General features: G+C 42.1%; 50 protein-coding genes, 1 pseudogene and 1 riboswitch (1 of these 52 running past the window's edge). Of the genes and pseudogenes, 19 read left to right on the forward strand and 32 right to left on the reverse strand.

Features of this window, described 5'->3' with window-relative positions; genetic code table 11:
- The first annotated feature begins 4 nt into the window (after positions 1-4).
- The 5 genes from gyrA (at position 5) to ACKTT2_RS34235 (ending at position 5,529) form a co-directional block, all read left to right on the forward strand.
- Positions 5-2,602: a DNA gyrase subunit A gene (gene gyrA / locus ACKTT2_RS34215; RefSeq protein ID WP_407895351.1), complete on the forward strand. Its 2,598-nt coding sequence runs from the start codon at positions 5-7 to the stop codon at positions 2,600-2,602.
- A gap of 79 nt (positions 2,603-2,681) precedes the next feature.
- Complete coding sequence (gene lnt, locus ACKTT2_RS34220; protein WP_407895353.1) at positions 2,682-4,325, forward strand: apolipoprotein N-acyltransferase; 1,644 nt, start codon at positions 2,682-2,684, stop codon at positions 4,323-4,325.
- Between the two features lie 144 nt (positions 4,326-4,469).
- Positions 4,470-4,832, forward strand: a complete 363-nt coding sequence (locus ACKTT2_RS34225) for a type II toxin-antitoxin system RelE/ParE family toxin (protein WP_407895197.1) — start codon at positions 4,470-4,472, stop codon at positions 4,830-4,832.
- Positions 4,829-5,176 (forward strand): XRE family transcriptional regulator, encoded by a 348-nt coding sequence (locus tag ACKTT2_RS34230; protein ID WP_407895199.1) that lies wholly within the window; start codon positions 4,829-4,831, stop codon positions 5,174-5,176. The genes ACKTT2_RS34225 and ACKTT2_RS34230 overlap by 4 nt, the downstream gene beginning before the upstream one ends.
- A gap of 164 nt (positions 5,177-5,340) precedes the next feature.
- Positions 5,341-5,529, forward strand: coding sequence for a hypothetical protein (locus ACKTT2_RS34235; protein WP_407895201.1), 189 nt, complete (start codon positions 5,341-5,343; stop codon positions 5,527-5,529).
- A 69-nt stretch (positions 5,530-5,598) separates the two neighbouring features.
- Here the strand turns inward: ACKTT2_RS34235 and ACKTT2_RS34240 are convergent, their stop codons facing one another.
- The 3 genes from ACKTT2_RS34240 to ACKTT2_RS34250 all read right to left on the reverse strand — a co-directional run bounded on the left by ACKTT2_RS34240 (position 5,599) and on the right by ACKTT2_RS34250 (position 9,667).
- Positions 5,599-7,176 (reverse strand): mucoidy inhibitor MuiA family protein, encoded by a 1,578-nt coding sequence (locus ACKTT2_RS34240; RefSeq protein ID WP_407895203.1) that lies wholly within the window; start codon positions 7,174-7,176, stop codon positions 5,599-5,601.
- A 111-nt stretch (positions 7,177-7,287) separates the two neighbouring features.
- Positions 7,288-7,671 carry a hypothetical protein gene (locus tag ACKTT2_RS34245; RefSeq protein ID WP_407895205.1) on the reverse strand — a complete coding sequence of 128 codons (384 nt, stop codon included), beginning with the start codon at positions 7,669-7,671 and terminating at the stop codon, positions 7,288-7,290.
- The gene (locus ACKTT2_RS34250) at positions 7,637-9,667 is read right to left on the reverse strand and encodes a DUF4139 domain-containing protein (RefSeq protein ID WP_407895207.1); all 2,031 of its coding nucleotides are present in this window, start codon (positions 9,665-9,667) and stop codon (positions 7,637-7,639) included. Before ACKTT2_RS34250 ends, ACKTT2_RS34245 begins: the two co-directional genes overlap by 35 nt.
- A 430-nt stretch (positions 9,668-10,097) precedes the next feature.
- Here ACKTT2_RS34250 and ACKTT2_RS34255 point away from each other — a divergent pair, with 430 nt between their 5' ends.
- Positions 10,098-12,656 (forward strand): vWA domain-containing protein, encoded by a 2,559-nt coding sequence (locus ACKTT2_RS34255; RefSeq protein WP_407895209.1) that lies wholly within the window; start codon positions 10,098-10,100, stop codon positions 12,654-12,656.
- Between the two features lie 63 nt (positions 12,657-12,719).
- On the opposite strand, the gene ACKTT2_RS34260 is transcribed toward ACKTT2_RS34255, so the two are convergent.
- Both ACKTT2_RS34260 and ACKTT2_RS34265 read right to left on the reverse strand, forming a co-directional pair.
- Entirely contained in the window at positions 12,720-13,091 is a 372-nt protein-coding gene (locus ACKTT2_RS34260; RefSeq protein ID WP_407895211.1) for a cupin domain-containing protein, read from the reverse strand.
- 90 nt (positions 13,092-13,181) lie between these two features.
- Entirely contained in the window at positions 13,182-13,757 is a 576-nt protein-coding gene (locus ACKTT2_RS34265; protein ID WP_407895213.1) for a GNAT family N-acetyltransferase, read from the reverse strand.
- A gap of 33 nt (positions 13,758-13,790) precedes the next feature.
- Between ACKTT2_RS34265 and mltA the strand changes: the two genes are divergently transcribed.
- Entirely contained in the window at positions 13,791-15,020 is a 1,230-nt protein-coding gene (gene mltA / locus ACKTT2_RS34270; protein WP_407895215.1) for a murein transglycosylase A, read from the forward strand.
- A 710-nt stretch (positions 15,021-15,730) separates the two neighbouring features.
- On the forward strand, positions 15,731-16,090 hold the full coding sequence (locus ACKTT2_RS34275) for a Mo-dependent nitrogenase C-terminal domain-containing protein (RefSeq protein WP_407895217.1): 360 nt from the start codon (positions 15,731-15,733) through the stop codon (positions 16,088-16,090).
- Between the two features lie 458 nt (positions 16,091-16,548).
- Here the strand turns inward: ACKTT2_RS34275 and ACKTT2_RS34280 are convergent, their stop codons facing one another.
- From ACKTT2_RS34280 to ACKTT2_RS34305, 6 genes are all read right to left on the reverse strand, one after another.
- A complete protein-coding gene (locus ACKTT2_RS34280) occupies positions 16,549-17,223 on the reverse strand; it encodes a carbonic anhydrase (protein WP_407895355.1) in 675 nt (224 codons plus the stop codon).
- 74 nt (positions 17,224-17,297) lie between these two features.
- Positions 17,298-17,921: a P-II family nitrogen regulator gene (locus ACKTT2_RS34285; RefSeq protein WP_407895219.1), complete on the reverse strand. Its 624-nt coding sequence runs from the start codon at positions 17,919-17,921 to the stop codon at positions 17,298-17,300.
- Positions 17,922-18,013: 92 nt separating this feature from the next.
- Positions 18,014-18,988 (reverse strand): sodium-dependent bicarbonate transport family permease, encoded by a 975-nt coding sequence (locus ACKTT2_RS34290; RefSeq protein WP_407895221.1) that lies wholly within the window; start codon positions 18,986-18,988, stop codon positions 18,014-18,016.
- A 107-nt stretch (positions 18,989-19,095) separates the two neighbouring features.
- Complete coding sequence (locus tag ACKTT2_RS34295) at positions 19,096-20,484, reverse strand: sensor histidine kinase (protein WP_407895223.1); 1,389 nt, start codon at positions 20,482-20,484, stop codon at positions 19,096-19,098.
- A gap of 5 nt (positions 20,485-20,489) precedes the next feature.
- Positions 20,490-21,170 carry a response regulator transcription factor gene (locus ACKTT2_RS34300; RefSeq protein WP_407895225.1) on the reverse strand — a complete coding sequence of 227 codons (681 nt, stop codon included), beginning with the start codon at positions 21,168-21,170 and terminating at the stop codon, positions 20,490-20,492.
- 126 nt (positions 21,171-21,296) lie between these two features.
- Positions 21,297-22,454 carry an LbetaH domain-containing protein gene (locus ACKTT2_RS34305; protein ID WP_407895227.1) on the reverse strand — a complete coding sequence of 386 codons (1,158 nt, stop codon included), beginning with the start codon at positions 22,452-22,454 and terminating at the stop codon, positions 21,297-21,299.
- Positions 22,455-22,581: 127 nt separating this feature from the next.
- Between ACKTT2_RS34305 and ACKTT2_RS34310 the strand changes: the two genes are divergently transcribed.
- Both ACKTT2_RS34310 and ACKTT2_RS34315 read left to right on the forward strand, forming a co-directional pair.
- Positions 22,582-22,848: a cupin domain-containing protein gene (locus tag ACKTT2_RS34310; RefSeq protein WP_407895229.1), complete on the forward strand. Its 267-nt coding sequence runs from the start codon at positions 22,582-22,584 to the stop codon at positions 22,846-22,848.
- Between the two features lie 5 nt (positions 22,849-22,853).
- Entirely contained in the window at positions 22,854-23,597 is a 744-nt protein-coding gene (locus tag ACKTT2_RS34315; RefSeq protein WP_407895231.1) for a creatininase family protein, read from the forward strand.
- On the opposite strand, the gene ACKTT2_RS34320 is transcribed toward ACKTT2_RS34315, so the two are convergent.
- Positions 23,594-24,985 (reverse strand): malic enzyme-like NAD(P)-binding protein, encoded by a 1,392-nt coding sequence (locus tag ACKTT2_RS34320; RefSeq protein WP_407895233.1) that lies wholly within the window; start codon positions 24,983-24,985, stop codon positions 23,594-23,596. The genes ACKTT2_RS34315 and ACKTT2_RS34320 overlap by 4 nt on opposite strands.
- Before the next feature lie 143 nt (positions 24,986-25,128).
- Here ACKTT2_RS34320 and ACKTT2_RS34325 point away from each other — a divergent pair, with 143 nt between their 5' ends.
- The gene (locus tag ACKTT2_RS34325; protein ID WP_407895235.1) at positions 25,129-25,653 is read left to right on the forward strand and encodes a GNAT family N-acetyltransferase; all 525 of its coding nucleotides are present in this window, start codon (positions 25,129-25,131) and stop codon (positions 25,651-25,653) included.
- 12 nt (positions 25,654-25,665) lie between these two features.
- Here ACKTT2_RS34325 and ACKTT2_RS34330 read toward each other — a convergent pair whose 3' ends face one another.
- Together ACKTT2_RS34330 and ACKTT2_RS34335 are read right to left on the reverse strand one after the other, a co-directional pair.
- On the reverse strand, positions 25,666-25,992 hold the full coding sequence (locus tag ACKTT2_RS34330; RefSeq protein ID WP_407895237.1) for a DUF433 domain-containing protein: 327 nt from the start codon (positions 25,990-25,992) through the stop codon (positions 25,666-25,668).
- Positions 25,993-25,996: 4 nt separating this feature from the next.
- A pseudogene (locus ACKTT2_RS34335) lies at positions 25,997-26,323 on the reverse strand (DUF433 domain-containing protein).
- A gap of 481 nt (positions 26,324-26,804) precedes the next feature.
- On the opposite strand from ACKTT2_RS34335, the gene ACKTT2_RS34340 reads away from it, so the two are divergent.
- Positions 26,805-28,391 carry an alkaline phosphatase D family protein gene (locus ACKTT2_RS34340; RefSeq protein ID WP_407895238.1) on the forward strand — a complete coding sequence of 529 codons (1,587 nt, stop codon included), beginning with the start codon at positions 26,805-26,807 and terminating at the stop codon, positions 28,389-28,391.
- On the opposite strand, the gene ACKTT2_RS34345 is transcribed toward ACKTT2_RS34340, so the two are convergent.
- A complete protein-coding gene (locus tag ACKTT2_RS34345) occupies positions 28,388-28,948 on the reverse strand; it encodes a Uma2 family endonuclease (RefSeq protein WP_407895240.1) in 561 nt (186 codons plus the stop codon). The genes ACKTT2_RS34340 and ACKTT2_RS34345 overlap by 4 nt on opposite strands.
- 138 nt (positions 28,949-29,086) lie before the next feature.
- Complete coding sequence (locus tag ACKTT2_RS34350) at positions 29,087-30,685, reverse strand: alkaline phosphatase D family protein (protein WP_407895242.1); 1,599 nt, start codon at positions 30,683-30,685, stop codon at positions 29,087-29,089.
- Positions 30,686-31,042: 357 nt separating this feature from the next.
- Here ACKTT2_RS34350 and ACKTT2_RS34355 point away from each other — a divergent pair, with 357 nt between their 5' ends.
- Positions 31,043-31,351 (forward strand): hypothetical protein, encoded by a 309-nt coding sequence (locus ACKTT2_RS34355; RefSeq protein WP_407895244.1) that lies wholly within the window; start codon positions 31,043-31,045, stop codon positions 31,349-31,351.
- 76 nt (positions 31,352-31,427) lie between these two features.
- Here the strand turns inward: ACKTT2_RS34355 and ACKTT2_RS34360 are convergent, their stop codons facing one another.
- The gene (locus ACKTT2_RS34360; protein WP_407895246.1) at positions 31,428-31,634 is read right to left on the reverse strand and encodes a hypothetical protein; all 207 of its coding nucleotides are present in this window, start codon (positions 31,632-31,634) and stop codon (positions 31,428-31,430) included.
- Between the two features lie 475 nt (positions 31,635-32,109).
- On the opposite strand from ACKTT2_RS34360, the gene ACKTT2_RS34365 reads away from it, so the two are divergent.
- Positions 32,110-32,748: a Uma2 family endonuclease gene (locus ACKTT2_RS34365; RefSeq protein ID WP_407895357.1), complete on the forward strand. Its 639-nt coding sequence runs from the start codon at positions 32,110-32,112 to the stop codon at positions 32,746-32,748.
- 20 nt (positions 32,749-32,768) lie between these two features.
- On the opposite strand, the gene ACKTT2_RS34370 is transcribed toward ACKTT2_RS34365, so the two are convergent.
- The 7 genes from ACKTT2_RS34370 to ACKTT2_RS34400 form a co-directional block, all read right to left on the reverse strand.
- Positions 32,769-33,116, reverse strand: coding sequence for a hypothetical protein (locus tag ACKTT2_RS34370; RefSeq protein ID WP_407895248.1), 348 nt, complete (start codon positions 33,114-33,116; stop codon positions 32,769-32,771).
- Positions 33,104-33,340, reverse strand: a complete 237-nt coding sequence (locus ACKTT2_RS34375) for a hypothetical protein (protein WP_407895251.1) — start codon at positions 33,338-33,340, stop codon at positions 33,104-33,106. The genes ACKTT2_RS34370 and ACKTT2_RS34375 overlap by 13 nt, the downstream gene beginning before the upstream one ends.
- An 87-nt stretch (positions 33,341-33,427) precedes the next feature.
- Positions 33,428-34,189 carry a trypsin-like peptidase domain-containing protein gene (locus ACKTT2_RS34380; RefSeq protein ID WP_407895253.1) on the reverse strand — a complete coding sequence of 254 codons (762 nt, stop codon included), beginning with the start codon at positions 34,187-34,189 and terminating at the stop codon, positions 33,428-33,430.
- 80 nt (positions 34,190-34,269) lie between these two features.
- On the reverse strand, positions 34,270-35,547 hold the full coding sequence (locus tag ACKTT2_RS34385) for a M28 family peptidase (protein ID WP_407895255.1): 1,278 nt from the start codon (positions 35,545-35,547) through the stop codon (positions 34,270-34,272).
- Positions 35,537-35,710, reverse strand: coding sequence for a hypothetical protein (locus tag ACKTT2_RS34390; RefSeq protein WP_407895258.1), 174 nt, complete (start codon positions 35,708-35,710; stop codon positions 35,537-35,539). The genes ACKTT2_RS34385 and ACKTT2_RS34390 overlap by 11 nt, the downstream gene beginning before the upstream one ends.
- A gap of 132 nt (positions 35,711-35,842) precedes the next feature.
- Complete coding sequence (locus ACKTT2_RS34395; protein WP_407895260.1) at positions 35,843-37,126, reverse strand: sensor histidine kinase; 1,284 nt, start codon at positions 37,124-37,126, stop codon at positions 35,843-35,845.
- 119 nt (positions 37,127-37,245) lie between these two features.
- Positions 37,246-37,932: a response regulator transcription factor gene (locus ACKTT2_RS34400; protein ID WP_407895262.1), complete on the reverse strand. Its 687-nt coding sequence runs from the start codon at positions 37,930-37,932 to the stop codon at positions 37,246-37,248.
- Positions 37,933-38,426: 494 nt separating this feature from the next.
- Here ACKTT2_RS34400 and ACKTT2_RS34405 point away from each other — a divergent pair, with 494 nt between their 5' ends.
- Positions 38,427-40,061 (forward strand): alpha-D-glucose phosphate-specific phosphoglucomutase, encoded by a 1,635-nt coding sequence (locus ACKTT2_RS34405; RefSeq protein ID WP_407895264.1) that lies wholly within the window; start codon positions 38,427-38,429, stop codon positions 40,059-40,061.
- A gap of 28 nt (positions 40,062-40,089) precedes the next feature.
- Here the strand turns inward: ACKTT2_RS34405 and ACKTT2_RS34410 are convergent, their stop codons facing one another.
- Together ACKTT2_RS34410 and ACKTT2_RS34415 are read right to left on the reverse strand one after the other, a co-directional pair.
- Complete coding sequence (locus ACKTT2_RS34410) at positions 40,090-42,741, reverse strand: EAL domain-containing protein (protein WP_407895266.1); 2,652 nt, start codon at positions 42,739-42,741, stop codon at positions 40,090-40,092.
- A gap of 555 nt (positions 42,742-43,296) precedes the next feature.
- The gene (locus ACKTT2_RS34415) at positions 43,297-43,668 is read right to left on the reverse strand and encodes a hypothetical protein (protein ID WP_407895268.1); all 372 of its coding nucleotides are present in this window, start codon (positions 43,666-43,668) and stop codon (positions 43,297-43,299) included.
- A 371-nt stretch (positions 43,669-44,039) separates the two neighbouring features.
- Here ACKTT2_RS34415 and ACKTT2_RS34420 point away from each other — a divergent pair, with 371 nt between their 5' ends.
- Positions 44,040-45,482 carry a FecR domain-containing protein gene (locus ACKTT2_RS34420; protein WP_407895270.1) on the forward strand — a complete coding sequence of 481 codons (1,443 nt, stop codon included), beginning with the start codon at positions 44,040-44,042 and terminating at the stop codon, positions 45,480-45,482.
- 300 nt (positions 45,483-45,782) lie between these two features.
- On the opposite strand, the gene ACKTT2_RS34425 is transcribed toward ACKTT2_RS34420, so the two are convergent.
- Entirely contained in the window at positions 45,783-47,939 is a 2,157-nt protein-coding gene (locus ACKTT2_RS34425) for a single-stranded-DNA-specific exonuclease RecJ (RefSeq protein ID WP_407895272.1), read from the reverse strand.
- A gap of 67 nt (positions 47,940-48,006) precedes the next feature.
- Complete coding sequence (locus tag ACKTT2_RS34430; RefSeq protein WP_407895273.1) at positions 48,007-48,432, reverse strand: hypothetical protein; 426 nt, start codon at positions 48,430-48,432, stop codon at positions 48,007-48,009.
- Positions 48,433-48,701: 269 nt separating this feature from the next.
- Here ACKTT2_RS34430 and ACKTT2_RS34435 point away from each other — a divergent pair, with 269 nt between their 5' ends.
- Entirely contained in the window at positions 48,702-48,977 is a 276-nt protein-coding gene (locus ACKTT2_RS34435; RefSeq protein WP_407895274.1) for a hypothetical protein, read from the forward strand.
- 51 nt (positions 48,978-49,028) lie between these two features.
- Here the strand turns inward: ACKTT2_RS34435 and ACKTT2_RS34440 are convergent, their stop codons facing one another.
- From ACKTT2_RS34440 to ACKTT2_RS34455, 4 genes are all read right to left on the reverse strand, one after another.
- Positions 49,029-49,796 carry a DUF3050 domain-containing protein gene (locus tag ACKTT2_RS34440; protein ID WP_407895276.1) on the reverse strand — a complete coding sequence of 256 codons (768 nt, stop codon included), beginning with the start codon at positions 49,794-49,796 and terminating at the stop codon, positions 49,029-49,031.
- A gap of 106 nt (positions 49,797-49,902) precedes the next feature.
- Positions 49,903-50,244, reverse strand: coding sequence for a hypothetical protein (locus ACKTT2_RS34445; protein WP_407895278.1), 342 nt, complete (start codon positions 50,242-50,244; stop codon positions 49,903-49,905).
- A gap of 100 nt (positions 50,245-50,344) precedes the next feature.
- A complete protein-coding gene (gene pgmB / locus ACKTT2_RS34450) occupies positions 50,345-53,218 on the reverse strand; it encodes a beta-phosphoglucomutase (protein ID WP_407895280.1) in 2,874 nt (957 codons plus the stop codon).
- Between the two features lie 235 nt (positions 53,219-53,453).
- Entirely contained in the window at positions 53,454-55,865 is a 2,412-nt protein-coding gene (locus ACKTT2_RS34455) for a sucrose synthase (protein ID WP_407895282.1), read from the reverse strand.
- Positions 55,866-56,190: 325 nt separating this feature from the next.
- Positions 56,191-56,326, forward strand: a riboswitch (cyclic di-AMP (ydaO/yuaA leader).
- A 138-nt stretch (positions 56,327-56,464) separates the two neighbouring features.
- Between ACKTT2_RS34455 and ACKTT2_RS34460 the strand changes: the two genes are divergently transcribed.
- Together ACKTT2_RS34460 and ACKTT2_RS34465 are read left to right on the forward strand one after the other, a co-directional pair.
- The gene (locus ACKTT2_RS34460) at positions 56,465-56,710 is read left to right on the forward strand and encodes a hypothetical protein (RefSeq protein ID WP_407895285.1); all 246 of its coding nucleotides are present in this window, start codon (positions 56,465-56,467) and stop codon (positions 56,708-56,710) included.
- A 90-nt stretch (positions 56,711-56,800) separates the two neighbouring features.
- Positions 56,801-57,671, forward strand: the 5' portion of a protein-coding gene (locus ACKTT2_RS34465; protein WP_407895286.1) for an SLC5/6 family protein. 428 nt of this gene lie beyond the right edge of the window; only the first 871 of its 1,299 coding nucleotides appear in the window; it begins with the start codon at positions 56,801-56,803; its stop codon lies off the right edge, out of view.

Here is a 57,671-nt window from a genome sequence, read left to right on the forward strand (position 1 = left end):
GGTTATGACAACCTCTCAGGAGAGGATTATCCCGACCGATCTGGGGAACGAAATGTCCCGGTCTTATTTAGAATACGCCATGAGCGTGATTGTAGGTCGGGCGCTGCCAGATGCCAGGGATGGTCTGAAACCTGTGCATCGTCGTATCCTCTATGCTATGCATGAATTGGGATTGACCGCAGATCGCCCTTTTCGTAAATGCGCTCGTGTAGTAGGGGAAGTATTGGGTAAATATCACCCTCACGGCGACACAGCGGTCTATGACGCTCTCGTGCGGATGGCTCAGGATTTTTCCATGCGATCGCCTTTAATTGCAGGTCATGGAAACTTTGGGTCTATAGATAATGACCCACCGGCAGCAATGCGATACACCGAATGTCGCTTGGAAGCTTTAACGAGTGACGCTTTACTACAAGATATTGAGTCAGAAACCGTAGATTTTGCTAATAACTTCGACGGTTCCCAACAAGAACCAACTGTTCTGCCTGCACGTGTTCCACAGTTGCTGTTGAATGGTTCTTCTGGGATCGCCGTGGGTATGGCAACTAACATTCCCCCTCATAACTTGGGTGAGTTGATTGATGGATTGGTAGCACTGATTCACAATCCTGAGATTAGTGATACCCAATTGATGCAGTATATTCACGGTCCTGATTTTCCGACAGGCGGTCAGATTTTGGGAACGGGACCAATCCGAGAAGCTTATACTACAGGGCGTGGCTCTATCACCATGAGGGGTGTGGCTCAAATTGAAACCGTAGAACAAAGGGGACGTCCAGATAGAGAAGCAATAATTGTAACTGAATTACCTTATCAAACAAACAAAGCAGCCTTAATTGAAAAAATAGCTGAGTTGGTGAATGATAAGAAAATAGACGGAATTGCAGACATTCGAGATGAGAGCGATCGCGATGGTATGCGAATCGTGATTGAACTCAAGCGCGATGCTTATCCCAGAGTTGTGCTGAACAATCTCTACAAACAAACGCCCATACAAGCCAACTTTGGGGCGAATATGCTAGCGCTTGTCAACGGCGAACCGCAAATTCTCAAGCTCAAGCAATTCTTGCAAGTCTTTCTCGATTTCCGCATAGAAGCCATTACCAGACGCACTCAATATGAATTGCGGAAAGCTGAGGAACGCGACCACATTTTGCAAGGTTTATTAATTGCTCTATCGCACCTTGATGAGATTATTAACTTAATTCGTCATGCACCTGATGCGCCTACAGCAAAAGGAGAGTTAGTCACAACCTACGGACTCTCTGAAGTGCAAGCCGATGCGATTTTGCAAATGCAACTGCGGCGTTTGACAGCTTTAGAGGCAGACAAAATTCGCTTGGAACACGAAGAATTACAAGCCCTCATTGCCGATTTGCGCGATATTCTCGCACGTCGAGAGCGAATTTTGGAAATTATTGAGAACGAAGTTAAGCTGCTCAAAGAGAAATACGCAACGCCTCGCCGGACAACGATCTCGCCTTTGGAAGGGGAAATAGATGACCGGGACTTGATTGCCAATGAAAAGGTTGTCATTTTAGTTACCGAACAAGGCTACATCAAACGGATGCCAGTCAACACCTTTGAAGCGCAAAGCCGTGCGACTAGAGGCAAAGCTGCAGCAAAGATGAAAGAAGATGATGGTGTTGAGCATTTCCTCACTTGCTGCGACCATGACAGTGTTTTATTCTTTAGCCAGCGAGGTGTCGTTTATTGCCTCAAAACCTATCAAATCCCCGTGAGTTCCCGTACCAGCAGGGGGACGCCAATTGTCCAATTGCTACCCGTTCCTAAAGAGGAAAAAATTACCTCAATAGTTCCTGTGACGGAGTTTACCAGCGACGAGTATTTGGTCATGCTTACCAACGGTGGCAATATTAAGAAAACAGAATTAGCAGCGTTTAGTAATATTCGTGCTAATGGTTTGATTGCTATCTCTTTGGAAGAAGGAGATCAACTCCGTTGGGTGAGAAGAGCAAGAGTAGAAGATAGCGTTATCATTGGTTCGCGTCGAGGAATGGCAATTCACTTTAGATGTAACCACGAACAATTGCGTCCTTTGGGACGGGCGACTCGTGGGGTCAAAGCCATGAAACTGCGCGATAAAGATGAACTGGTGGGAATGGATATTCTTCCAGCAGCGATTCTTGAAACTTTAAGTACAGCTATAGAAGCTGAAAACGAGGATGTCGAAACAGAAGAACTTCTTGAGGTTGAGGTAAATGAAGAATCTGTAGAAGTTGCAGGTAATGGCAGTACTGGTCCGTGGGTGTTGGTGATTACAATGGGAGGGTATGGCAAGCGCGTACCAGTTTCCCAGTTCCGCCTACAAAAGCGTGCCGGTCAGGGTATTATGGCGACTAAATTCAAAAACCGCAAAATCAAAGACCAACTCGCAACTTTACATATCGTTAACAATGATGATGCGGAGATTATGATGGTCACCAGTCGCGGTATTATCATTCGTCAGGCGGTGAATGCGATTTCAATTCAATCGCGATCGGCAACTGGGGTACGGGTGCAACGCCTAGATGAAGATGACGTTATCACGGGAGTGGCAATAGTTCCCCCCGATACTGTTGATGCAACCGAAACAGAGTAAGCATTTTGGATTTTGGATTTTGGATTTTGGATTGAATTCAAAGTCTAAAATCTTTATTGCTTTTATAAGTGGAGTTTTGATGGGGTTGACTGTTGTACCTTTTGGTGCATGGTTCTTGGCATGGGTTGCTCTTGCTCCCCTCTGGATACTTGTTGTTAATTCTACACAACGAAAAAACCCATCTTCCCATCCCTCCCTCTCTCCCTCTCTCCCTCTCTCCCTCCCTCTAGCCTGGGGTGTTGGTTATCACGGAATCGCACTGTCTTGGATTACAGGAATTCATCCCATGACTTGGATGGGGGTTCCTTGGTTGGCAAGTTTAGCGATCGCTTTATTTTGTTGGACGTTCATTACTTTATGGGGAGCAGCATTAGTTGCGACCTGGGCAACTTGTTTCTCTTTTATTTTAGATTTTAGATTGCCGATTTTCGATTGGTTGAAAGTCATCTTCAAACGAGAAAGTAAAACACCCATAAATCGATCCCCAAGCCCCAATCCCCAATCCCCAATCCCCAATGGATTTGTTCGCGTTTTGATTGGTACAGCTATCTGGTGTGGATTAGAAGCCCTTTGGAGTGCAGGACCATTGTGGTGGACTTCTCTTTCTTACACGCAAAGCCCCCAAAATCTTATCATTTTACATTTAGGTCAATTGTCTGGACCAAATGCGGTGACAGCAGCTATTGTGGCTGTGAATGGATTGCTTGCGGAAGCATGGATAAACTCTAGAAGCACGGAACGCTTAGATGAAAGAAAGCAATTTCTTCTCGCGGCGACTTCTGTGCGTTTGCGATTTGGTTATTTAATTTCGGCGGCTGCACTATTTATTTTTCTCCATCTTGTTGGTTTGGGTTTATATAGCCGTCCTTTAGTTCAAAAACCAGAAGCTGCATTAAAAGTGGGGATTGTTCAAGGAAATGTTCCTAATGAAATTAAGCTTTTTCGAGAAGGTTTTCGTCGTGCTATTGAAGGTTACACCACGGGTTATATCACCCTTGTAGATCGAGGTGTTGATGCAGTTTTGACTCCAGAGGGTGCTTTGCCTTTTTTCCAAAGTGATATTATGTCGAGTTCTTTAGTAGCTACAGTGCGGGAAAAAAAGAAAGTTGCCTGGATTGGTGGTTTTTATAGAGATGGACGTAGTTATACAAATAGCTTATTTACAGTTACGGGCAGTGGTGTAATTTTTAGTCGCTATGGCAAAGTGAAGATGGTGCCGATTGGGGAATATGTTCCTTTTGAAGAAATTTTGGGTGGTCTAATTGACAGGTTGTCGCCTTTGAAGGAACACCAGGTTGCGGGGAAGCCAAATCAAATATTTGATACGCCTTTCGGTCGTGCGATTGTTGGGATTTGTTATGAATCGGCTTTTTCGGAACATTTCCGCCGTCAAGCTGCAGTGGGAGGAGAGTTTATACTGGGACCTTCTAATGATGCTCATTACAGTGCTGCTATGCCAGCACAGCATCACGCACAGGATATCATGCGGGCAATTGAAACTGATAGATGGGCAGTAAGAGCAACAAATACGGGGTATTCAGCTTTTGTAGATCCTCATGGTAGGACATTGTGGATATCGGGGCATAATACTTATGAAGTTCATGCGGAAACAATATATCGTCTTCAAAGTAAGACTTTATATGTGCTTTGGGGCGATTGGTTGACGCCGTTGTTGTTGGGAGTGGGTGGTTTGGGATGGTTTTTGGGGAATCGGTTGTATTGATTTTATAGGAGTTTAGGAACCGCAGATGAACGCAGACGAACGCAGATGAAGAGGAATAACAGAACTTTACAACGCGATCGCCATACAAAAAAACACCAAAATAATATCATTGACGATATATATCATAAATGATAATGTATTGGTATGTGTTGGAACGTTGAATTGTATCCTCTATTTGCACAAGAGTTCTTAGAATTTTCCGAAGCGGTGCAGGATGCTTTATTAGCAGAAGTAGCGTTGCTGGAAAAGTACGGCCCGCAGCTAAACAGACCCCATGTGGACACACTCAATGGTTCTAAGCATATAAACATGAAAGAGCTACGGTTTAAAGCGGACAACGGTGTGTGGCGAGCTGCATTTGCCTTCGATCCGAAGCGACAAGCAATTCTGCTTGTGGCTGGCGATAAATCTGGGATGAGTGAGAAACGGTTTTACAAGCAGCTTATCAAAAAGGCCGATGAACGCTTCGACAATCATTTGACCCAGTTAAAGGAGGAGAACCAATGACCAAAGGGAAAATCTTGCAAAGTATATGGGATAATTTGCCAGACGAGCGCAAGCAACGGATACAGGCTCGGGCTGAAGAATTAGAAACTGAATATCTCACTTTGCAGGAACTGAGAAAAGCCGCAGGGCTAACGCAGGCGGAAATTTCACGAAGCTTGCGAATGCCGCAATCGAACGTCTCACGCCTGGAAAGAGAGTCTGATATGTTGCTGTCTACTTTGAGGAACTACATTGATGCTATAGGCGGCAATCTAACTATTGTGGTTGAGCTTCCGAATAAGCCACCTGTTCGCCTGAAGACGTTAAGTGACCTTGTAAGCCAGGAGGAGGACAGTAAAACATAACAAATTATAGCAATCCTAAATCCTATTTGATTTTTGAACTATATGTAGGGTGGGCATTGCCCACCTACTTAAGCTGTTGCTCGGCATCGTCCACTATTCAGTAATTAAAGTTTTTATAAAAAAAATAGGATCGTATTTATTTAATTTATACGTAAATATATTTTATGAATAAGACAGAAATTGAAAAGCTTTTGCGTGAAGTGACTAACTTTGCTGAAAGTATGAAACTGAATTTTGGAAATGCTCAAGTAATTAGGCAAGAAATAGCTAAAATAGTTGATATTCAAAAACAATTGAATCAGATTAATACAAAAGTAGAACGCAAGCTTAAACTATGCGTGAAAAAGATGTAAGGGCGCAAGGCATTGCGCCCCTACCAAGACTTTTGGGTAATGCATAATTAATTTCTGGAAATGTCTAATCTATAATCCTTGTACTTCTGGTGCAGCTGATATCCTATGAACAAGAGTTGCTGACATTTGGGAGTAAGGTTCAAGAGTAAAGTTCCACGTACAAAAACCGTTGTCATCTGGTTGGACACCGTTTGTAGTTTTATCTGCAATTACTTCAACCTTCACTTGCTCTAATTCTGAAATGGGAATGCGTTCAATTGTTTTTATGACCTTTGTCTCTGCTCCTACATTAGAAAGAAATAATGTTCTAGTTTCCATCAACTTATTCCACTTGGTGAGATGGTCTTGTTCTTTTTTCTCCTTTGTTGTGCGTTGTACTCGCATTGCTGCATCAGGACCCCATCCTATAGCAAACTTTTCACTAGGGGCTATAAATCCTATGGATGTCTTACCGACAAATTCCGTAGAACGAACTAAATCTACGGGTCCCGCAAGAATGGGGAATTTTGCTGTATTTGTCTGTTCGCTCTTGAAAACAACTTGACAAACAATTTCTGGCATTAAAATATACTCTACTAAGGCATCTGAGGAGAAGGAAAAAATTGGTACGCGATAGGGGCGACCATCAGAGGGAATTGTTGCTTTTTTACGAGAACGGAGGTTGCGAACTTCTCCACCATCATCAACTCCTGGTATATCAACGGTTGTAGGCGTAGCTGGAGAAGGGGGAGTTGCACCCGTTCCCAATCCTGTTGTCTGTATAGTTTGATTTCTGGCTTCAATAACAATTTGCTGAGATTTTTCTTGGACTTTTAACTGGTCATCGCTAAGTAGAGGTGGCTCAGTTCCCAGAGACGCCCGTGCTGTGGAAAATACTAGGTCAATATTGTGCCAATCTTCACCCGTGTGCTGCCACACACAGCCATCCATCCGAAAAGAAACACTCGATTGTCCTTCTAATAGTAGATGCGCTTGATGCCAAGGTCGCCACATTGCGTTCGGGACTACGTAGTCAAAAGCAATTTCGTATTCACCAGAGCGAGCGATCGCTAAATCTGCTTCAATATAAGCAGAATAAACCGTATCAGGACGAGACAAAGCATCTACTCTGGCAATTAAATCATCAATTTGCTGACTTAAATGCTCCTGAGTGTGGTAGCTGCTCAAAATTTCTCTACGCAAATCCCGTAACTGCTTAAACAGGATAGATAGCTGTTCCCGCCAAGATTTGGGATCGATTTGTCCCCAGATTGCATCTACAGGTAATTCCTGCAAACTTTTTGTCAGAATCGTATTCACCCGTTCAAAACAGGACTCTAGGTGTTGGCGATCTTCAGAGATATTGTTAAAAGATTGCAAAAGCATTCTGAGTTCCGCCTGCAAAGCTTGAAATTCTGCAGGTCGTTCTGCTTCCTTTACAAGCATTTGACGACGGACACGGACATCATCAATACGCGATTCCCAAGACTCACCACAATACTCAGCACGGAGAGATTTATCAGAAAGCACGGGAGCAACTTGCTCGACTTTAACGCGCCATAATCCCTGACTTAAATTAAGTTTACCAATTCGCTGCACTTGCGCTCGGTCTTCTAACAAAGTTACGGAAGAAACGGGTGCGTCTATTGTTAATTTCTGTACTTGCATACTCAGCTATCCAAATATATATGTTTTTTAACCGCAGATGCACGCAGATACACGCAGATAGTTATTCTCTTACATCCGCGTTCGTCTGCGTGCATCTGCGGTTAATTTTTCTTATCCTTCTCGGCGATTTCCACCAATCAGTTCGCTATCAACAAAAGTCTTGATAGTATACTCAACCGACAAACTTTCTTGTTCTTTTGCTGGAACTTCCACTAGCCAATGGTAGCCCCCAACAACAGGTGCAGAACGTTCCTGCTGTTTGTACTTCTCCCAAGCAGGCGTGACCTGTTCAACTTGAACATCAACTTTTGCACCTTCAGCCGGAATGGGAAGGCGTTCCCGTACTTCTATTTTTGCACTTCTCGACATCAAGTTTTTAATATCAATTTTGATACAATGACGCAATTCGTTAAAAGCAACTATTGTTTCACCCGATCGCGAAGCGCAAGCTGTACCCAGCTTATCGCACTTCCTGATAAGATGTATTCCGAGCAACCTTAATACTTTGTTCGACTCCAAGACCTAATTCCATATGTCCTTGAGGTGGAACTGTAGCAATATGAGTAGATAAAATATACTCACTATCTACGTAAACATCGGTAGAACCAGCAAGTAGCGGTGCCAATAAGGGATTGCGAAGTTGAGCAATCCGGAAAACATTGGTATCTTCACGGGGAACGACTATATACCGCAAGTCTACATCCGTTGTTTTACTAGTTAATGCTAGAGAATGAAATTGCCCATCAGATGGAACATCTACCCGTCCATCAGCCTGGTAGGCATAATCAAAAGATCCAGCTACGGTTCGCACGTTAATACCACCAGGGGGAAGTGTTGTCGCAAGACAACTTTGGGCATTATTGACAGCTTGTTGTACCACTTCCAAGACATTGAAATTTACCACAACTTGGTGGCGTTTCAGGCTTTCTATGTAAACTTCTTCTTGTTGCTCAATGGATAATTTACCGCGTTTTGCACGATTATTAGTTTCGCCCAATCGCATAATATTATATGCTAAGAGCGAATCGAACTCGTTGCGATCGCTTTTACTTTGAGTCGTTCCGGTACTAAGCCCCCGTTTAAGAGTTAAAAATTGTGGTACTGGTGCTGGTATACTTCGCGTCACTAGAGAACGGACAGATGCAATTTCTTCATTTTTTTCTGATGTTAAGGTGATACCAAGACGTTGTTGTAAGGCATTCATCAACTCTTGAGCAGACTTTTGGCTCAAATATTTGATCTGTTGTAAATCTTCTTGCGTTAAGTTCAACAAATCTGCAACAGTATAGATTTGAGCGCGTTTCAAAGCTTTATAAGCTGCTGTACTGAGTTGCAACTCTTCAAGAGGAATCAAGCTTGTGGGATCTTGAGGCAATTCGTCAGCGTCATATGCAGCATATGCAGCACCAGGTGCAGAAAAGCCCCGCTCAAATTCTTCTTCAATTTCTAACTGTGGCTTTAAAGAGCGAACAGGTGTCAGATGTGGAACAGACACGGATGAGAAATCATCTACGATCGCACTTTCAGGCATACGATCGAGTAATGCTGGTTCCTGTTGTCGGTCGTAATCCTCAAAAAGTAGTTCAGCACCGACTGGGGGTCTGCGCCAACCCGATTTTTTGCTGACAGGTTGGGCTTTACCGAGTCGTAAAGACGGTAACTCTGGTAGCGAACACCAAGCCAATGGTTCTGCAGTGGAAAGTTCTAAGCGTACCCCAGACCAATTTTCTCCTGTGCGCTGACATAATAGCGATCGGACTGCGATCGCCGCGCTAGATTCAGCACTATTTAAACGACATACGTAAGTAGGTGTCCAACGTGCGCCAGGAACAAAATATTCGACAATTAACTGTCCGACCTCAGCATCAAGGGCTTCACCTTCATAACTCAAGCTTACAATAGCTGTTTTGCGAAGCTCATTTGGTCGAGCATCCTTTGCACTTGAAGCCAAACGCTGCTTTTGTTGCAAGTCCGCTAAATTTTCGCGAGCCAACCGCAATTTTTCCTTATTTTCTCGCGCTTCTTGAAGGCGGAGGCGAATTTGCTCGTCACTAAAATTTGCTAGTGCAAGGCGGGCGCTTGTTGGAGAAGGAGGAGGGGCTTTACCTGGTTCTTCTTTAGGACGGTTTGGTACGTGCAATTTATCTAACACCTCAATTTCATTTTCAATGAGAGCGATGAGGTTTTCTAGCTGTTGGACGCAAGCAGTTGCAGCACGTATTTCTTCATCAAGAGGTGGATTGGGTATCTCTAGAGGCGGTGGAACGGCTAGACCTATGCGAACATCGTTAGCTAAAGGCGCTGTTCCCCGTTCTACTTCTACTTTTACCCTGACACTGCTATCCTCAAGACTTAGAGGTAGCTCAGCAATTTCTACCTGTTCGGGTAAATTTTCTGGTGTCAGGGACAACTCAGCAAATCGGGTGACTGTTGCTCCTGCACAGTAAACCTTCACGCTTTCAATTCTGGATGTTAGTTGCACTATTGTCATGATACAAACAATAACTGCTCGTGATTCACTCGGTTATAGCACATTCAGTTTTTCTGAAAGAATTCTTGACTTGACACTTTTATGGTACAATTGTACTATAAAGCAAGATAACTCTTTTTACCCCACCCTAACCCTCCCCGATGGATTGGGGAGGGAACGAGATTTCCTATTTCCCCCCTTTATAAGGGGGAGCCACTGCGTTGGGCGGGTTTCCCGACTTGTAGCAAGTGGCGTGGATTAAGGGGGGTAAATCAATCTCTGCATTCACCATGTCAATTTAAACTGAGCATAGCTTTTCGTACAAAAATATTTCCGTGTTTACTCTGGGATTACGAGGTGTTTTAAAAACTCGTATTATCCAGGGTGACCGTAGGAAAGAATGAAGGATAGAGTGTTACTTTAGTGTACTATTACCGGGTTAGAAGTTAATATGGCAAAGAAATCATCGAAAAACAACAGTAGCAAGCCTTCCAAGAATAACAGCACATCCACTGAAAATACTAGAACAAAATTTACTATCTATAATTTTGCAGGTAAAGAAAAATATTACTACCTAGTCGATAAAGTCCACTTAGAAAGAAAGCCAGGGGATATTCCAGAAAAATCTGTCGCCCATAGCATCATTATCATCGATCGCTCTGGTTCGATGTATGGTGACATTCAGGCATTAAAAGACACTTTGATTAAACTTCTCACTCTAGATGAATACATCAATTTCCAGTTAGTCATCACCTTAATTTCTTACTCCTCTAAAGGCGATGTGACTTGTCACTTCCAACGGATTCCTATTCAAGAAGTGATGAAACAAAATTCTCGATACCTAGAAGCCATTCGACAAATTCGCGCAACCTGTGCAACCTGCATCTCCCAATCTATGGAGATGGCAAAATCAATGATACAAGAGGGAGAATTAACTGCTATTACTCTCCACAGCGATGGTTATGCGAATGACACTAGTCCTAGTGCAGAAGCAAAAGCTCTAGAGGCTATTTGTCAAGAACTCAAAGGCAAAGATGTTTTTGTCAATACTATTGCTTATTCCTACTCCTCAGACTTTAAACTTCTTTCCAAGATTGCCAACATTGTCTCTGGCGTATGTGTTAAAGCTGGGGATGTCAAAGAAGTTTATAATGCTATTTACAGCACTTCCAAATTATTAGGGAGTTCAGTAGTACCAGCTATAGAAGAACCTTTAGCTGCTGATTACAGCTATCAAGTTCTTTTCTCTAAGAGTGCCAAGAAAATTAATGGAACAACAGGGACTTTAAAAATTTGTGGCTTAAAAGCAGATGATGAGGTCATCATTTATAAATATAAGCAAATCGCCAAAGAGGCTTACGAGCAATTGGATGTTCCTGTAGCTCAAAATGATGAGTCGGTGTATGCTTTTGCAAAAGCAAACCTGGCGGAAGGAAATTTGAATACTGCAAAGTATGCGATCGCAAGTACTTTTGATGCTACTTTAACAGAAAGACACGCCAGAGCATTAACAAACGAACAAGTAGCAGATTTTGCCCAAGATATCGATATTGCACTGTTCTATCCCAACGTCTTGAGCGAGCATGAAATTCTAGATCGAGTGAAAGTGAACGAGAAAACTTCCTTGTTAGAACTCATCAAACTTTTGGAAGAACATCGTAGCAGCATCATTATTAACTTCAAGCACTTGCAGGAAAACTATCAAAGAAAAGGAATCAAAAGAGTTAATGGTTCCAGAGATGCAAATGGTAACCTTGTCAAGCCTTGGTTAACAACCGAGTACATAGATAAAACTGACTATATTGGTATGGGGTCGTTTGAGATCAACCACAACACCGCCACAGTCAATATGCTAGTCACTCGCAAAGTCAGGCTGGTTAAAGCAGAAGACAAAACTCCCATTATTGAAGTTGCAGGATTGTTAGTGAATGACCTAGCAGCCTTTAATAATTACACTATCGTTAGCGATGGCGACCTCAACGTGAAATCATTGCGCGTGAAAATTAGCAGCAAGAAAGCTTTTGACGCTTTAAAAGAACAAGGCTTGCTAGAAAAAGATAATTCTCCTGTTAAAGAATTTGATTTCCATGATGAGTACATTATTAAACTGGACAATTTACCTTTAGTACCTTTTGAGGGATATTACAGCAGTATCGATAGTTTATTCAACCAGTTAGCGGAAATTAAAGTTCTTTCGAGTATTATTTCTGCTCACTTGAAAGAAGAGTCAGATATGTTTTTGCCAGAACAGTTAGAAGAGTTGAAAAAGCATTATCTTTCCAAGAGCCTTTACATTAACTTCCCAACTACCAACGAATACACGGACATCAATGAAGCTCTAGCAACTGGGACTATTGATTCTAGAGTCAGCTATAAAATCGATATTGGTAGCAAAGAGATTCTCAACCTTAGCAAACTGCATTCTGCGAACAAGTTCCTTGACAGGATGTATCAGGTTTGCGATCGAGAAACTGGAGAGATTTTCCAAAAGCCAACTTTTGAACTGGCTTTCAATGAAAATATTGCCTACAACCACAAGCAGCTATCATCCCGTACAAAAATCACAAAAGTGGATGAGTTCATGAAACCCATTTTCGATAATTTCTTAGGATTCGAGAAAAATGGTGTGGTGACAGATATTCTGGCAAAAGTTGGTGCTGATAATTTGGTGCGAGTCTTGCAAGATAAGTGGGATGGTAAACAAGTTAGCAAAGAGGAGATGATAACAGCTTTAACAGCCGCAGGTAAAAAATTAGAGGCGTATGTAGAAAGAATATACCGCGATAAAATTTGTCCTTTAGTATTCTACATCGGTTCAACAGGGTTGTTGCCAGATGAGATGCAAGCGAAAGCATCTACAGCAGATGAACTCGCTGCAAAATATCCAAACTTGCAGTTTTCCAAGGATGAGCAAGAAGGGACATTTTTTGAGGTAGGTAAAAGTATTCTCAGTGTATACGCGAAGACTGAGTACTATACCAAGAAAGTTGCTGTTGGTGTAGAAGAGTAGTATTCTTGATGCAGGCGATCGCCTGCATCAAGAATACCTGTAAATGTTTTAGCATCCACAAAACTAAGGAGATGCGGGGACAACCGCAAGACTTGAGGCTGAATAGATGGAGAGAAATACCGTATCTTGAGTTCCCTCATTCACTGCACCATGAACTTGCAATGGTTCGGCGATATCAATTTGCCCTGCAGAAACAACCTTCTTCTGTCCGTCGCCAAGATAGTAAGTCAATTCGCCCCTGACTATAATCCAAGTATCTTGTCCGTCCGGATGAATGTGAGCAGGCACTTCTTGCCCAGGCTGGACACCCCAAACAGCAATGCTAGAATGTGGCGTAATGATTATTTCTGTAACCGTTGCTTTTTCATCTGAAAACTGAACTAATTGTTCAATATCAAATGTACGGTTTTGGGGTTCAGTAATTGTGTCGCTCATTGTCATCTCCATAAGATTTGCATTTACCAACTTATGACATAGGTTGATTTAAGTAGACAATACAAACATTAGTATCTAGCAAATATATTATCATTCTAGTGGCTCCCGTTCTTCGTATTCACCTTGGGAATATCTTATGAGTGGATCGTCTTGCAGAGCACCAGCTGTTTGCTCAAAAAAACCAGGTGACCAACCTAATTCTTCTGGCGATACAAGCCGCTTCTCATAACACAAACTAAGTGGATCGTTGATATAGGGACCGAATAGGGGAATGCGATAAAAGCCCAACCGCTCGTAAAGCCCAATTGCTTCTCGCTGGTGAACTCCGGTTTCTAAGCGCAACAGTGTGATGTTATGAGCACAGGCATAATCTGCCAAATGATTGACCATCAACTTAGCAAACCCTAATCCACGGAATTGGGGACGCACATACATCCGCTTGATCTCGCCATACTCGTTGCCCACAAATTCGATCCCACCACAACACGCTGGTGTCTCATTTACACGCAGCAGGAAAAACGCCACTTCCTCGGCAAGCAACTTATCGACACTGTATCCATGACGGCTTTCGGGAGGATAAAGGGATTCAAGAAAGGCTTCTAACTCTGTAATCAAGCTGATGGCATCGAAGGTGTCAGGGCGTTCTCTTGTGATAATGGGTAACATTAGAAATCTCCAATGATGAGATTAATATAAATTATGAAAAAAACCATTGTTTTACTTTCTTTGAGTTTAGGTATTGCCCTCATTCACCCCTTCTGGTCAGTTATTGCTCAAGTCCCTACTATAGCGCCATTACCAAGCCCTAACAACTCAATCGAACCCCTACCTCCACCACTTGAAGTAATAGATGTAGGAAGGTGTCAATCTCCATCACGTTGCTTGGGTTGGGACGAGCAAATTTGGGGCGGAAAGGGCAGACAGGGCGATAAACAGGCGTTGCTAGCTTCCATTGAAAACAGCTTGCGCTATTTACAAACTGATAAGGCAGTTTTAGCGTATCAAAATTACCCCATTCAAGAAATTACCCTAGATCGCGTTCGTCGTAGCTTGATACGTTTTCGCCAATTAGTAGCTAACTCCAAATCCCCCGTACAATTACAAGCTGCTGTCCGTAAGGAATTTGTTTTTTATAAATCAGTTGGCAGTGATGGTAAAGGAACTGTTAAATTTACTGCCTACTACGAACCCGTTTATACTGCTAGTCGCACCCAAACACCTGTTTATAAATATCCGCTTTACCGACTCCCACCCGATTTTGAACAATGGGCAAAACCGCATCCCAAGCGCATTGATTTAGAGGGAAGAAATGGTTTGCTAGGAGAGAAAAGCCCGTTGCGCGGTTTGGAAATGTTTTGGTTTCGCAATCGACTCGACGCATATCTAATTCACATTCAAGGTTCTGCCCAACTCAAACTGACTGATGGCACTACAACCTCCGTTAGCTTTGCAGGTGGTACAGACTATCCTTGGACGAGTATTGGAAAAGAACTTATTAAAAATGGTAAGCTTAAGCGTGAAAATGCCAATATGCCTAGTATAATAGCATATTTTAACCGCAATCCCCAAGATTTAAACGAATATTTACCTCTGTGGGAACGCTTTGTTTTCTTTAAAGAAACAAAAGGTGAGTCGGCTTCTGGAAGTATAGGTGTGCCTGTAACGGCAGAGCGTAGCATTGCTACAGATAAATCTCTCATGCCTCCCGGAGCGTTAGCACTTATTCATGGATCGTTCCCGTATCCGAAAAAAGGTGGCGGGCTAGAATCGCGTCAAGTCAATCGCTTTGTACTCGACCAAGATACAGGTAGCGCTATCAAAACTCCGGGACGTGTCGATTACTTTATGGGGACAGGTTCTTTAGCTGGTTATCGGGCTGGGATCGCAAGTAGTACTGGGAGTTTATATTATTTGCTTTTAAAAGAATAGAATTTTACTCCGTTTTACGAGTCTCCCAGAAGATTGTCTGTCTCTGTCTCGTTCCCAAGCGGAGCTTGGGAACGAGGTGGGGGGTCAGACCCATTATTCGCTAACAGCATCCTTAAAGAAGTCGGGGATCTAACTGTTTATACATGATTTAGGATTGCTATATATCTTCTAAGTTACAGGCAAAGCAATACAGGAAGTTTATCTACTAAAACCCTTAAACTTCTAACTTTTTAGATATATTTACTTATCTAATTTATTTATACCTTTACATTTTGTAACAAATTCTACAATTTTCCACTAAAGGGATAGCTTAAAATCGGTTGTCCTGATACCAAATATTAGTAAAATCTAGCCTAAGTATGAGCAAAAAGAATATTTTGTTGAAGAAGTTACAACTCAAGGTACTGTTTGATTTAAGCAAGGGTCATTTACCTTTGAAGTATAAAACCGTTGTAATCGATATAGGCATTTTATAAACGAAAATGGAACGCTTTAGATTATTTTAAGAATTTTGTATTAAGCTGGACAGTTTTTTACCCTCTACTCAGTTTTAATAACGTTGTTTGCAGTATTTGCTCAGTGAATATCTATGTAAATGCTGCTGCAAAATGATGCCATGCTAGTGTTGTCAAGCATACAATTAACTGCTGCAATAGATAGTTTGGTAAATGACAAAACAAAAAATTCCTAGATGGAGCCTAACAATAACTATGCTTGAAACTAACAATCAAAACATATATTTTTCTGCTTTTATAAGCCCTGCTGTTGAAAACGAACAATCTGGAAATCGTAACCGTTTGACTAAACCTAAATTAGATATACTGCAACCATTACGGAATTGGCTTGATTCATTAGATATTCAGAATCGAAAATTGGCAAGATTCATTGCTCAAACGATCCCCGCTCAATGCCCATTTGAAAGAGATGTTGTTTTGTTTGGTCGTAAAATAGCTCATATTCCTCCTATGTGCAAACTCAATCCTCTCTACGATCAATTTGTTGGCTTGCGTTTCCGTGCTTTGTGTTACTTAGCAGATGTGTGTGGCGAAGATATCCGTTCTTATTGCTAGAATGCATTCTCGTATAATGTAAACTCAATAAACAATATGGCGATCGCCTAAACTGTAAAAACAGGGGAAATAGAAAAAGGCAGAAGTATAGAGGCAGAGGAGCCACTGCGGTAGACGGGTTTCACAGGCTACAGTAAGTGGCGTGGCAGAAGGCGTCAAAGCTCTTAATATAGTTTTTGTCTGCGATTAATGTTTGCCTTATTTCTGCTGACTTATACTACTTTTTTAGGAAAAGTAGGCAGCTTGTATTTTAATGAAGACACAAATAGAAAGCAATACTGCTCGGTAAAGTTTGTCAATCCCCCCATCTCCCCTTAAAAAGGGGGGCGAGTGAAAGTAGAGCGCTTTTCACTTGAATCCAATACAGTTCTTGTGGGGCGGGCAAGATGCCCGCCCCACAAGAGCATTATTCATGTATTGCAGCCAACTGAAAACCGCTAGAGAAATTTTCTAGAAGATTATCTAGCTTGTAAACAAGCCAAAGGATCGGGAACGGGAAAAGCGTCAGAACTCAAAGGAACAAACTTACGATTATCGGCATCATAAGCGACTATTTGTCCTGTTTCTATTTCATAAACCCAAGCATGAAGAGATAATTTACCAGCGTGCAATTTAGAACGAATTACAGGATAAGTTTCTAAATTTTCAATCTGAGTCAGAACATTCTCTTCAACAGCTATTTTTAGGAGTTCCTCTCCATCATAATTCTTATAATTTTCTCGTAAAAGACGACGAGTAGACTCTGCGTGTTGTTTTAACCAATTGTACACTAAAGGCATTTCATCAGATAAAGTATTTAACTGTAGGAGAGCTTTCATACTACCGCAATGAGAATGACCGCAAACAATAACGTGCTTAATGTTTAAGGCTGAAACAGCATATTCAATTCCTGCCCCCTCACTGTTATTATAACTTCCGTGTGTTGGAATAATATTACCTAAATTCCTGATAATAAAAAGCTCTCCTGGTTTTGTTTGAGTTAATAAATTCGGATCGATACGGGAGTCAGAACAAGTTATGAAGAGAATCTCAGGAGTTTGTCCTTGAGATAACTGCCGAAACATCTCCTGATGAATAGTGAAATAGTTCGTCTGAAATTCGTTAAGTCCTTTGATAATTCGTTTAATTGGCATTGTAGAATTCATACTATTTTCATTTTACTCGCGTTTTCCTTTAGTAGTAGCACCATGGTAAAGTTAACTTAAAGTTAGTGATTGACCCATTTGGCATCAGTAACTAAACATACGCCTCCTATTTTCTTCAGACTAGGAGTTATTTTCTGTACTAAACTATCTAATTGTTTCTCATTTGTACAGACTGTCATAATATAACTACTACTAAATAGACAATCTATATCCGGACAAGATAAACCTCGTTCTCCTTTACCTGATGTGTCTTTAATGATTGTGTAACCAGATACAGAGACGCTTTCTAAAATTTTTAGAGTGTCTTCAATGTAAGAGGTGTCTATAATAATCTCTACCTTCTTGACTTCTTGCATAACAGCGATCGCTAAATCTATATTTTGGGAAAGTTGGTCTGAAGAGACTGCATTAGTCTCAGTTATCAAACAGACACCGCTAATTCGTTTGAGAATAGGTAAAATGTCACCTAAAAGATAACCTAATTGTTTCTGAGTTGTGCAAAAAGTCGAAATGTAACTATTGCTAAATTCTCGACCTAAGTCGTTGTAACAAAAACCTCGTTTGCCTTTTCCTGAAGTATTTTCTATCAAAGTGTATCCAGTTACTCTAACTGAATCCAAAATATCTATAACTTCTCTAAGTTCCAGCGTACTAATGATAATTTCTACTCGGCTAACGAGTTGCATAATGTATACCAATTTTAAATTGAAGAGCAGAAATATTTTGCATTTTAAAAGTTTTAACCCGAACAAATAAAACTATTTATGCTAGTTTTAGATTAGACACCAACTAGTTTAAGAATCTGTAAGTAGAGAGGAATCCCTATAATAATGTTGAAGGGGAATGTTAAAGCGAGAGCCATAGATACATAGAGACTTGGGTTAGCCTCTGGAACTGTTAATCTCATAGCCGCAGGAACAGCAATATAAGAAGCACTGGCACATAAAACTGCAAACAAAAGCCCATTTCCTTCCCCCATTCCCAGGACTTTTGAAATTAAAATTCCTAAGATGGCATTCGCAACTGGAATGAATACTGAAAATGCTATCAAAAAAGAACCTGTTTTGCTTAAGTCTTTAATTCTTCTGGCTGCAACTAATCCCATATCAAGTAAAAAGAAAGTCAGCGCACCGTAGAAAATTCCCTGAGTGAACGGCTGTAACTTCTCCCAACCTTTGTCTCCCGTAAGTAATCCAACAATCAAACTGCCAACTAGTAGAAAAACAGAGCCGTTTAAAAATGCCTCTTGCAGTACTTTACCCCAAGAGAATTCTTCTTCTCCTTGTGTCTTATGAGCAAACACTCTCACAAGAATTAAACCAATAATGATAGCCGGAGACTCCATAAGGGCTAATGCTGCAACCATATGCCCTCCGTAAGCAATGTGCAATTTTTCGAGGAAGGAGCCAGCTGTAATGAAAGTGACTGCACTAATAGAACCGTAAGTAGCCGCGATCGCTGCTGCATTATAATGGTCAAGCTTGAGCCTTAAGATAAAGAAGGTATAGACTGGGACAACAACAGCCATGACGATCGCAGCTACGAGAGTGGCTGCAATTTGCGAGTTAATTCCACTGTCTGCGAGTTCGTGTCCTCCCTTAAACCCAATAGCCAAAAGTAAATAAAGGGAAAATAGTTTGGGTAAGGGTTGAGGAATTTCTAGATCGGATCTCAAAAAAACCGCCAGCATTCCCATAAAAAAGAATAAAACTGGCGGATTTAGGATATTAAATAGGATTAAACTGCCATCCATTACTTTTTTCTTTCCTAAGGATTACAAAACTTGATGAACTAATATACAAATTAGTTCACAAATCTTAAGAATATAGTGAGAATGGCTTAAGAATGTTCTTAAACTATCTAAAACGGTAATTGTACGGTAAAAGTTGTGAGTTGATTGGGCTGACTCGTAACACAAATCGTACCCCGATGCAAGCGAACAATTTCATGAGCGATCGCTAGTCCTAATCCCGATCCGCCCGTATTCCGAGAGCGATCGCTCTCAGCACGGTAGAAACGCTCAAACAGATGAGGTAAATGTTTTGCTTCAATTCCTTTACCTGTATTGGTCACAGTCACTTTAGCCTCTCCCCTTTCCCGATGTGCTCTTACCGTAATTTGACCATCACTAGGAGTATACTTAATGGCGTTATCCAGTAAGTTTAAAAACAAGCAGGTTAAGCGATCGGAGTTACCAGGAACGTGAAGTGAAGGATCTATGCTAACACTTATTGTAATATTCTTGCTTTCTGCCAAAGGCTGAATTTGTTCTATAAGAATTTCTAGTAGCTCGTTCAAATCAACATTAGTCAAGCTATGTCGGTATTCGGATGAGCTTTGATCCAAACGAGTGAGAAAAAGCAATCCATTGGCAAGGCGAATTAAGCGATCGACTTCCCGTTGTAATTCTTGCAGGGTACTCTCGTATTCTTCTACAGTTCGCGCTCGACTCAAAGTTACACCAAGTCGCCCCTTCATCACTGTTAGAGGTGTGCGTAACTCGTGAGACGCATCAGCTGTAAATCGTCGTTCGTGCTCAAAAGCTGCTTCGAGGCGATCTAACATCTTATCTATGGTGATAGCTAATCGTCCGACTTCATCGGTAGAACCTCGATAACCAATGCGCTGAGTAAAATCACCTGGTCCAATGGCTTGTGCAGTGCGGATAATGCGATCGATAGGACGCAACGCCCGTTCAGCCAAAAATAGTCCTCCAAATGCTGCTACTAACAGGATAGTTGGACAACTAAAAAGCATCAAAGTTCGTAGATGTTCTGATGCTTTAGAAATGGGTTCAAGGGATTGAGCAACTTGCAACCAACCAGCCGTCGGGGATAAAGGTAATGGTTGAGTGTAAACTCGCCAAATTTTCTTGTGTTCCGTTACGTTAGTGTAACCCGGTTTGATTTGCGCGATCGCAGGCACAATCTGATAGCTACCAATGCCATCCCATACCTCACCCTTGGGTGAAATTAACCGTACAGTAAAGCCAGCATTAGCTAACTGACGGGTAATTGTTGCTGACTGCTTTCTTATCTTAAAGGCAGGATGAGCATCCTGCTCGATAACCTCAGTGAAAGTTTCAGAAGCAGCAACCTGCAAAGCTGTATCTAATTGACCGAGTAAACTATTTTCTAATTGAACGTATAGATAGGTACTAAAAAGTACCAACGTACAGCCCAAGAGTAGTACGTACCACGCTGTTAGGCGCGTCCTAATCGTACTTTTACCGAATCGCAAAAAAAACATAAGAATTAACTAACGGAAAAAGACTTCAGGCAATATCCTACCCCTCTCACTGTGTGGAGTAGTGGTTGGTCAAAACCCCGGTCTATTTTTCGTCTCAGATAACCGACATACACATCAACAACGTTGGAATCGCTATAGAAATCAAAATCCCAGACATGCTCTCCTATTTGGGTTCGGGTCACTACTGAATTAGAATTACGCAACAAATATTCTAAAAGTTTAAATTCTAAGGGGCTAAGTTCGATCGCACGCCCTGCACGCTGAACTTCTCTTTTAACAACATCCATAGTTAAATCGCCCTCTTGCAAAATCGTATTAAATTGTAGTGGAGGGCGACGTTGTAAAGCTCGCAAACGTGCAAGTAGTTCTGAAAATGCAAAAGGTTTAACCAAGTAGTCATCCGCTCCCCGATCCAATCCTTTAACCCTGTCTTCTACAGTATCCCGTGCTGTGAGCAGTAACACGGGAGTTTGAATTTTTTGGCTCCGGAATTCGCTCAGTAGCTTCAACCCATCAATATTAGGTAGCATGATGTCTAAGATGATGATGTCGTACTCCACAGATGAGACATATTCTCGACCCTCTTCACCATCGCAAGCAACATCTACGGCATAACTCATCTCCCTCAAACCTTGACTAATAAATTGAGCGATCCCTGGTTCATCTTCAACTAGCAAAATCCGCATATTCTTTCAGAATACATAAGTTGGATGTCTTGGTTATAAAAATAACAAAATTTTCAGAGACAATGAGCAATGGGCAATGGGCAATGATTTTTTTTACTATGCCCTATTCCCTATGCCCATCCATCCTTACGATGTTGCTTTCAGTGCGTCGGCTTGCTTTTGGGTTGTAATCAAAGCGCGATCGGGAACTTGTACGCCATCACGCAAGGTCACATCAACAACTATAGCTCCACTACCAATTGTCACGTTATTACCAACTTGAGAGCGAAATAGCACCGTATCATCGCCAATGGTTAGGTTGTTGCCAACCTCTAAAGGACCGTGAAAGACGATATTATCCTCCGTGTGTAGATTATCGCCAATGCGAATACTCGTCCCTTTTAAAGCATGGAAAGTCACGCGGTCTTCAATGTTAGCATTTTCGCCAATGATAATTGGTGAACCTTCATCAGCACGAATTGAAGTCCGCCGTCCCACCATGCTGTTATCTCCTATCCGCACATCGCCAACAACACGAGCAAATTCTTTAAATTGTACGTTTTTACCAATAGTAGGTGGGAGCGGCTTGGGATTCCAAGAAGTTTTTGGTGCAGGAGTGACTCCAACAACAGCCATAAATCCTTGTTTCTCGTAAAGTTCGCCGTAGTTTTCTGCAAACTCTTCGTTGACTTTTAAGACCTCTTGTTGAAATTTAGAATTAGCGTCTGTTTTCAGTGGCAAAGCATCTGCTTGTGCTTGTGTTGTAATAACCGAGCCAATTGGTACTAAACGGTTTTTACCAATACGCACGTTAGACAGCTTTACACCATGTAACACAAAAGCACCGTCCTCAAGCACTACGTTGTTAAGGTTTGCATGGAAACCTATAAAGGTAAAGTTACCAATTTTTGAATTTTTGATATTTGCTTGATGGGCAATACTAACTTGTTGTCCGGTACTACTGGAAAGCTTACCACATTCTGCAGTAGGAGCTTTTTGATTTTGTAGCGCAAGCAATACGATATTGTCTTGGAGGTTAGTTTGATTGCCAATACAAATACGAGTACTAGGATCTGCTCGTACAACAGTATTACTAGCAATGAAGATTTGTTTACCCACTGAGACATTACCAAATAATTCAACCAGTGGACTGATAAAGCCACCGTTTACCAAAACAGTTACTGGATTAGATAAACTGACTAAGTTACTACTTTGTGCGAAAACAACTTGTCCAAAAGCAAGAGCGCATAAAAAAGCTACTAAGATCGGAGCAAAGAGAGATTTTTTTCTGAATTTATTATGCATGAGATATGTCCATCGACTCTTTAGCATTACAGTTGCATTATGCTGTATTCAGCAACACTAACTTTGTCAAAAGTAAGGATAGTATTGAAGAGTACTTTTTAATATCAACCTTATGGAGGATGACAAATTGAAATTTAGAAATCAGCTTATCCAGGAACCCCTTAAAGAGTTAGATGTTTTCCAATGGTCTATTTGGACTAAAGAAGTTTCAAAATTTCCTTGGACTTACGAAGAGCAGGAAACTTGTTATTTTTTAGAAGGAGATGTCATTGTGATTCCTGATGGGGGTCAGCCCGTGCAAATGGGCAAAGGCGATTTGGTGACTTTTCCGGCTGGAATGTCCTGCACTTGGGACATTAGAAGCGATGTCAAAAAACATTATTGTTTTGATTAGAAAAAATGCTCTTACATTTAAGTACTTGGCAGGAAGTAGAAGCTTATCTACAGCAGTCTCAAGGTATTATCTTACCAATTGGTTCTACCGAACAACACGGACCAACGGGATTGATTGGGACGGATGCAATTTGTGCAGAAGCGATCGCTCGTGGTGTGGGAGAAGCAACTCACGCAATTGTTGGTCCAACGATAAACGTTGGCATGGCATTGCATCACACAGGATTTCCTGGCACAATCAGTTTGCGTCCGAGTACGATGATTCAACTCGTGCGAGATTACGTTACCTCTCTAGCGAAAGCTGGTTTTACCAAATTTTATTTTATCAACGGGCATGGGGGTAACATTGCCACCCTCAAAGCAGCTTTTTCTGAAGCTTACGCACATTTGGAGGATTTGCAAATTCCCAATGCCCATAAAGTTCAATGTCACCTAGCTAACTGGTTTATGTGTAGTTCTGTTTACAAGCTAGCCAAGGAATTATACGGTGACCAAGAAGGTTCTCATGCAACACCGAGTGAAGTTGCTGTGACTCAGTATGTCTATCCAGAAGCCATCAAACAAGCGCCTCTTTCTACAGAAGTTGGTAGCGGACACAGAATTTATGGTGCAACTGACTTTCGCCAAAAATATCCAGATGGCAGGATGGGTTCAAATCCTGCCTTGGCAACACCAGAACACGGTCAGCAGTTCTATGAATTAGCTGTCAAGGAACTGAGTCAGGGGTATCTGGAATTTTTGGGTAATTAACTTCTGGCAATACCTTCTTGACGTGCAGCACGTTGCACCGCACCTGCAACCGCAGTCGCCACACGTTCGTCAAATACAGAAGGAATGATGTGTTCTTTGTCAAGATCGGAAGGGTTAATTAAAGAAGCGATCGCTGTTGCTGCTTCCAAATACATACTAGTAGTAATTGTTGCCGCACGACAATCCAAAGCACCTCGGAAAACACCAGGGAAAGCCAAAACGTTATTGATTTGATTTGGGTAATCACTGCGACCTGTTGCCATAACAGCCACATCATCTTTGACTAATTCTGGTTGAATTTCAGGAATTGGATTTGCCATTGCAAAAACAATCGGATCTTTTGCCATAGAACGCACCATTTCTGGTGTTAAAACCCCTGGTACGCTAACACCGACAAAAACATCCGCACCTTGTAATGCGCCTGCTAGAGTTCCTTGGGCTTTAACAGCAAATTCGCGCTTTTCTTCTGTGAGGTCTGTACGATTGACAGAAAGAATACCTTTTGAGTCGCACATCCAAATTTTTTCCGCTCCTGCTTTACGAAGCAATCGAGCACAAGCGACTCCAGCTGCTCCTGCACCGTTGACAACAATGCGAACGTCTGCAATGGATTTATGAACTAGCTTCAAAGCGTTCAACAACGCTGCTAAAGTGACGATCGCCGTACCGTGTTGGTCATCATGAAAAACCGGAATATCGAGTTCCTGTCTGAGTTTTGCTTCAATTTCAAAACAACGAGGAGCGGCGATATCTTCTAAATTGACTCCCCCAAAGACTGGGGCAATATTTTTAACAGCTTCAACAATTTTGTCAGTGTCTTGAGTTGCCAAGCAAATCGGAAAGGCATCAATTCCGGCAAATTCTTTGAATAGCATGGCTTTACCTTCCATAACTGGTAAAGCAGCCGCCGGACCGAGATTTCCTAGCCCCAAGACGGCACTACCATCAGTGACAATTGCTACAGTATTTTGTTTAATGGTTAAATTGTGAACTTCTTCAGGATTTTGGGCAATGGCATTGCATATGCGCCCTACTCCTGGGGTATAAGCCATTGCTAAATCGGAGACGCTTTTGAGAGGAATTCTACTGGCAATGCTAATTTTTCCGCCGCGATGCAAATTGAAGGTGCGATCGTAGACGTTTAATACCTTGATATCTGGTAAGGCTTTAACCGCTTGCACAATTGTCTCTGCATGCTCGGTGCTAGCTGCATCGACAGTGATATCGCGAATCGAAATACCTCTTGTCTGTTCGATGAGGTCAATTAAACCAAAGTTACCGCCACTGGTTGCGATCGCTTTGGTTACAGTTGCCAACATTCCAATGCGGTTGGGGATTTCCACCCGGATTGTTACGCTAAAACTAGAATTAGGGGTCAGGTCTGCCATTCTTTGTTGATTTTTTCTGGATGTGCGAGTGAGATGCTCACTTTAAGTTAAACCTTAAAACCAGATTTTTTACTGTAAGAAGTCAAAATTTGGTAACAATACAGTATATAAGATATTTCCATTGTGCAACTCAGAGTATCTTTATGTCTTACACAGTATCTACTGCAACAGTTGATGACTTAAACAGTGTTGGGCAACTCATCAATGATTACGTGAGCCAAAATCTCAATATGCCAAGATGGTCTTGTTCTATTGAAACTCTCAAGCGCGATTATACAAGTGGTTGCTTCCGTATGAACGTTGTTTATAGTGACGAGCAACTTATCGGTTTTGCTGCTTGGACGCCAAGCTACGATTTACATCATTGCGTTCATGGGGCGGTTTTCCTTGATTTTTATGTCGATCCAGCTTATCGCTGTCGGGGATTAGGTGCAGCGTTGCTGTGTGCGATCGCTCTTGAAATAACTCGTCTTGGCTACGATTTTATGCGCGGGTCTGCTATGTCGGGACGAGCTTCTCGATTATACAAAAGAGTTGGAGTACAATTTGGAGCAAATGAGTATAACGTTAGCGGTAGAGCACTACGGCAACTTGCAAGTTTAGCAGGCTTGTCCGCACGAGAAATTGTTCGAGGTTTGCCTACTCAGGAAATGAATTACCAAGATTAGCCGTGCCATTGACTATGCTACCTCATTACGCTCAATAGCAAGTTCAATTTCATCAGGGTGAGCTTCTGCATAAGTCCAAGCATTAGCCAAGTCAGTAGCCGCGATCGTTGGATAGCTTGTCAAAATGTCAGCATTACTGTATCCGAGACGACGAGCTTCCACAAGTACCCAGATGGGGATACGAGTCTTCGCGATACGAGCCTCTCCACCGCAAACTCTAGGGGTTTTCTCAATTCCTTGCCAATTGCTGCCAAGACTTTGAGCAAGTAACTGAATCACTTGTACTTTTTCACTAGGACTAAGTTCAAGAAGGTGTTGCTCTAAATCTTTAAGTGTCATAAGCTTACTCTTCTTCATTCTCCCTAATGGCTGTTTCAATTTCCTCTGGGTATACTGTGGCATAGACCCAAGCATTAGTTAAGTCAGTTGCAGATAAAGTTGGATAATCTTTCAAAAGTTGAGCTTCACTAATACCTAATCTCCGAGCATTGACTAATACTCAGATAGGAATACGAGTTTGAGCAATACACGCCTCTCCACCACATACCCCAGGAGTTTTCTCAATACCACGCCAAGAATTACATAAGCTTTGAACTAGCAATTGAATTGCCTGTGCTTTCTCATTTGGTGTCAAGGCAAGCAGTTCCGTTTCTAACTTTTGAAGAGTCATACTATTGCTACTGCATAACTGAGCTTATTCTAACTGGCTTCAAGCTACAGTACATAGCCGAGCGCTTATAAAGTAAATTCTAAATTGCCAAATGTATTGTGTAGGTTGGGTAGAACGAAGTGAAACCCAACAATTCGATACCGTATTGGGTTTCGTTATCATTCGATTCCATATTGGGTTTTGCGATCGCTTGATTCAACATTGAGCGATGATTCGATTCAATGTTGGGTTTCGTTCCTCAACCCAACCTACGTTGGAAATGATAATTTATTTTTCATTGGTATCATTCTCAACAATGCTTTATTAACTGAGCTTTAACCACAAATTGGCTGTGACTTGACAAGGCGTTAATGTTCGCTTGATAAAGTCTTAACATTGCTTGGTACAACCGGGCTGAAGTGAGATTAAAAATACTGTAGAAACTTCACGTAATTACTCCTCTCAACGTCCTGAAATTTTACCAAATCTGAAGGAGGTATCTGTGCGTCATTCAAATTTTGAGCATTATTTATCTATAAAATTCAAACGCAGAAATCTGTTAATTGGTGCTAGTGGTTTTCTAGGTTTTACAATAGCCAGCCAATGGTCGCGCCGAGTCCTGGCTCAACCAAAATTTTCTGCCTATCCTTTTACACTCGGTGTAGCTTCTGGAGACCCATTACCGAATGGAGTTGTTTTGTGGACGCGGTTAGCACCCAATCCGATTAATGGCGGCGGTATGCCACAGGAAAATATTCTTGTACGGTGGCAATTGACAGCTGATGAGAGTATGAAAAAAGTGGTGCAGAAGGGATTTGCTGTGGCAACTCCAGAACTCGCTCACTCCGTACACGTTGATGTTCAAGGGTTAGAACCAGATAGGGTTTATTGGTATCAATTCAAGGTCGGAAATGAACTCAGCCCTATCGGACGTACTCGTACTGCACCTGCTTTAGGAACCTCTATTAGTCAACTGAATTTTGCGTTTGCTTCTTGCCAAGAATATCAAAGTGGTTTTTATACAGCCTATAAATTTATGGCTGAAGAAGACCTTGATTTTGTTGTCCATTTGGGCGATTACCTTTACGAAGGCGGAATTAGCACTAGCGCTACAAGAGTACGCGAGCACAATAGTCCAGAAATCATTACGTTGGAGGACTACCGCAACCGCTATGCCCTGTATAAGAGCGATCCAGATTTACAAGCATCTCATGCAGCGTTTCTTTGGATTGTGACATGGGATGACCACGAGGTAGATAATAACTGGGCGGGTTTTGTCCCAGAAGACCCAGACAGACAGTCGCCCGAACAGTTTCGCCAGCGTCGTAGAGCAGCTTTCCAGGCATATTACGAGCATATGCCCTTGCGCTTGAAATCATTTCCAACTGGTGACGATCTCAAACTTTATCGGCGCTTTGCATTTGGTGACTTAGCTTATTTCCACGTTCTTGATACTCGTCAATATCGTTCGGATCGAGTCTGCTTGCAAACTTTTCCCTCCGCACCAGATTGCCCGGATAGACTCGATCCTTCTCTGACAATGACTGGCAAAGAACAAGAAGAATGGCTGTTTAAAGGATTGGAGCGATCGCCAGCTCGCTGGAATGTTCTTGCTCAACAAATCTGGTTTGGACAAATTGACTATCAACCAGGAACAGAAAAAGCATTCAATATGGATCAATGGGATGGTTATCCTGCTGCTAGACAAAGAATTCTTGATTTTATAGAAACCCGTCGCCCCTCAAATCCTGTTATTATTACAGGTGACTGGCACTCTTTCTGCGTTCAAGATATCAAGAAAAATTTTGATGACCCAAGTTCTGAAATTCTAGCCACTGAATTTGCTGGTACATCAATTAGTTCTTTGTGTCCTTGGGCTTCAAATGTCCAAGCAAACTTGTCAGAAAACCCTCACGTCAAGTTTTTCAACGGTGATGTTCGCGGTTACATCAGGTGTCAAATTACCCGCAATGCTTGGCGGAGCGATTATCGCGCTGTTTCCACAACTGCTAATCAAGATACAGCTACCATTAGCAACATCGCTTCGTTTATTGTTACTAGCGGACAACCGGGCGCTCAGAAGATTTAGCCCATCTTTAACCAACCAAAAACTTGTTCGGCAGTTAATTCAATTTCGATTTCTGGCAATACAGGTAAAGATCCTTTTCCCTGAATTAGCAATGGCTGTCGCTCTGGTAAAAACACCAAAATACTGAGGTCATCAGGATCGAGAAACCAGCCCAGGCGACTGCCATATTTCAGACAGTGGAGAATATTGCCAATGACTTTATTGGGTTTCTGTTCTGGCGAGAGAATCTCAATTGTCCAGTCTGGCGGGATTTCAAAGTTATCGGGAACTTCACCATCGATCGCAAATGAGATGCGTCTCCACTGAAATACAGCCACGTCAGGTACGATGGAGCGTTCTCCAAAGCTGCACCGTAATTCAGGAAACGCATAGGCAATCTTTTTTTCTTCTGCAACTTGATTAATTACAGCACAGAGTTTGCATTGCAGGCGGCTGTGTCTCCCTTTGGGCATTGGCTTTTGAACAATCTCACCGTTGATGTACTCGCTTGCAGGATTGGTTTCTGGAAGCTTGAGAAATTCTTGTAGGCTGAGAGGTTTGGTAATTGTGTCACTCATAGCTTCAAAAATCCTGCATAACGAGCTGTTTTTTAGTGTAGCAAAGTATAGTAGGTTCGATCGCTTTTCTGCCAGACCTCTTCGACTAGCAGAATCGCGATCGCGAAGCGCAAGCCGTACCCGGCTTATCGCATCCGTTCACGTATTTGCTACTTGCCTTACAGTTCCACCATTTGGTAGTTCAAAAGATGCAGCAGTGGTAATTGGTGCGTTAAGATCGGGAACGTTTGGTTCGTTAGGTACAGACTGCGGTAACAATCTATAATCACTTCTCCAACGTTCGTGAGTCAGGTCGCAACGAACATAACCGCGTTGTCGTCCATTGAAATACTTTACCCATGGGCTTTCAGGTAAAGCGGCTTCAATTCTGTCGCTTGCACTAAAACCGGAGGTAATAGAAGTACCAACAAACTCTGTTCCTACTACAGGAGAACCAGGGTTGTTAAAGTTTGCTAAAAGGTCGCTCACCCAACTAGAGTGAGTGTCACCACTAATAACAACTGGATTGGAGGGTCGGCGTTGATAGAAAAAGTCGAGGATGCGTTGACGGTTTGCCACATAACCATCCCAAGCATCAACGTTAAAAGCTGACTCTTCCCCCGCAGTCCAATCATCTTGGGTGAAGACTACCTGTTGGGCAAGGACATTCCAAAGAGCCTTAGAGCGATCGAGACCATTAAACAACCACTTCTCTTGTTTGGAACCAGTCAAAGTGGCAGATGGGTCAAAAGCTTCTTCACAACGAGGTTTGATACCGTCATCACAAGGCTGATCGGTACGATACTGGCGAGTGTCTAGCACGTTAAATTCCACTAAGTCACTAAAGGTGAGACGGCGATAAAGTTGCAGGTTTATGCCTTCTGGTTTTGATAATGGACGCAATGGCATATGTTCGTAGTAGGCTTGGAAAGTAGCAGCACGTCGTGCAAGAAACTGCTCTCTCGACTGTAATTCTGGGTCTTGCGGAATTTCATCCGCCCAATTGTTATCGACTTCATGGTCGTCCCAAGTAACAGCCCAGGGGAAAGCAGTGTGAACAGCTTGTAAGTCTTTGTCAGTTTTATACAAGGCGTGACGGTTGCGATATTCTTCAACCGTAACGGGTTCTGGTCCGTTATGCTGCCTGATACGAGTGGGATTTGCCGCTCCTTCGTATATATAATCACCAAGATGAACAACGAGGTCGAGTTCCTCTTTTGCCATATGCTTATATGCTGCAAAGTATCCATCTTCCCAATTCTGACAAGAAGCAAATGCAAAGCGGAATTGTTCTATTTTTTGCCCAAGAGCAGGAGCTGTACGAGTACGTCCAACAGGGCTAATTTCATTACCTGCTTTAAACTGATACCAATACCATCGAGCAGGTTGCAATCCCTCTACAACAACGTGTACTGAGTGTCCTAATTCTGGAATTGCGTAAGTTGTACCACTCCGCACAACCTTTGTCATCTTTTCATCAGTAGCAACTTGCCATTGTACGGGGATATTTTCTGATGGCATTCCGCCTCCATTCAATGGATCTGGAGCCAATCGCGTCCAGATGACAACACTCCTGGAATAGGGTTCTCCTGAAGCTACACCGAGTGTGAAAGGATAGTTAGAGAATTTAGGTTGAGCATTGACTCTGCTTGTCCACTGGGTTGTCAGTGCTAAACCTGTTAAAAATCCACCACCAATTAAAAGGTTACGACGCTTCAATGGGGTTGATAACAATCGCTCGATATGCAAGTACTCCATGACAAATCTCGCCTCTTAGTATTTAGCAGGGCTTTTTTCTAAACACTGAAATAACTTTACCTAGCTCCCCGACTTCTTTGAGAAGTCGGGGAGCTAATTATTTCTGACTTTTTTAAATAACACGCACCAAAAGATTAACAATTTAGCATCCAATGTAGAGTTAAGAGACTGTTAAATATTGCTTAATATTATTAGACATCTCCAGAAATTAATTATGCATTACCCAAAAGTTTTAGTAGGGGCGCAAGGCATTGCGCCCTTACATTTTTGCCCTTACATTTTTTCTGGAAAGGTCTATTTGAAATAATTATATACTTTTAGGATTAATATAAATATTAAACTTCTTATCATATCAGTATGAGTATACTTAAACATCTTCCTTTAGTACTAGTAATTGCTATATCCTTTTTTTTAGCACTTCCTGCTTATGCATCTTTTTGTCACAATGACAATGGGCATCAGATTTGTATTATTGATATAAAACGAAGTGCCAAAAATTATTGGGAATATAGGGCAGTTCTAAGTATTGATGGAGTGAAAAGACCTGTTGAGGTTTATAATTGTCGCGATCGCAATAAAATTCAAAAAGACGGAACTGCTTTACCTTTTGAGAAAAACGATCCAGGCGAACTCATATGCAAATCTCTAAAGAAAAAGTACAATTGATAAATTAGGCAAAAAAGCAATCTAAATATCTCTTTCCCAGCCCCTAAGCCCTAGTACCTAATCGCCAAAGCTAAAGTTATAGTTGATAGTTTATACTGAAGTATAAGCCTTTGTCTTGAAGGTTGTTACCTCGATTGCGTATCTCAACAAGAGGGATAGCATAATCAAGTCGCAAATTAAGTTGTGGAAACGGTTGCCACAAGACTCCTAAAGATGAATAAGTTTCTTGACGTTCCCGGCGATCGCGTTTTCCTGCTAGGGCTGTCTCACTAGGGACTTCCAAATAAAAAAATATTCAACTTTCTCTTGTGGTGCGGGATTGACGCCCGCCACTAGTATAGGACGGGCGAGGACGCTCCGCAGTCGCCTCAACGGGAGAGACCCCCGCACGGCGCTGCTCTCCGTACCACAAGATTGGATAATTTATTTCTTGGAAGTCCCCTAAAAAATAAAGCAGATGTAGCAGCAGTTATAGTTAATAAGGTAATGGAAGTTAATCTTCTCATTGTTTTGCGTCGTCAATACCTGATGATTTCAAAATATCCTGGTTCAACTGAAGGACACTTCACCAAAGAGTGTTAACTCATTGGGTGAGCCTAAACTCATCTAATAGCAGGAATTGCGCTCGGATTATTTGTACTGACTTTTTTATATAAATCAAATAAATCTTGATATTTTTTGTTCGTATGATGATAGTGTTTTGGTATCGAGGTTTCATTGATACTAACTTACACTATTTGTACAGGAAAACAGTAGCTATGGTAGTGAGTGCGATCGCTCTTCATTTAGACCCAGGTCAAAAAATCACTTTACAACCTGTTTCTTGGCAGCGTTTTGAAGAAATTTTAGGTCAATTAGATAACAAGCGTTCCTCAAGAATTGCTTATGCTAAAGGAATTCTAGAAATTATGTCACCTCTACCAGAACACGAACGCACCAAAGTTATACTTGCCGATATGGTTAAAATCTTGCTGAGAGTTCAAAAACGAGCGTGGGAACCTCTTGGCTCGACAACCTTTAAGCGAGAGAGTATGGTAGCTGGAATTGAACCAGATGATTGCTTTTATATCCAAAACTATAAAGCTGTTATAGGTAAAACAAGACTAGATTTGTCTCAAGATCCACCACCTGACCTAGCATTGGAAACTGACCTGACATCAGAAACTGAAACAGATGCTTATGAAGCATTAGGAGTACCAGAATTATGGATATACTCTCGTGGTAAATTAATAATCAATGTACTGCAAGAAGGTAAGTATATTGAATCTTTAACATCTCCTATATTTCCTAATATAGCACTTACAGAAATAATCCCAAGATATATGGATCGTGCAAAAATTGTTGGAGCCAGTCAAGCTTTACAAGAATTTGAATTATTTATTAACAACCAATATTGACAAAAGCGAAATATATTTCTTCAATGTCCAATCGCTTGCCGACGAGAATAAATTTCTTCTATAAATAAATCTCGCAGTTCGTTAGCAATGTCATCAGGCGGATTACCAGCGAGCGCCCGTCCAATTAGCCGTTCTGCCGATCGCAATTGAGAACATTCTACGGCAAGCACGGCAGCACTACGATGGAGAACGGATCTAGTGGGTTCAAGGTCGAACAAATTTGCTACTAAGTCCGCAGCAGCTCGCTCTTGAAAAAAGGCAGCTTTGGTTAATTCCAAGGCGACGATGGCATCTCCCCGTTGACGGGCTAGGAATGCTTGGTCAACAAGTTCCATTGCTTCTCGATGAAGAATTTCTACGTCTTGCATTTTTCAACTATAGTATCATTAATCGGATTCCATTGCAGTTCGACTTTAGTTTCTTGTATGCCATCAATTTGAAGATTAACACGATAAGGATGATTCTGGTCATCCAGGCAAACTGCGGCTGCATCTTGACAAGTAGCTCCAAAAGTCAGCGACCATCCTGGTCGTTCTGGTTTGGATTGAGAAAGATCGTCAAGGTATAAAAGCTTTGGTATATTATCTACCATTGATAATTTAAACAATTGTAGCTTTTTTATCATATGGTATTTTTTGGAAGTTCCCTTGTTGTAGGGAACCTCCGGTGAAATTTTTAACTAACCAGCTTGAGCAATCAATTGGTTGGCAATTTGCTGAGCTGTGTTAATGGGGATGGCAAAGCCCAACCCTTGAGCACCCTGAATAATAGCGGTATTCATACCAATAACTTGTCCTCGTTGATTGAGTAACGGTCCGCCAGAGTTACCGGGATTAATGGCTGCATCCGTCTGAATAAACCCAACACCTCTACCTCCAGCACCCAAAGCACGACTCGATCGCTCTGTTGCACTGATAATACCAACTGTTACCGTGTTGTCCAAGCCCAAAGGATTTCCAATTGCGATCGCCCATTCTCCTGGTTTGAGCTGGTTGGAATTACCAACACTGACAGTAGGGAGATTATTCGCCTGAATTTTAATAACAGCAACGTCTGTTGTGCTATCCTCCCCTAAGACCCTGCCTGTGTAGCTGCGACCATCTTTGAGAGTCACCTTTACTGTGTCTGCACCGCCAATAACGTGAGCATTCGTCAGAATCAGACCGTTAGAACGAATAATAAATCCCGAACCCGTTCCTTGTGCCACGCGCCGACCATAATATCGGCTTCTCACAGTGCGCGTGGAGTCTATTCGCACCACTGCAGGCCCAGTTCTTTCAACTGCGTTAGAGACAAAGTTATTGTCTGCATTGCTAATAGGAGCAGCAGCAATTGAGGTAGGTTCGGAAAGTACCGGAGTTGTGGGCATGAAATGTGCGCCTAAAATAGCTGTTAATGCTCCGAAAGATACTAGAGATAAATGCGTTAATGATTTTTTCATTGTTAATTGTTAATTGCTAATGGAGGCTGGTAGGTAGGGCAATGCCGACCGTCTAATGTTGGTGAGCATTGCCCTACCTACTAATCTTTTTCATTGAGAATTTGTTGGATAATATCTAGACCTGCTTGAGTTGTTTCATCTAGCAATTTTGGAGCGACTTTTTTATCATTAGGGGTGTGGTAGTTTGGTTCTTGTCCTCGGTAGAAGAAAAGAATTGGCACTTTTTTAGCGGCGAATGCTGCATGGTCGCTACCATCGCTAGAACCAAAAATTTTGACTCCTGGCTTTATATTTCGGGCAAATTTTGTTAGCGAAGAAGTACCACCAACACCTAATTGATTGTTAACGCCAACCATATCGAAGTTCATCATGGCTTTTAACCCTGAAAGAAACTCTGGTTTGGCTGTCTTGACAAAAGCCCGCGATCCTTGGAGTCCGTCTTCCTCACCATCAAAAGCTACAAACCACGCTTGACGAGCAGTTTGCGTCTTTGACAGATTACGAGCAAAAGATAGCAAAACTGCCGATCCTGAAGCATTATCATTTGCTCCGGGCGAACCAACTACTGAGTCGTAGTGAGCACCAAGAAGAATTTTGGGTTGAGTCACGCCTTCAAGATGGGCAATAATATTGCGTCCGCTAACATTACGCTTTTGAGCATCAACTTTTAAACTGGCATTTTGTGCTACTCTTTGTACTTGTTGAAGTATGCGATCGCCTTTTTCTTGGGAAAGCGTCAAGACTGGAATTTTGACTTCTTCTGCCAAACTTCCGTATAAATCCCCCGATTTATTATTGACAATAACCAAACCAACAGCCCCAGCTGCTAAGGCATTTTTTGCTTTTTCCGAAAAGCGAATTTCTCCGCGTTGCACGATCGCAATTGCTCCAGTAACATTCACTGATGTAAAATCAGCTTTTCGTCCATAGTTAGGAACTGCAACCAGTGGAGCATTGACATTTCCAGGAATTGTGCCATTAAGAGCAGACCCCTTGATTGTCTCTCCATCAATCGTTAATTGAGAACCATTATCTTTAAATTTAGAATAAGTAAAAGTTTGAACTTCTGTCACATAACCTGCTTTACGATACTCATTCACTAGATAAGTGCTAGCTTTTTCCATAACTGGTGTACCAGTTACTCTCGGACCTAGATTCACTAAAGCTTCTACATCCGCCAGAGTTCGGTTAGAGTTGGTTGTCTGTGCAACCGATGGAGATAAGACAATTTCTCCAACATCATTCGAGCGAACGGCACAAGCTGTGGGAAACCAAATCAAAGCACTTATCAGTGCAGTTTTTAACCAAGGTTTTTTTTGGTTGTTGTAGAGCGAAAGTATTTGAGAGTTATCCTTCATCCCTTACCTTTGTTTGCCGACTGTTGTATGCGTTCCCATCGCCGCGACTGCCAGTTTTTCCAGCTTCTGCAGCCAGAAAACTGGCAATTGTTGCTGTAGTCAGTGCAGTGTGCAAGAACGCTTTTTTGAGCATTGCTTTGTTATCCTGTTGCTGATAGTTCATAGCAGTATTAGGTTTTTGGCTAAGTTGCTTTTTTTTAGTATGATGGGCAACTATGACAAAAAAATGTCAACTTGGTTAGTAGATAGTTGTTAGTCGCTTTTCCTCCAACCACTAACTACTAACTACTATCCACTAATCTCGAGATGGAATTTCTATCTCAAAAGTGGAACCTTCTCCCAATATGCTCTTGACTGTAAGGTTTCCTTGATGAGCTTGTACAATTTGCTGGGCAATTGCTAATCCTAACCCAAAGCCGCCTGTTTGACGCGATCGCACTGTATCAACTCGGTAGAACCGTTCAAAGATATGAGATAAATCTTCTTCTGGAATACCAATACCGCTATCTTCTACCTGAATAATCACTCGATAGGGTGATGTCAACAGCCTTAGCGTTACTGTACCTCCTTCAAGAGTATATTTCAAGGCATTGTTGAGTAAATTTACAACAGCCTGTTTTAACAAATCTGCATCTGCTTTGAGATGTACGGGTTGTTCGGGTATTTGGACAACAAAGTTTAAATTTTGTGCGCTGGCTTGTTGTTGATATCCTTTTGTCAGATCTTGTAGGAGTTGAACGAGATCGATAGTCTTGAGTTTGCTAATATTTAGGGGTCTATCTTGGCGAGCGAGAAACAGTAGATTATTGATCAGATCGCTCATTGATTTAGCAATCTCGACAATATTCTCCAAACGATAAAGCTGCTCGGATTCATCTTGGGGAGGCATGAGAGCGACTTGTGCGTTACTTAAAATAGCAGCAACAGGAGCACGTAATTCATGGGACGCATCTGCAGTAAAGCGCTGTAGTTGTTCGTAAGCTCGAAGCGTAGGTTGCATAGCAAGCCCTCCCAGAAACCACCCAGTGACCCCAACTAATGCTAAAGTTACAGGAACACCCAGTGTTAAAAATAACCTTGCCTTGTTTAGGCTATGACGCAGAGGGGTTAGAGGCAGAGCGACTTGAATATATCCAAACACCTCATTATTTTGTATAATTTTTAGCGTAATTTCTCGAACCCATTCTCGTTCGGCAGTTCTTTTAGGTCGGTTACTATTGATTTTTATAGTTTGAAAACCAGAAGATGCGATCGCTCTTGCCGAGCCTGGATCGCCAAAACAGTCTAGCAATTCTTTGTTAGAATTATACAAACGCACATAAACAATATCACTGTTCACTGGCGGTAAGATATTGCCAAATAAAGGAACTTCCTTTGGCTTGTACTGCCATCGTTTGTTATATGTAGGGTACTGTATACCCCTAACGATTGTTTTACTTGTAGAGTAAAGCCTTTCATCAAACACCTGAAGTTGCTGTTGGACAACCAAGTAATAAGCTATACCAGCAAAGGCGACAAGAATACTCCCCATTGATATGGTGAACAAGTATGCTAAATTGCGACGGCTACGAGTAAACATGATTGGGGATTGGGGAACTCGGGGTTCCCTCCTTGTTGAGGGGCAATGGGGATTAGCGATTAGGGACTGGCGATTGGGGACTAGCGATTGGGGATTAATTTAGCCCTAATCCCTAGTTCCTAGTCCCCAGTCCCTTCAGGAACATTCAGACGATAACCTACACCATAGACGCTTTCTAGCCAGTCTTTAGCGTCGATGATTTGCAGGCGCTGTCGCAATCGACGGACTAATGTTGTGACGGCATTACTTTCTGGTTCCGTTCCCCATCCCCACAACGCTCGTTCGATCTGAGTATGGGATAGAATCTGGCGGGGATGGCGCATGAAATACTCCATCAGTTGAAACTCGCGCCCGGATAACTGGGTACTGGCTTGATTGCGCTCAATCGTCAGGTTATTCAAATCTAAATGCAAATCTGCAAGTGCCAAGCGATCGCCATTCCAAAGTGGAGAACGTCTTCGTAACGCTCGTACTCTGGCTAATAATTCTATAATATCTACTGGTTTCACTAAGTAATCGTCAGCCCCAGAATCTAAACCATAAACTTTGTCAGAAGTACTATCTTTGGCAGTGAGCATTAACACTGGAGCTGTTTTTCCAGCTCGTCGATATTCCCGACAAAGATCGACACCACTCACCTTTGGCAGCATCCAGTCTAATATTAACAAGTCATAATCTTTTTGAGATAAAAGCCATTGGGCTGTTTCTCCATCTTCTATACCATCAACGGTGTGTCCTGCTTTGATCAGAGCAGCTCGCAGAGGCTCTAATTGCGCTAAGTCATCTTCGACTAAGAGAATTAACATAATAAGTAGATCGTCACAAATAAAGCTAACTAGTCAAAATCGTCATTTGTCATTTGTCATTGGTTATTTGTCAGGGTTTTAGCGTATTTACACCTCTTTACGTAGTTCGTGCAATATACTTAGTAGCTATTTTTCTACCAAAATTTGCTGGGGTTTATAAGCAGCAAGGGTTTGTAACGTCGAAGGTTGCTAGTCTTTGAAGGCAGGGATTCTACGGAACTATCTTTTTGCTCTAGAATATAACATTTTTCGTTGACGTCTCCCGAATCTGAGTTTTAGTTAAGTAGCTAGGTGGAAATAAACAAAACAATATTACACAATGTAGTTTAGTTAAAATACTTACCAATGACCAATGACTAATGACCAATAACCAATGACAAATGACTAATGACCAATGACAAATGACAAATGACCAATGACTAATGACAAATGACCATTAAGTAGCGATACGATAAAAAGCATGTCCTTTGGCGATCTCTGACTCTAACATTGCTATGGTTATTAAAACAGCACCTACTCAGCCGTTTACCGACCAGAAACCAGGTACATCTGGGTTGCGAAAAAAAGTGACTGTCTTTCAAAAGCCTCATTACTTGGAAAACTTTGTTCAATCTATATTTGACAGTCTGCAAGGATATCAAGGTCAAACTCTGGTTTTAGGTGGCGATGGTCGCTACTACAATCGTCAGGCAATTCAAACCATTCTCAAAATGGCGTCTGCCAATGGCTTTGGGAGAGTGATGGTCGGTCAGGGCGGTATTCTTTCTACCCCGGCTACCTCTGCTATTATTCGGAAGTATGGTACTTTTGGCGGTATTATTCTCTCTGCCAGCCATAATCCCGGTGGACCAGAAGGAGATTTTGGTATAAAATATAATATTGACAATGGTGGTCCTGCACCGGAAAAGGTTACAGAAGCTATCTATGCTCGTACTAAAGAGATCGATAGTTATAAAATTTTGGAAGCTCCTGATGTCAATATCGATACATTAGGAGAAACGGAATTAGGCGAAATGACGGTGCAGGTGATTGATTCTGTAGCAGACTATACAGAATTAATGCAGTCTTTATTTGACTTTGACCGCATCCGTTCTCTGATAACTAACGGGCAATTTCGGATGTGTGTGGACTCACTCCACGCAGTTACGGGTTCCTATGCCCATAAGATTTTTGAGCAACATTTGGGCGCACCACAAGGAACAGTACAGAATGGCAAGCCATTGGAAGATTTTGGCGGCGGACACCCCGATCCTAACTTAGTCTATGCCCATGACTTAGTGGAAATCCTCTTTGGAGACAATGCTCCTGATTTCGGAGCAGCATCAGATGGAGATGGCGATCGCAACATGATTCTTGGTCGCAACTTCTTTGTAACTCCGAGCGATAGCCTAGCAATACTTGCTGCCAATGCTAAATTAGTTCCAGGGTATAGTTCCGGTTTGGCTGGAATTGCTCGTTCTATGCCTACAAGCCAAGCACCAGATAAGGTAGCAAAACATCTCGGTATAGATTGCTATGAAACTCCCACTGGTTGGAAATTCTTTGGTAACTTGCTAGATGCAGGTCGAGCCACTTTGTGTGGAGAAGAAAGTTTTGGGACTGGTTCCAATCATATCCGCGAAAAAGATGGGCTGTGGGCTGTATTGTTCTGGCTAAATATTTTAGCAGTTCGCCAACAATCAGTTGAAGAAATCGTCAAAGAACACTGGCGCATCTACGGTCGCAATTACTACTCGCGCCATGACTATGAAGAAGTGGATAGCGATCGCGCCAACACCCTCATCACCAATTTACGTTCTAGCGTTCCCAACCTCAAAGGCAAGAAATTTGGTGCGTATGAAGTAGAATATGGAGACGACTTCAGCTACACAGATCCAATAGATGGCAGTGTGAGCCAGAAGCAAGGCGTTCGCATTGGCTTTACTGATGGTTCGCGAATTGTTTTCCGTCTCTCTGGAACGGGTACCCAAGGAGCAACCTTAAGGGTTTATCTAGAAAGTTACGAATCCAACTTAGCAAAACAGAACCTCGATCCCCAAGAAGCTTTAGCAGAGCTAATTGCCATAGCAGATGAAATTGCCCAAATCCGTACTTTAACAGGAATGGACAAGCCAACTGTGATTACTTGATGGGGACTGGGGACTGGGGACTGGGGACTTAATCGCTAATCCCCAATCCCCATTGCCCAATCATGATTTCCGTCACTTTTTGAGCGGAGAGAGGTCGGTAGAACAAAAATCCCTGTACATCCTCACAGTTAACAGATTTCAAAAACTCTAGCTCCTCTTCCTTTTCTACCCCTTCGGCGGTTAACCTCAAGCCCAGACCGCGTCCTAAAGTGACTATTGCCCTAATAATATGAGCGACTTTGACATCTGTTGTGAGATTTTTAATAAAAGAACCATCAATTTTGAGGTTGTGAAGTGGTAAGAGTTGCAGGCGGGAAAGGGAAGAATGACCAGTACCAAAATCATCTATAGAAAAGTGAACTCCCATTTGCTCTAGTTTTTGTAGTACATCCCTAGTGAAATCAATATCTTCTATAGCGGTGGATTCAGTAATCTCTAACTCTAAAAATCGTGCATCTAGTTCCGTCTGTTCTAAAATCATCGCTACTGTTTCTACCAATTGAGGCTGACAGAATTGTTTGAGGGAGAGATTGACTGCCATAGTTATAGGAGGTAAGCCTGCTTCTTGCCAAATTTTGTTTTGTTGGCAAGCTGTCCGCAAAACCCATTCTCCAATAGGGACGATTAATCCACTTTCTTCAGCCAGAGGAATGAAAACACTAGGAGCTACCAATCCCATTTCTGGGTGCTGCCACCTTATTAATGCTTCCATTCCTGTAATCTGTCCTGTTAAAATACTAACTCGTGGCTGATAGTAAACGACTAGTTCTTGTCGTTCTAAGGCATGACGCAAGCTTTTCTCTAAAATGAGAGTATTAGGTGTTTTAGTACCTAAGCAAGTAGTGTAAAATTGGCAGTTGTTTCTTCCAAGTTCTTTTGCTTTGTACAAAGCTGCATCTGCATGTTGTACCAAAGTTTCGGCATTGGGGCTGTCTTCATTTAGCAGGGCAATACCAATACTCGCACTGATGTACAGTTCGTTACCATCAAGATAAAAAGGATTTTCTAGTGTTTGTAGAATTCTCTGAGCGACTTGCACAACTTCTTCAACTGAGAGAATTTGAGGCAGTAAAATAATGAATTCGTCTCCTCCCCAACGGGCAACTGTGTCTCCTGCTCTTAAGGACTCTCTGAGTCTTTGAGCAACATTTATCAAAAGTCGGTCTCCTAATGTATGACCTAAAGAATCATTGATGGTTTTAAACCGATCTAAATCGAGGAACATCACAGCTAGACTTTCCTTCTTCCGAGATGCATTCGGTAGAGTTTTAGAAAGTATTTCGTTAAATAGCAAGCGATTTGGCAGACTAGTTAACATATCGTGCAGCGCTTGATAACGAATTTGTTCTTCTACTTGTTGGCGGAGTTTTGCCGCACTGATACTAACTGCCATAGTTAATAGAGCCGATTCTTCATGCTTTGACCAAAGGCGATCGCAACAACAATCTGCTAATCCAAGATAACCCCAAAATTTGTCTTCTAGGCGCAGGGGTACTAGAAGCAAAGATTGAATGCCATATTGAATGAGGATTTCTTGTTCGGTAGTGGGAAGTTCTCTTGTCAATCCTTGAATAGATTGTCCTCTAGAAAGAATTGCATACCAACGAGATAGACCGGAGCTTTCGTAAGGTATATTTTGCCACTGAGATTGCAAAGAATCAAATTTGGGATGCATCCATTCAAACTGCAAACTCACGGCTATTTTACCCGTTTGAGGATCTAAATGGTTCTCGAACAAGAAAATACGGTCTACTTTAGCAGCTTCACCTAATGTAGCTAAAGCCTTATCAATGGCTGTTTCGTAGTTTAATTCTGCTAGCAAATAATTGGTAGCTTCTGCAACGGCTTGTAATAAGCGATCGCGTTGGCGCAATTCTGCTTCTGCTTGTTTTTGCTCAGTAATATTTCTAACAATAAATGTTCTAATAAGATCGCTTTCCGGTAAGTAGTGAATAGATTGTTCAAAAACTTCTCCGTTCACCTCTACCTCGCGAATACAAGAGTTTCCCTTCCAGTTTTGAACTATAGCAGACAGTCCTGCAGCGATTGGATGATCGTTTTCAAATTGTTTGAGATTGGGAAATTTGGAAGCCGCCGCCGGATTCAGATAAGTTACCTTACCCCGCAAATCTGTTTCAATAATTGGATTAGGGATCAGTTCGGGAAATGATGCCAAACGAACCAAAGCTACCTCGGTCGATTCTTCAAGGATGTTATTGGAAGAAGCAATTATAGTTTCAAAAGGATTTGGAGAACTTGCTTGCTCTGATATAAGTTTATATATATTTTTTGCCTCACAGTACTCAGAGAATGCTTCTTCAGATAAGTTAGAAACAGTGTAGTACTTAGCTTGAGCTTGATTGCTGCCAAACTCAATGACATCTCCATGTTGGAGATCGTGTGAAAAACATTGTTTGCCATTTACAAACAGACCGTTAGTACTTCGCTTCCCCTTAAAACTGCCATCAACAATCCGAAAGCAACACTGGTCAGTTTGTGGAATAGTGACTCGCAGTAATATAGCGTGTTGTCTAGAAACCGATCGAGAACTAAGAACAATAGCGTTTCTTAAATCCCGCCCTAGAGAATAAGTTGTCTCCTTTAGGGGGATAGTTCGCTGTCCTTTCAGGTCTTTAACAATCAAAAGGTGGCGTATTTTTTTCCTCTCATCTTTTGGCATTGGTGTTCCTTACATTCCCACATTTTTTCTTGGGTGAAGAATACTGTTTGAAGAAGTTTTGACATGACTAACTTCAACGAATCTAGTCGTTGCTGATTTGGCTATCTTGTAATGCTGCACTCTGATTAGCTCTTAAATACCTGGGATAAAAGTAAATACCTAATATATCACACTGTATATTTGCTGAATTTTTCAGCGAAGAAATAAAATAATAAAAAATTAGTGACCAGTGACCAGTGACCAGTGACCAGTAACCAGTGACCAGTGACCAGTAACCAGTAATCAATGAAGAAATGACAAATAATCAATGAAGAAATGACAAATAATCAGTGAAGAAATGACTATTTGCGTATAAAGTACAAACCTCTAAATTTACTTATGAAAAAAAAATAGATTCATGATTCAAATCCCCTATTTTAAGTATGGGAATTAACTAGTCACCGATTGCTGGTCGCTGGTCACTGGTCATTGGTCACTAGTCACTAGTCACTGGTCACTGGTCACTGGTCACTGGTCACTGGTCACTGGTCACTGGTCATTGGTCACTGGTCACTATTAAGAAGTAGATAAGACAATGAGAAAACAAATGAACAGTAAAGCCAGCAACAGTAACAAAGCTTGATTGCGTCGTACCCAGTTTTGAACAGTGGCACTAAAGCTACTGGATTGCTTTTGCTCCTGTAACTCTAATTGCCTTTCATTTATATTTTGGTAGAGAATGCACTCTTTAGCATAAGGACGTTGAGGATAAGTGCAGCTGTCATCAGCATGATATGTACAGGTGTCGCAGAGATATTTTCCTTCCGTGGCACGATGCAGGGGAATACCTGGATGCCCGTAAGCTTTTAACTCAACCCGACAATAAGGACAGGTGACAGATTGGGAGTTAACAGGTTGATGGCAACGGGGACAAGTTGTAGTTTCCAAAACCGATACCTAAATGTAGCCTAAATTCTTATTTTATTTCTTCATCAGCTATCTTTACATTTAATTTCCATAATTGGACAGGCAAGAATGTTCATGACTCAAGACTTTTTTCTCATTCTGGTGTGTAAATTCAAGAAGTTTTAGCAGCATACTTGTCCTTGACCCTCAGCCCTCAGCCCTCAACCTTCAACCTGTCTTCATCAAAAAGCCGTAATTCTGCTGAAGTTTTATTTTTAGCAACTAAAGATAATTTGATTTAGGTGCACAGTAAGTTAAGTAATCTTTAGTACAGGTCAAAGGAAATAAAGAGAACTACAACCACATCCCAAACTGTAAATCTACCTAAAATTTTTACCAATGACAAATGACACATGACGAATGACAATTGCCCGAGGCTGCAAACTATATTCCGTAAGTTGTTGCTAATGCTATTAATGAGCTTATGGGGAAGTGTTGTTTTACCCTTGCCACAAAAGGCGAGTGCTGCAACTCCCCTCACACAAGCTGTTATTGAAGAAATTAAAAACCTAGTACAACTTGTGCCACAAAACAAGCCGAAGCGTCAAGCACGCAAGTTGGATGCCATGATTCCTGGTGATGGCTTATCCACTGGTAAAGCTTCTTTGGTAGATTTGCGGTTTAATGACGGTTCCATTGCGCGAATTGGACAACAAGCTGTCTTTCAGTTCTTACCAAAAACACGAAACTTGAGACTATCTAACGGAACTGTGTTGTTGCTGATTCGACCGGGACAAGGACAAACAAGAGTAAATACACCAAATGCCGCCGCCGCAATTCGCGGTTCCGCACTGTTTGTACGCTACGATCCCCAAACAGACACCACCATTGTTGGTGCATTGACAAATAGCGGTATTCAAGTTCAGAACAAGAATGCTTCTCAAAACCAAAATTTAGCAGCTGGGCAGCTCATAGTTGTCGTTAAAGATAGGTTTCAGGGTTTCTACGATTTTGATTTGAGAACTTTTTATGAAACGAGCAATTTGGTTAGGGGGCTAGATTTAACTCTTAAAAGTGGTGTACCAAATTTAGATCCGGCACTGGCAAGCGTTCAAGCAGAAACGGCAGCTGCAGTTGCAACACAGCAACCATTAACAAGTCAGGCTGCGAGCAAACATTTGTCTATTTTAAGGACAACGACTTTTTCTAAAGATACCTCAACTCTTCACAACAGCGATCGTATTCACAACAATGTGATGAGAGACCATTTTCCAGTAAAAAACCTGTTAGAGACAGGACAAGTGTTGTCAAATACAGTTGAAAGTAGCAAATCTAAATCTGGTACTCAGCCCGGTAGCGATCGCCCAAGTAACGGCAATCCCGGTAACGGCAATCCTAGTAACGGTAACCCAGGTAATGGCAATCCTGGTAACGGTAATCCTGGTAACGACAATCGTGTTGGTAATCCTGGTAGCGATAACCCAGGTAACGCTAACCCAGGTAATGGCAATCCAGTTGGTAATCCTGGTAATGGCAATCCTGGTAACGACAATCGTGTTGGTAATCCTGGTAGCGATAACCCAGGTAACGCTAACCCAGGTAATGTCAATCCGGGCAACGACAATCGTGTTGGTAATCCCGGTAGCGATAACCCAGGTAATGGCAATCCAGGCAACGACAATCGTGTTAGTAATCCCGGTAGCGATAACCCAGGTAACGGTAACCCAGGTAGTGGCAATCCAGGTAACAGTAACCCAGATAATGGCAATCCCAGCAACGACAATCCTGTTAGTAATCCCAGTAACACTAACCCAGGTAACGGCAATCCTAGCAACAATAGTTCAGCAGAAAATTAGGGATTTCCAAGAAATAAATTATCCATCTTGTGGGATGGGCGTCCTTGCCCGTCCATGTTATTGGCAGGCTAGAAGCCAGAACCACAAGGCATTTTGGGAGATTTTTTTTGGAAGTCCCTTAGAGGATGTTTTAAAAGTGATAACTGAGATATTCAAGACTTTCGATCCCCCTAAATCCCCCTTAAAAAGGGGGACGAGTGAGAGTATTTTTCCCCCCTTTTTAAGGGGGGCTAGTTCCGATCTTGATACAACGGTGGACTTTACAAACATCCTCTTAGCAAAGCTAAGATTTTATAAGGTTTAGTAACTGGTACGTTCAACTGACAATGCATGAAAAGCTGCTTGAATAAGACAAGCGTATTGGGGTTGAGAAATATCAACTTCTCTAGCCTCTTGACGATTTGTTCCCAGTAAACCAATAGATTGTCCCAACGGAACAGCCAAAATGATTTTTTCAGGATACATAATTCTTAACTCAGGTAAAGTAGAATTTTCATAAATACCGCAGTCGTAGTAACGCTCGTTGTACTCAAAAGAAGTTCTTGCTGGTGTGGTTTGAGCGACGGAATGTTGGTTTTGACTTGGGAGCCTGATACCGATTAATTCTAACTCAATGTTTATCTGACCGTTAAATTCATTTTCTCGCAGTTTATAAGCAATATCAACTTGTGATGGGAGGGGAAAATAGTCGCGCCATCGCCACGCGATCGCTTTGATTCTATACTGTTGATTATTAATAGTTTGGCTAACTGTTAGTTTAACGTGACTTTTACCCACAATTTCTTGCTCAACAACGCGGACATTAGGTGTCCAAAGTATAGGATCTGGGTTATCAATTCCACAGGGTTCTAGAACATTCATCTGTTGGTAAAAATGGCGCTCGATCTGATTTAAATTGACTTGAGTATCAATTTTCACTAATGGTTTGAGGTGGCGTTGTTCGAGACAATTATTTGCAAACTCGCTGAGACGCGATTGCAGATCGTCAAGATTTTCTGCCGCTAGAGAGAAACCACCAGCTGCCTTGTGACCGCCAAATTTACCGAGTAAGTCCCGACAATAATCTAACGCTTCAAATACGTGAAACTCAGGAATTCCCCGTGCCGAACCACGGATATGTTCTTCTCCTTCATAAGTACCAATAAATACTGGAGCACCATACCGTTCCACCAAGCGAGAAGCAACAATACCAATCACGCCATGATGCCATTCTGGTTGTACGATCGCCAAAACGCGATCTTCTGAAAGAGAAGCAAGGAATTCTGCTTCCACAATTGCTATTGCCTCTTTTTCAATTTGCTCGCACATTTCTTGACGCCGACGATTAATATCTTCGCATTGCATTGCTCTTTCCAACGCGATTCCCATATCGTCAGTTGTCAACAATTCAATCACAATTTCGGGATCGGCAAGACGACCAACAGCATTAATTCGCGGTCCGAGGCGAAAACCAATATCCTCCGGCTTGAGGGATTTTGGTTTTGGGGATTGGGGATTGGCGATTAGCGATTGGGGATTGGTTATCACCTCTGCACCTCTGCTCCTCTGCACCCCTGCTCTCTTATCTCCCCTATCCCCTATCCCCTGTCCCCTCGCCTGCACTCCAGACATTTGAATCAGTGCTTGCACTCCAGCAAGTTTGGATTTGGGTAATTGCTGCAGACCATTTTTTACCCAATGGCGATTCACACCTGTCAAAGGTGCTAAATCTGCAATAGTTCCCAGTGTAAACAGTTCCAAGAGTGCATCGAGTATGCTGCTTTGGGCTTTTCCCAATTGATGTGCCAGGGATACTGCTAAAATATAAGCAACTCCAACCCCAGCGACACCTCGATAAGGTGAGGATTCATCTATAAGTTTGGGATTGAGGATAGCATGAGCTGGTGGTAATTGTTGGGGAATATCGTGATGGTCGGTAACAATAACTTTTAAACCTAGTTCTCTCGCTCTAGCAACTGGTTCAAATGCTGAAATTCCATTATCTACGGTTAAAACTAAACTGACGCCTTCGCTATGAAATTCTTCAATGATGCGTTTGTTGATACCATATCCTTCATGCATCCGACTGGGAATAGCATAATCAACTCGCGCACCTAGCCATCGGAGACTTCGTAAAAGTAATGCCGTGCTTGTCATTCCGTCTGCATCATAATCTCCGCAAATGGCAATTTTTTCTTGAGAGGCAATGGCTTCTTGTAATAACTCCAGAGATATGGCTAAGTCGGGAAAATCATCTATGGGCGAAGGGAGTGCTAAATATTCCAGATCTAAAAAAGCTTTTGCTTGTTCTGGTGTTTCAATTCCTCGATTTATAAGGAGTTGGTTAATAAGAGGGGATAAATTTGTAATTGGTACTAGCTTTTGTGCTAGGTCATTTTTCTGAGGATAAATTTGCCATCGCTGTGATGGTAGTTTTTGCCCGAGACGAGAAAGTTTAGGAATAGATCGATCTAACACAATAAAAATTATGAATTATGAATAATAAATTATCCTTTCATAATTCATAACACTTATCATTCATAATTTAAAGAATATTAACGCGCCCATCATCTTGAATATATACTGAGCGATCGCCTGGTGCTTGCCAACTCGGACGAAGTTCTACTCTTAGTGTACCAAAATCTGGTTTGGAGACAATAGCTTTTAAAGGTTGTCCGGTGTCATCCCAAAATACGACAGATATGTTGGGTTCCGTACCGTCTCCTTGCTCTATATGTATTTGTTGTCCTGACCTCACAGGAATTTGACCAAAACCATAGGGCTTTTCTACTTTAATGATTCTTGGCGTAGCATTGAACACTTCAAGTCTTACGTGTTGCCCTGGTGTAAATTCAATTGGACTACGACCGCATTTTGACGCACAAGTTCCAGCAAGGGTAACGGTATTTTGGTTCGTTCCTCCTAGGAAAAGAGCTATTCCTAATAAAGTTAAAGATAATAACTTAGACATAGAATTGGATTGATGCAACTTGGTAAAAAAATGTAGATTTTGATACCTAAGCCTAACATCATCATCTGTATTTTGAGTACTGCTTGTATGACACTTTTGTTATTGAAGGAGGACAGACCCCCGACTTCTTCAAGAAGTCGGGGGTCTTGCGGAATATTCATCTTTCTTTTGAAAATAGATAAATTTTGTCAATAGGTCTAAAGATAGATGTAAAAAGAATAATAATCAAAAAAATTAGGTAAATCGGCAGAAGTCAGTCTTTTGAGACAATGGTGCTGTGTCAGGGTAGAAGCAGCGAGCGGGTGGTGGCTGCTAACGAGCATGAGCTTAGAGATATAGCTTCAGGTTTAACACAGCAACTGAATGAAATCAAAAATCCCTTCACCTTTAAAGTGTTATATGAGCCTTCTGGCTGTGACAAATCTCCAGAGAAAAGTCTAGTAAAAACAGTCTATGAATTTTGTATCAAATTTTCAGTCCTTGTACAGGATAACTCTGAGCTAGAGCATACTCTGCTGAGCTATATGCTCTACTCCCAGTTGTAGGGGTGAAACATACCTCACCCCTACTTCTTTGTTGGCTTGCAATAGAAAAATTCAAAATCTGTCGGAATAACAAACCAATCCATTCCAAAGTGAGATTCGGGACGAGAGGGCTTCTTTGGCAGCATAAAAAGCTTGTTCCCACTTGACTTCATCATCGGCGCACAGATGCTTGAGTAATTGCTCACCCATTGGTCCGTGAATGTTCTCGTCAAGGTGAGTATGACGTTCTAGGTAAAGACAGAGTTGTTTACACTCAAGGCTGGACTCATCTAAGCTTTGAAGGATTCGTCGAAACATAGACGGAATCACATCTTCTCTGCCTAACAAGAAAGTGGCTGCTACCTCATGGGTTGATTTGACAGTGGTTTCCATTGTGTTGAGGACAAATGCCTTGGTTGTTGCTGGAATTACAACATTATCTAAAGCTGTTGACACAGATTTCCCCTCTTGAAGCTGATGAATGAAGCTTTGAATAGGAATAGTATTAGCACCAATCTCCTTCATCCCTGCAAGATAAAGGTCAAAGTGGCTGATGAAAAGACCAGGCGAAACTTCGTCTGTTTCTTCAGCTAAAACAATATCGTTGATTAATCGAGCCGAAAAAATGTCTTTCGGTGGTAACCAAGGTACGGTAATACAAGTAAGCTGTGCTTGAAGTGTTTTCAACAGGCTCATAAAATCCCATACAGCAAAGCTGTGAGATTCCATGAAAATCTGTAAAGATTGCAGATCGCGCAGTTCGGTATAAATCGGATGAGTAACTAAAATATTACGAATAGGAGAAATCTGCTCTAGCAAGAGTGTATAGTGGTTCATCATTTCCTCTTCAAGTTGATGGGTGCTAAATGGACAAGATAAATTTGGCTATGTAAGTTTTCATAAGTCATACATTTGTCTGCTACTTATGTCTCATAAACCGCATTTACTAGTAGTCAAGAATGCTCTGCTTACTTCTCAGTTTTAGATACACAATTTTCCACACTGCAACGTAATTTTTTTGTAAATTTTCATTAACAACCTGATAAAAAACCCGCCTGACAATAGTAATTCCGCTATAAATCAGCGGCTTGATAGAGTATGAAATTAATCCTTGTACTAAATTTTGAGGGTAAGAATGAATGATGCTTTTTACCCGCATCACAAAAATTGTATTGGATGCAAAGCGAGCGAGCGCTATAAGATCTTGTAGAAGAATATCTCTCGCCTGCTTTCTCGATAACAAACGGGCGGGGACACCCGTTCCACAAGAGAGAGTCTTGGAATTCATTTTTTTCTAAAGCAGAAACTGGGAATGTGAGGAGCATGGGGATGCTAGGACTAGCAATTGACTTCCTAGTCCCCATTCGCCAATCGCCAGTCCCCAATCCCTAGTCAACCGCACTCAACTTATCTCGCAGTTCCGACCAGCGAACACCTGCTAAACTAGGTAATACAACATGAGCTTCACCAACTCGTTCCGTAGGTCCGAGTCCTACTGCTAACATCCCGGCTGCTAATGCAGCTTCAATTCCTGCTGCTGCATCTTCCACAACGACACATTGTTGTGGTTCCAGCCCTAACTCGCGGGCTGCAAATAGAAATAAATCGGGTGCTGGCTTGGGTTGTTTTACACTGTAACCATCAGCAATGACATCAATGCGATCGCTAATTCCCAATTTCTCAATGACTGTCTGAGCATTTTTACTAGCTGACCCAAGAGCTATTTTAATACCAGCAGATCTTAATTCGTCTAACAAAGCTATCGCACCGGGCAATAAATCTGCTTTAGTCATATGGTGGATTAAATCCACGTAGTAGCGATTTTTGCGCTCCATCATTTCCTGAAGTTGCGGTTCAGAGTATTGTCGCCTGTTGGCAATAATCTTTAACAGCGAATCTCGACGAGAGACGCCCCGCAGTTCTTCATTCGCTTCTCGATTAAAGGGTAACCCTTCTTCATCTGCTAGCTTTTGCCAACCTAAATAATGGTATTCTGCCGTATCTGTTAAAACACCATCTAAATCAAAGATGAATCCTCGAATATCGCGCATAATCTCTTTTTGATCCGAACGCAAGTCAAATTCGTGCCATTTGCCATGCCACATCAGTTTAAATTTTAGACGTTTCCAACCGTAGGGCAGATGTGGTGTTGATGTCGGTGCATCTCCGGCTAATTGTACGCCACCAAAACCCAATATTACGGCTTGCCAAACACCACCAGCACTTGCACCGTGGATTCCTTCATGGGCGTTACCTCGGACATCTTCGATATCCACTAACGCTGCTTGCATAAACCGTTCGTATGCTTCTTTCTTGTTACCTATATCTGAAGCTAAGATAGCGTGAATGGCTGGTCCCAAGGATGAACCGTAAGTAATGTCAGTACGGGGTGCGTAGTAGTCCCAATTCTTCTGTAATATTTCTGAAGTGTAGGGAAATTCTTGTGACTGCCGCATTAAGTAGAGAAGCATCAACACGTCTGGCTGCTTCAGTACCTGACGCTTGTTAGCGCCTTCAATGGTTAAGATAGATTGCATTGATTTGGTACGTGGTTCGTAATCGGCCAAGTTGATATCTTCTAACTTAAAGAATCCCTCGTACTGCTCGATTAAGTTTGTTGATGGATCGAAAGGAATCCATATATTGGTTATGATATCTCGCCAACGCGAAAACCTTCCGGCTGTCAGTTGCAGTTTTTGGGTAAGTTCGTTGGCTTGCTCTGGGTAAGTATTACGCAGCCAGTCATGTATAAAGAGTGCTTTTTCCAAGTGCCACTGCACCATCCGGTTTGTAAAAGCGTTGTTGTCTGAGTGTTCGTGGTACTCATCCGCTCCAATCACTTCCCGAATTTCATACCGTTCGTACTTGGTATTATACTCTACCCTACTTCCCCAAAATACAGCGGTATCTAGAAGAATCTCAGCACCATAATCCCGCATCCATTCGTGGTCATTTGTTGCTTGCCAGTAATACCATACGGCATAAACAACATCAGCACTGATATGGATTTCGCGATCGCGACACCAAATTCTGATATCTTCTCCGTAAAAATCATTAGGAGGCAACCAACGAGGTGTCACTTCATCACCCGTATCAGCGCTTTCCCAGGAATACATTGCTCCTTTGTACCCGTAGTGAACCGCCTTGCGGCGTGCACCATTTAAGGTATGGTAACGATAGGATAGCAAATTCCGAGCCAGTGCGGGCTGGGTGTATATAAAAAACGGAAGGATAAAAATTTCTGTATCCCAGAACACATGACCCCGATAGCCAAAGCCCGAAAGAGTTTTTGCGGCTATACTTACCTTATCATCGTGCTGTGCGGCACAGATCAGTAATTGGAAGAGATTGTAACGAACAGCTAATTGAGCTTTGGTATCGCCTTCTATAACAATGTCACTTTTCTCCCAAGCTTCTTGCCATGCTTGTTCGTGAGCGTTCAACAATTCTGAATAAGCCGGTAACTGAGCCAATTTGTCACAAGCGGCTTCCAAAGGGTTTTCCGCATCTCTTGATGTAAAAAGTGTGACAAATTTATCCACCGTAACAGTTGTTCCCACCCCAGCTTGGAAAGTAGTGGTAAAGGTGGGGTAACCGGGTGGATTGCTAACTTGCGCCTGAGCATCAATTCCCGATACCGTTACACCAGATGCGACACCCAGTTCTATACGGGTTGTGCGGGTACGAAGTTGCAACCAAGACCCTTTATCGGTTTTTCCCTGATCTAGTAATTCCCAGTGATTAAAGCCCTGGTTTTCTGGATAACCATTGATGCTCGTTTGAACTTCCACTAAACCTTCAAAATCCACAGGTGTCACCTGACACCGCAATACCAGCACGTGTTCGTCAGCCAGACTAGCGAAACGCTCAAAATAAAGGTCTACAGTTTTCCCTCTCGGACTGCGCCATCTTATCTTGCGGCTGAGAACACCGCGACGCAAATCGAGTTGTCGTTCGTAGCTCAAAATTTCGCCCCGTTCCAAACGAAAGCGATCGCCATCAACAAATACAATTAGAGGTATCCAATCTGGGCAATTGGCAAGTTCAGTATAAACAATAGGAACGTTATCAAAAACTCCGTGAATAAAAGTCGCTGGTTGAGCGTGAGTATAACCTTCTTCAAAAGTTCCTCGCGTTCCCAAGTAACCGTTACCAATTGTGAAAACGGTTTCCCTATGGTGAACTTTACTGGGGTTAAACTGGTTTTCGACAAGTACCCAGTCCTTATAAATAAATTGCTGAGAATAATTTTGTGTATCCATCGGCTAGTTGTTAGTTGTTGGTTGTTAGTAGTTAGTAGGGGTGCAAGGCCGCCGCGCCCGTACAGTTGTTAGTAGTTAGTAGGGGCGCAAGGCCGCCGCGCCCGTACAGTTGTTAGTTGTTAGGGGGTAAAGGGGGTAAGGGTTAAAAATAATTCTCCAATCGCCATTGCCCCTTATCCCCAGAGGGGGCCCCGAGTTCCCCAATCGCCAATCGCCAATCGCCAATCGCCAATCCCTACCGCTGCATATGCTGCTCCAAAATCTTTTCGGCTCTGGGTTTGAAGAGTAAATGAAATAAGGCTTCTAGATAGCGTCCCCTAGCTTCGCTATTTTCCTGATTCACAAAGTTCCAAAAACTATAGAGTTTGGCAAGTAATAACAATTGCTTGGTATGTAATTCCCAATTGTATTTATTATGGATACGCTGAGTTACCCAATCTGATATTTTATACCAGTATTCTGGTTGCATATCGCATTGGTCGATAAAGTTCGATACTATCTTAGCTGTTCCATCTAAATCTGTAGGATTGACATGAAACTCGTTTTCCCCATCTTCAATAATCTCTAAAGAACCGCCAAATTGTGTTGCAAAAATTGGTAAACCACAACTCATCGCTTCAAGAATGGTTCTACCAAAAGCTTCAAAGCGGGCAAAATGAACAAAAAGACCTCCTCGATCGGCAATAACGCGATAAGCTTCTCCAATTTCCATCAGGGGAAGATGCATACCTACCCAACGGATGCGTCCGTGGAGATTGTATTCATTAATAATGTTATGAAGTCGTTCGATTTCTCCTGCTTCGTCTGAGTTGAGCGCTTGCTCTGAATGTAATTTGTCAGAGAGGATAATTAAATTACAACGTTCTTGTAAATCTTGACTTCGACCAAAGCATTCTGCTAATCCCGCAAGGTTATCTATAGGAGTGACGCTACCAACAGCAAAAATGGGTCGCTTGTTTGCGTTCTCTAAATGCCCCAGAATGTTTGAGTCTTCGCGAGTGAAAAGTAGTTCTTGAACTCGCGATTGAAGGTTGGGGTCGCGGTTTTCTTTTTGATTGTAGGGGAAGAAAACATGTTCGTTTACCCCTGGTGGTACCATATTAAACTTGGGACTAAACAAGTCAATTCCGTCAACAACGTGGTACAACTGTGGCATTGTAAAGTTTTTGTATGACTCGTATTGACCCATAGTGTCGGGTGTGCCTACAATCTCTTGATAGGTTGATGTCACAATAAAGTCTGCTGCATTCATACCTATCAAATCAGAGGTGTATTGCGCCGAAAAGTGGTATTTGTCTTCTAAATCTTGCCAATACAAATTGCTGAATAAGTGTTTGGGTTTTTCTAGAGAGTGAGCAATGTTACAGTGAGTGACTTTTAAACGACGTGCTAAAAGAAAAGTAACTAAGTTACCATCGCTGTAGTTACCGATAATTAGATCGGGTTTACCTTGAAATTGTGCTAGTAACTCTCGTTCCGCATCTAAGGCAAACGTTTCGAGATAAGGCCAAATTTCAAATTTAGAAATCCAGTTTTGCGTAATATTGGGATTAACATCTAGAAAAGGAACTCGCAAAATCCAAGCATTCTCCGTACCTTGAACTTTTTCTAAGCGCAAGTTACATTGGGTTCCTTCGCAGTTAGGAATCAGGCGAGTGAGTATAGTCACTTGGGGTTGAATCCCAAGCACATCTAGCCCAGCCAATTGGATTTCTTCTCGCAGTTTGTTTTCTAAACTACGGGCTTGTTCGAGAATATAGATGACTTGACCTGCGGTTTCGGGTCTTCCCATCACTCCTTCCTGTCCAACCCAACCATGTACGGAAACAAGAGCAACGCGGAAGATTGAGGGAACGCGAGCAACAAAGGCTTCTAAAATGGCGGGTTCAGCAGTGTCAATGAGTCGATTGAGAAGTGCTAAGGTTTCTAGTACGCGGGATGCAGTGTTTCCCCAACCTGGTTCAAAACCTAAGTCTTGCAATTCATAGCGGAATTTTTCGTAGGGTTCGCTTGGTTGGCGATCGCTCAACAAACCAATAGCTACTCTAACTTGTTGGGCGAGCTGAGTTCCTGAGTGAATGCGACCGTTAATGAGTAGAGGAACGCCATCATACTGGCGTCGTTTGAGAACATCGTACAGGACTTCCAACCAATAATCAGGAGCTGTCAGCACTTGCGAGCACAAGTAACGATTGAGAAACCCCAACCCTTGACCGATATTTCTGGGATCGTCAATTTTGGGAGAACCGTGATGGAAGGGGCGGAAGTCTATTTCTAAGATTTGAGGATGGTAGCGCTCGACACGGCGATCGCGCACATTCAGTAGTTCTTGCGGAGTCATTTGTTCAAAGCTTGTCAAATTTGCCCCCAATCGCCAAGCTTCTTGGACACCTATGCGAGGTCGGAGAAGGAACCAGGCACTTTCCTCCTCTAGAATGATTTCATGAGTGTAGTGAATCAGTTTGCCTAGAGAAGAAGAGTGAAAAAAGTACGCTGGCTTTTGCGAGTGGTTGCAAAAGTCGGCAAAAGTTTGCAAAATTTCGGTTCTTAGGAAGTATTTCTTCCCAGAAGCACTTAGATCGTAGACCAACTGACGCAGAGCCGTTTTCTCATCACTGTTTAACACAGTTTGAACTAGTTCATACATAGCCAACTCCTGACCTTTAGATAGACCGCAACCTCATGTTTCTCCCTGACTTAAATAACGATTTAACCTGTGATGACGCATTAATAGAGGTTCATCCCCTACGTTAGCGCAGATCTAGCTTTGAGATCGGCTTCATTAGAAAGGATAAAGAATGAGGGTAGAAGTATAAAAGTTTTGCCTGTATAACCCCGAATTCTATTTGCGAAAGCTTTACAAATATTCTTATAAGTAAAGATTACATTGAGAAATAAAAATAGAGATTGACTGCTTCCTTATATCAGTATTATTTTATGTATTGATTAGGAAAGTCGCCTAATTCAATCCAGTCATGCGAGCGCAAAATCCAAATGACTGGGTGAGAAGCGGAGGAACCAACGTATTGGGGCGAATCTTTGGAGAAAGAAAGGCACCTTCCAGCCTTAGCCCGTCAGCTAACTCCGTCGGCATTGGAAGGAGTATCCATGGTAGAGGTTGTATTCAGCCTATCCCTAAGATCCTCCTGTATGTAAGTGAAAGCTCATCTCGTGAAACTCGCGATCGAAGAGCGATAAGCAAGGTTTCTTGCTAAGCCGATCTAATTCCAAATTAAGGAGGATAAAATGCCTATCCAAAATCGTACATTCTTTGCCGAACACGTTACCTTTTTGCCAGAAAACCAATTTAAGGAAATTGGTGAGTGTGCGGGTAAAAAACTTTTGCTGATTGGTAGAACAAAAGGCTATGGCGAACCAATTGTAGCTACAAGTCAGACAGAAGAGCCAAGCCAAGAGGATTTATACGCCTACGATCTTTACGAACTGCTAAAAGTGAGCAACGATCCGGTTACAATTGTAGAAGAAATTTAAAACAGTAATCAGTACTAGTTATCTGTCACTGGTTACTAGTTACTGGTCACTGGTCACTGGTCACTGGTTACTGGTCACTGGTCACTGATTATGAATAACCGCAGGTTAGATACCTTCTCCCTGGCGGCTTTATTGGTTTCAGCACATTACGGGTTGGGATTTCTCCTAGGAACAGCAGAGAAATCCCTAACTCATGGTGCGGCTGGAAGCCTTTATGCTGTCTCTCTTGGCTTGGGTACAATTGCTCTTATAGTACTAGCAAAGTTTTACTGGACGCAAACAGAACAAATTTGGACTCTCCTCGGTTCTGCTTATGGAAGTGGAGTGAAAATATTTGTGGGGCTAATGTCTTGGGGTTCTCTGATTGGGATTGAAGCAGTACAGTTAATTTCTGCAGCTTCCATCCTCAAAGTCTTTGGCATCCCGCCCATACCTTCAATGATTGTTTTGGCAACTTTGTTTGCGGTGCTCTCCTTATTACCAGTAGAGAAAGCAGGTTGGATATTAAGAGGGTTGCTATTTGTCAATTTTTTGGCTCTTCTTTACGGGCTGTGGGTGCTGCAAGGATTTCCTGAGTATTTGCGATCGCCCTTAGAGTTTGCGAATTCACTTCAATTGGAAAGCTTGCCAAAAACAGTAGGTATAACACTATCTACGGTTTTGTTGGTGCTGATAGATATGAAGTACCAAATGTATCTCGTTCAAGCAAAAGATGTAAAAAGTTTATATAAGGGATGTCTTTTAGCAGGAATTTTGTTATTGCTACTTGCTTTATTACCTTCAACCGTTGTGACAACCGCCCATCAAGCCGGAATTTTACCAGATAGTATAGGTGGTAAAGAAACATTACCCTATATTCTATCTTGGATTGGTGGTGGACCTGACAAACCCTTGGGTATTGCATTAATTGTGTCTTTATTAGTTCCTTCACTCGGTATTGGTAGTAGTATATTAAGAGTAC

The sequence above is a fragment of the Scytonema hankhaensis NUACC26 genome (assembly GCF_045865695.1).
In the GTDB taxonomy this organism is placed as follows: Bacteria; Cyanobacteriota; Cyanobacteriia; order Cyanobacteriales; family Nostocaceae; genus Scytonema.

Excerpts from the sequence above, each read along its gene's own strand:
- gyrA (WP_407895351.1), top strand. The coding sequence starts at position 5 with ATGACAACCTCTCAGGAGAGGATTATCCCGACCGATCTGGGGAACGAA.
- lnt (WP_407895353.1), top strand. The coding sequence starts at position 2,682 with ATGGGGTTGACTGTTGTACCTTTTGGTGCATGGTTCTTGGCATGGGTT.
- ACKTT2_RS34225 (WP_407895197.1), top strand. The coding sequence starts at position 4,470 with ATGTGTTGGAACGTTGAATTGTATCCTCTATTTGCACAAGAGTTCTTA.
- ACKTT2_RS34230 (WP_407895199.1), top strand. The coding sequence starts at position 4,829 with ATGACCAAAGGGAAAATCTTGCAAAGTATATGGGATAATTTGCCAGAC.
- ACKTT2_RS34235 (WP_407895201.1), top strand. The coding sequence starts at position 5,341 with ATGAATAAGACAGAAATTGAAAAGCTTTTGCGTGAAGTGACTAACTTT.
- ACKTT2_RS34240 (WP_407895203.1), bottom strand. The coding sequence starts at position 7,176 with ATGCAAGTACAGAAATTAACAATAGACGCACCCGTTTCTTCCGTAACT.
- ACKTT2_RS34250 (WP_407895207.1), bottom strand. The coding sequence starts at position 9,667 with ATGACAATAGTGCAACTAACATCCAGAATTGAAAGCGTGAAGGTTTAC.
- ACKTT2_RS34255 (WP_407895209.1), top strand. The coding sequence starts at position 10,098 with ATGGCAAAGAAATCATCGAAAAACAACAGTAGCAAGCCTTCCAAGAAT.
- ACKTT2_RS34260 (WP_407895211.1), bottom strand. The coding sequence starts at position 13,091 with ATGAGCGACACAATTACTGAACCCCAAAACCGTACATTTGATATTGAA.
- ACKTT2_RS34265 (WP_407895213.1), bottom strand. The coding sequence starts at position 13,757 with ATGTTACCCATTATCACAAGAGAACGCCCTGACACCTTCGATGCCATC.
- mltA (WP_407895215.1), top strand. The coding sequence starts at position 13,791 with ATGAAAAAAACCATTGTTTTACTTTCTTTGAGTTTAGGTATTGCCCTC.
- ACKTT2_RS34275 (WP_407895217.1), top strand. The coding sequence starts at position 15,731 with ATGCTTGAAACTAACAATCAAAACATATATTTTTCTGCTTTTATAAGC.
- ACKTT2_RS34280 (WP_407895355.1), bottom strand. The coding sequence starts at position 17,223 with ATGCCAATTAAACGAATTATCAAAGGACTTAACGAATTTCAGACGAAC.
- ACKTT2_RS34285 (WP_407895219.1), bottom strand. The coding sequence starts at position 17,921 with ATGCAACTCGTTAGCCGAGTAGAAATTATCATTAGTACGCTGGAACTT.
- ACKTT2_RS34290 (WP_407895221.1), bottom strand. The coding sequence starts at position 18,988 with ATGGATGGCAGTTTAATCCTATTTAATATCCTAAATCCGCCAGTTTTA.
- ACKTT2_RS34295 (WP_407895223.1), bottom strand. The coding sequence starts at position 20,484 with ATGTTTTTTTTGCGATTCGGTAAAAGTACGATTAGGACGCGCCTAACA.
- ACKTT2_RS34300 (WP_407895225.1), bottom strand. The coding sequence starts at position 21,170 with ATGCGGATTTTGCTAGTTGAAGATGAACCAGGGATCGCTCAATTTATT.
- ACKTT2_RS34305 (WP_407895227.1), bottom strand. The coding sequence starts at position 22,454 with ATGCATAATAAATTCAGAAAAAAATCTCTCTTTGCTCCGATCTTAGTA.
- ACKTT2_RS34315 (WP_407895231.1), top strand. The coding sequence starts at position 22,854 with ATGCTCTTACATTTAAGTACTTGGCAGGAAGTAGAAGCTTATCTACAG.
- ACKTT2_RS34320 (WP_407895233.1), bottom strand. The coding sequence starts at position 24,985 with ATGGCAGACCTGACCCCTAATTCTAGTTTTAGCGTAACAATCCGGGTG.
- ACKTT2_RS34325 (WP_407895235.1), top strand. The coding sequence starts at position 25,129 with ATGTCTTACACAGTATCTACTGCAACAGTTGATGACTTAAACAGTGTT.
- ACKTT2_RS34330 (WP_407895237.1), bottom strand. The coding sequence starts at position 25,992 with ATGACACTTAAAGATTTAGAGCAACACCTTCTTGAACTTAGTCCTAGT.
- ACKTT2_RS34345 (WP_407895240.1), bottom strand. The coding sequence starts at position 28,948 with ATGAGTGACACAATTACCAAACCTCTCAGCCTACAAGAATTTCTCAAG.
- ACKTT2_RS34350 (WP_407895242.1), bottom strand. The coding sequence starts at position 30,685 with ATGGAGTACTTGCATATCGAGCGATTGTTATCAACCCCATTGAAGCGT.
- ACKTT2_RS34355 (WP_407895244.1), top strand. The coding sequence starts at position 31,043 with ATGAGTATACTTAAACATCTTCCTTTAGTACTAGTAATTGCTATATCC.
- ACKTT2_RS34365 (WP_407895357.1), top strand. The coding sequence starts at position 32,110 with ATGGTAGTGAGTGCGATCGCTCTTCATTTAGACCCAGGTCAAAAAATC.
- ACKTT2_RS34370 (WP_407895248.1), bottom strand. The coding sequence starts at position 33,116 with ATGCAAGACGTAGAAATTCTTCATCGAGAAGCAATGGAACTTGTTGAC.
- ACKTT2_RS34375 (WP_407895251.1), bottom strand. The coding sequence starts at position 33,340 with ATGGTAGATAATATACCAAAGCTTTTATACCTTGACGATCTTTCTCAA.
- ACKTT2_RS34380 (WP_407895253.1), bottom strand. The coding sequence starts at position 34,189 with ATGAAAAAATCATTAACGCATTTATCTCTAGTATCTTTCGGAGCATTA.
- ACKTT2_RS34385 (WP_407895255.1), bottom strand. The coding sequence starts at position 35,547 with ATGAAGGATAACTCTCAAATACTTTCGCTCTACAACAACCAAAAAAAA.
- ACKTT2_RS34390 (WP_407895258.1), bottom strand. The coding sequence starts at position 35,710 with ATGAACTATCAGCAACAGGATAACAAAGCAATGCTCAAAAAAGCGTTC.
- ACKTT2_RS34395 (WP_407895260.1), bottom strand. The coding sequence starts at position 37,126 with ATGTTTACTCGTAGCCGTCGCAATTTAGCATACTTGTTCACCATATCA.
- ACKTT2_RS34400 (WP_407895262.1), bottom strand. The coding sequence starts at position 37,932 with ATGTTAATTCTCTTAGTCGAAGATGACTTAGCGCAATTAGAGCCTCTG.
- ACKTT2_RS34405 (WP_407895264.1), top strand. The coding sequence starts at position 38,427 with ATGGTTATTAAAACAGCACCTACTCAGCCGTTTACCGACCAGAAACCA.
- ACKTT2_RS34410 (WP_407895266.1), bottom strand. The coding sequence starts at position 42,741 with ATGCCAAAAGATGAGAGGAAAAAAATACGCCACCTTTTGATTGTTAAA.
- ACKTT2_RS34420 (WP_407895270.1), top strand. The coding sequence starts at position 44,040 with ATGACGAATGACAATTGCCCGAGGCTGCAAACTATATTCCGTAAGTTG.
- ACKTT2_RS34430 (WP_407895273.1), bottom strand. The coding sequence starts at position 48,432 with ATGTCTAAGTTATTATCTTTAACTTTATTAGGAATAGCTCTTTTCCTA.
- ACKTT2_RS34435 (WP_407895274.1), top strand. The coding sequence starts at position 48,702 with ATGGTGCTGTGTCAGGGTAGAAGCAGCGAGCGGGTGGTGGCTGCTAAC.
- ACKTT2_RS34440 (WP_407895276.1), bottom strand. The coding sequence starts at position 49,796 with ATGATGAACCACTATACACTCTTGCTAGAGCAGATTTCTCCTATTCGT.
- ACKTT2_RS34445 (WP_407895278.1), bottom strand. The coding sequence starts at position 50,244 with ATGAATTCCAAGACTCTCTCTTGTGGAACGGGTGTCCCCGCCCGTTTG.
- pgmB (WP_407895280.1), bottom strand. The coding sequence starts at position 53,218 with ATGGATACACAAAATTATTCTCAGCAATTTATTTATAAGGACTGGGTA.
- ACKTT2_RS34455 (WP_407895282.1), bottom strand. The coding sequence starts at position 55,865 with ATGTATGAACTAGTTCAAACTGTGTTAAACAGTGATGAGAAAACGGCT.
- ACKTT2_RS34460 (WP_407895285.1), top strand. The coding sequence starts at position 56,465 with ATGCCTATCCAAAATCGTACATTCTTTGCCGAACACGTTACCTTTTTG.